This is a genomic window from Allobosea sp. P4_C6 (assembly GCF_056402015.1).
The window spans coordinates 1-56,410 of sequence record NZ_JBFUIF010000018.1 but is presented as its reverse complement, the minus strand read 5'-3'; the positions used below and the strand labels follow the sequence as shown (position 1 = coordinate 56,410).

At 65.5% G+C, this 56,410-nt stretch carries 54 protein-coding genes and 3 pseudogenes (1 of these 57 cut by a window edge); 39 read left to right on the top strand and 18 right to left on the bottom strand.

The window, feature by feature from the left end; genetic code table 11:
• The 6 genes from AC1DVA_RS14995 to AC1DVA_RS14970 all read left to right on the top strand — a co-directional run.
• On the top strand, positions 1–550 hold the 3' portion of the coding sequence (locus tag AC1DVA_RS14995; RefSeq protein ID WP_265052504.1) for a response regulator transcription factor. The gene continues 119 nt to the left of window position 1, outside the view; only the last 550 of its 669 coding nucleotides appear in the window; its start codon lies off the left edge, out of view; it ends in the stop codon at positions 548–550.
• Between the two features lie 9 nt (positions 551–559).
• On the top strand, positions 560–1,936 hold the full coding sequence (locus tag AC1DVA_RS14990; RefSeq protein ID WP_476806372.1) for a sensor histidine kinase: 1,377 nt from the start codon (positions 560–562) through the stop codon (positions 1,934–1,936).
• A gap of 67 nt (positions 1,937–2,003) precedes the next feature.
• Complete coding sequence (gene ccmI / locus AC1DVA_RS14985) at positions 2,004–3,107, top strand: c-type cytochrome biogenesis protein CcmI (RefSeq protein WP_476806371.1); 1,104 nt, start codon at positions 2,004–2,006, stop codon at positions 3,105–3,107.
• Positions 3,108–3,148: 41 nt separating this feature from the next.
• Complete coding sequence (gene ccmE, locus AC1DVA_RS14980; protein WP_476806409.1) at positions 3,149–3,619, top strand: cytochrome c maturation protein CcmE; 471 nt, start codon at positions 3,149–3,151, stop codon at positions 3,617–3,619.
• 5 nt (positions 3,620–3,624) lie between these two features.
• Positions 3,625–5,601: a heme lyase CcmF/NrfE family subunit gene (locus AC1DVA_RS14975; RefSeq protein ID WP_476806408.1), complete on the top strand. Its 1,977-nt coding sequence runs from the start codon at positions 3,625–3,627 to the stop codon at positions 5,599–5,601.
• A 3-nt stretch (positions 5,602–5,604) separates the two neighbouring features.
• Positions 5,605–6,075, top strand: coding sequence for a cytochrome c-type biogenesis protein (locus tag AC1DVA_RS14970; protein ID WP_476806370.1), 471 nt, complete (start codon positions 5,605–5,607; stop codon positions 6,073–6,075).
• A 290-nt stretch (positions 6,076–6,365) separates the two neighbouring features.
• Here AC1DVA_RS14970 and AC1DVA_RS14965 read toward each other — a convergent pair whose 3' ends face one another.
• Positions 6,366–6,605, bottom strand: coding sequence for a hypothetical protein (locus AC1DVA_RS14965; protein ID WP_476806369.1), 240 nt, complete (start codon positions 6,603–6,605; stop codon positions 6,366–6,368).
• Positions 6,606–6,788: 183 nt separating this feature from the next.
• Between AC1DVA_RS14965 and AC1DVA_RS14960 the strand changes: the two are divergent.
• The 4 genes and pseudogenes from AC1DVA_RS14960 to AC1DVA_RS14945 form a co-directional block, all read left to right on the top strand.
• Positions 6,789–7,887 (top strand): annotated as a pseudogene (locus AC1DVA_RS14960) (trypsin-like peptidase domain-containing protein); the annotation flags it as partial.
• Positions 7,888–8,084: 197 nt separating this feature from the next.
• Positions 8,085–8,768, top strand: coding sequence for a response regulator transcription factor (locus tag AC1DVA_RS14955; RefSeq protein ID WP_265052509.1), 684 nt, complete (start codon positions 8,085–8,087; stop codon positions 8,766–8,768).
• On the top strand, positions 8,752–10,254 hold the full coding sequence (locus tag AC1DVA_RS14950) for a HAMP domain-containing sensor histidine kinase (protein WP_476806368.1): 1,503 nt from the start codon (positions 8,752–8,754) through the stop codon (positions 10,252–10,254). The genes AC1DVA_RS14955 and AC1DVA_RS14950 overlap by 17 nt, the downstream gene beginning before the upstream one ends.
• A gap of 13 nt (positions 10,255–10,267) precedes the next feature.
• Positions 10,268–13,222 (top strand): bifunctional [glutamine synthetase] adenylyltransferase/[glutamine synthetase]-adenylyl-L-tyrosine phosphorylase, encoded by a 2,955-nt coding sequence (locus AC1DVA_RS14945; protein WP_476806367.1) that lies wholly within the window; start codon positions 10,268–10,270, stop codon positions 13,220–13,222.
• A gap of 180 nt (positions 13,223–13,402) precedes the next feature.
• Here AC1DVA_RS14945 and AC1DVA_RS14940 read toward each other — a convergent pair whose 3' ends face one another.
• The 3 genes from AC1DVA_RS14940 to AC1DVA_RS14930 form a co-directional block, all read right to left on the bottom strand.
• Positions 13,403–15,700, bottom strand: a complete 2,298-nt coding sequence (locus tag AC1DVA_RS14940; RefSeq protein ID WP_476806366.1) for a PAS domain-containing sensor histidine kinase — start codon at positions 15,698–15,700, stop codon at positions 13,403–13,405.
• A gap of 227 nt (positions 15,701–15,927) precedes the next feature.
• Positions 15,928–18,573 carry an aminopeptidase N gene (gene pepN, locus AC1DVA_RS14935; protein ID WP_476806365.1) on the bottom strand — a complete coding sequence of 882 codons (2,646 nt, stop codon included), beginning with the start codon at positions 18,571–18,573 and terminating at the stop codon, positions 15,928–15,930.
• Between the two features lie 182 nt (positions 18,574–18,755).
• A complete protein-coding gene (locus tag AC1DVA_RS14930; protein ID WP_476806364.1) occupies positions 18,756–20,201 on the bottom strand; it encodes a cation diffusion facilitator family transporter in 1,446 nt (481 codons plus the stop codon).
• 92 nt (positions 20,202–20,293) lie between these two features.
• Here AC1DVA_RS14930 and AC1DVA_RS14925 point away from each other — a divergent pair, with 92 nt between their 5' ends.
• From AC1DVA_RS14925 to AC1DVA_RS14890, 8 genes are all read left to right on the top strand, one after another.
• Positions 20,294–20,743, top strand: a complete 450-nt coding sequence (locus AC1DVA_RS14925; protein ID WP_265052515.1) for a VOC family protein — start codon at positions 20,294–20,296, stop codon at positions 20,741–20,743.
• A gap of 67 nt (positions 20,744–20,810) precedes the next feature.
• Positions 20,811–21,056 (top strand): type II toxin-antitoxin system VapB family antitoxin, encoded by a 246-nt coding sequence (locus AC1DVA_RS14920; RefSeq protein WP_265052516.1) that lies wholly within the window; start codon positions 20,811–20,813, stop codon positions 21,054–21,056.
• Positions 21,056–21,466, top strand: a complete 411-nt coding sequence (locus tag AC1DVA_RS14915) for a type II toxin-antitoxin system VapC family toxin (RefSeq protein ID WP_265052517.1) — start codon at positions 21,056–21,058, stop codon at positions 21,464–21,466. The genes AC1DVA_RS14920 and AC1DVA_RS14915 overlap by 1 nt, the downstream gene beginning before the upstream one ends.
• The gene (locus tag AC1DVA_RS14910) at positions 21,456–22,367 is read left to right on the top strand and encodes a PfkB family carbohydrate kinase (protein WP_476806363.1); all 912 of its coding nucleotides are present in this window, start codon (positions 21,456–21,458) and stop codon (positions 22,365–22,367) included. Before AC1DVA_RS14915 ends, AC1DVA_RS14910 begins: the two co-directional genes overlap by 11 nt.
• Before the next feature lie 119 nt (positions 22,368–22,486).
• On the top strand, positions 22,487–22,825 hold the full coding sequence (locus AC1DVA_RS14905) for a hypothetical protein (protein WP_476806362.1): 339 nt from the start codon (positions 22,487–22,489) through the stop codon (positions 22,823–22,825).
• Between the two features lie 155 nt (positions 22,826–22,980).
• Complete coding sequence (locus AC1DVA_RS14900; RefSeq protein ID WP_476806361.1) at positions 22,981–23,853, top strand: DUF1003 domain-containing protein; 873 nt, start codon at positions 22,981–22,983, stop codon at positions 23,851–23,853.
• 261 nt (positions 23,854–24,114) lie between these two features.
• A complete protein-coding gene (locus AC1DVA_RS14895; RefSeq protein ID WP_476806360.1) occupies positions 24,115–25,152 on the top strand; it encodes an ABC transporter substrate-binding protein in 1,038 nt (345 codons plus the stop codon).
• A 96-nt stretch (positions 25,153–25,248) separates the two neighbouring features.
• A complete protein-coding gene (locus tag AC1DVA_RS14890; RefSeq protein WP_476806359.1) occupies positions 25,249–25,992 on the top strand; it encodes an urease accessory protein UreE in 744 nt (247 codons plus the stop codon).
• A gap of 168 nt (positions 25,993–26,160) precedes the next feature.
• Here the strand turns inward: AC1DVA_RS14890 and uxuA are convergent, their stop codons facing one another.
• Positions 26,161–27,357: a mannonate dehydratase gene (gene uxuA, locus AC1DVA_RS14885; RefSeq protein ID WP_476806358.1), complete on the bottom strand. Its 1,197-nt coding sequence runs from the start codon at positions 27,355–27,357 to the stop codon at positions 26,161–26,163.
• Positions 27,358–27,404: 47 nt separating this feature from the next.
• On the bottom strand, positions 27,405–28,100 hold the full coding sequence (locus AC1DVA_RS14880; RefSeq protein ID WP_265052524.1) for a GntR family transcriptional regulator: 696 nt from the start codon (positions 28,098–28,100) through the stop codon (positions 27,405–27,407).
• Positions 28,101–28,254: 154 nt separating this feature from the next.
• On the opposite strand from AC1DVA_RS14880, the gene AC1DVA_RS14875 reads away from it, so the two are divergent.
• From AC1DVA_RS14875 to AC1DVA_RS14855, 5 genes are all read left to right on the top strand, one after another.
• A complete protein-coding gene (locus AC1DVA_RS14875; protein ID WP_476806357.1) occupies positions 28,255–29,445 on the top strand; it encodes an extracellular solute-binding protein in 1,191 nt (396 codons plus the stop codon).
• An 87-nt stretch (positions 29,446–29,532) separates the two neighbouring features.
• Positions 29,533–30,606, top strand: a complete 1,074-nt coding sequence (locus AC1DVA_RS14870) for an ABC transporter ATP-binding protein (RefSeq protein ID WP_476806356.1) — start codon at positions 29,533–29,535, stop codon at positions 30,604–30,606.
• Positions 30,603–31,493, top strand: a complete 891-nt coding sequence (locus AC1DVA_RS14865; protein ID WP_476806355.1) for an ABC transporter permease — start codon at positions 30,603–30,605, stop codon at positions 31,491–31,493. Before AC1DVA_RS14870 ends, AC1DVA_RS14865 begins: the two co-directional genes overlap by 4 nt.
• Before the next feature lie 4 nt (positions 31,494–31,497).
• Positions 31,498–32,328, top strand: a complete 831-nt coding sequence (locus AC1DVA_RS14860; RefSeq protein ID WP_265052527.1) for an ABC transporter permease — start codon at positions 31,498–31,500, stop codon at positions 32,326–32,328.
• A gap of 80 nt (positions 32,329–32,408) precedes the next feature.
• Entirely contained in the window at positions 32,409–33,311 is a 903-nt protein-coding gene (locus tag AC1DVA_RS14855) for a DUF72 domain-containing protein (protein WP_476806354.1), read from the top strand.
• A 3-nt stretch (positions 33,312–33,314) separates the two neighbouring features.
• Here AC1DVA_RS14855 and AC1DVA_RS14850 read toward each other — a convergent pair.
• The 4 genes and pseudogenes from AC1DVA_RS14850 to AC1DVA_RS14835 form a co-directional block, all read right to left on the bottom strand.
• Positions 33,315–33,536, bottom strand: a pseudogene (locus AC1DVA_RS14850) (PPC domain-containing DNA-binding protein); the annotation flags it as partial.
• A 23-nt stretch (positions 33,537–33,559) separates the two neighbouring features.
• Positions 33,560–33,780 (bottom strand): annotated as a pseudogene (locus AC1DVA_RS14845) (transposase); the annotation flags it as partial.
• 113 nt (positions 33,781–33,893) lie between these two features.
• Entirely contained in the window at positions 33,894–34,688 is a 795-nt protein-coding gene (locus AC1DVA_RS14840; RefSeq protein WP_265052529.1) for an IclR family transcriptional regulator domain-containing protein, read from the bottom strand.
• A gap of 80 nt (positions 34,689–34,768) precedes the next feature.
• On the bottom strand, positions 34,769–35,128 hold the full coding sequence (locus tag AC1DVA_RS14835) for an oxidoreductase C-terminal domain-containing protein (protein ID WP_476806353.1): 360 nt from the start codon (positions 35,126–35,128) through the stop codon (positions 34,769–34,771).
• 521 nt (positions 35,129–35,649) lie between these two features.
• On the opposite strand from AC1DVA_RS14835, the gene dusA reads away from it, so the two are divergent.
• Positions 35,650–36,642 (top strand): tRNA dihydrouridine(20/20a) synthase DusA, encoded by a 993-nt coding sequence (gene dusA, locus AC1DVA_RS14830; protein ID WP_476806352.1) that lies wholly within the window; start codon positions 35,650–35,652, stop codon positions 36,640–36,642.
• Between the two features lie 29 nt (positions 36,643–36,671).
• On the opposite strand, the gene AC1DVA_RS14825 is transcribed toward dusA, so the two are convergent.
• From AC1DVA_RS14825 to AC1DVA_RS14815, 3 genes are all read right to left on the bottom strand, one after another.
• Positions 36,672–36,893: a hypothetical protein gene (locus tag AC1DVA_RS14825; RefSeq protein WP_265052537.1), complete on the bottom strand. Its 222-nt coding sequence runs from the start codon at positions 36,891–36,893 to the stop codon at positions 36,672–36,674.
• Between the two features lie 191 nt (positions 36,894–37,084).
• A complete protein-coding gene (locus AC1DVA_RS14820; RefSeq protein WP_476806351.1) occupies positions 37,085–38,767 on the bottom strand; it encodes an isocitrate lyase in 1,683 nt (560 codons plus the stop codon).
• Positions 38,768–38,982: 215 nt separating this feature from the next.
• Positions 38,983–39,282, bottom strand: a complete 300-nt coding sequence (locus AC1DVA_RS14815; protein ID WP_476806350.1) for a hypothetical protein — start codon at positions 39,280–39,282, stop codon at positions 38,983–38,985.
• Between the two features lie 154 nt (positions 39,283–39,436).
• Between AC1DVA_RS14815 and AC1DVA_RS14810 the strand changes: the two genes are divergently transcribed.
• Complete coding sequence (locus AC1DVA_RS14810; protein WP_476806349.1) at positions 39,437–40,825, top strand: helix-turn-helix domain-containing protein; 1,389 nt, start codon at positions 39,437–39,439, stop codon at positions 40,823–40,825.
• 158 nt (positions 40,826–40,983) lie between these two features.
• Here AC1DVA_RS14810 and AC1DVA_RS14805 read toward each other — a convergent pair whose 3' ends face one another.
• The 3 genes from AC1DVA_RS14805 to AC1DVA_RS14795 are packed head-to-tail and all read right to left on the bottom strand — an operon-like array spanning position 40,984 to position 43,197.
• Positions 40,984–42,375 (bottom strand): ATP-binding protein, encoded by a 1,392-nt coding sequence (locus tag AC1DVA_RS14805; RefSeq protein ID WP_476806348.1) that lies wholly within the window; start codon positions 42,373–42,375, stop codon positions 40,984–40,986.
• A gap of 31 nt (positions 42,376–42,406) precedes the next feature.
• The gene (locus tag AC1DVA_RS14800; protein WP_476806347.1) at positions 42,407–42,520 is read right to left on the bottom strand and encodes a winged helix-turn-helix domain-containing protein; all 114 of its coding nucleotides are present in this window, start codon (positions 42,518–42,520) and stop codon (positions 42,407–42,409) included.
• Entirely contained in the window at positions 42,478–43,197 is a 720-nt protein-coding gene (locus AC1DVA_RS14795) for a response regulator transcription factor (protein ID WP_476806346.1), read from the bottom strand. Before AC1DVA_RS14795 ends, AC1DVA_RS14800 begins: the two co-directional genes overlap by 43 nt.
• A 149-nt stretch (positions 43,198–43,346) precedes the next feature.
• Between AC1DVA_RS14795 and AC1DVA_RS14790 the strand changes: the two genes are divergently transcribed.
• The 8 genes from AC1DVA_RS14790 (at position 43,347) to AC1DVA_RS14755 (ending at position 48,503) form a co-directional block, all read left to right on the top strand.
• On the top strand, positions 43,347–43,565 hold the full coding sequence (locus tag AC1DVA_RS14790; RefSeq protein WP_476806345.1) for a hypothetical protein: 219 nt from the start codon (positions 43,347–43,349) through the stop codon (positions 43,563–43,565).
• A 56-nt stretch (positions 43,566–43,621) separates the two neighbouring features.
• Complete coding sequence (locus tag AC1DVA_RS14785) at positions 43,622–45,088, top strand: TolC family protein (RefSeq protein ID WP_476806344.1); 1,467 nt, start codon at positions 43,622–43,624, stop codon at positions 45,086–45,088.
• Positions 45,089–45,142: 54 nt separating this feature from the next.
• A complete protein-coding gene (locus AC1DVA_RS14780; RefSeq protein WP_476806343.1) occupies positions 45,143–46,483 on the top strand; it encodes a multicopper oxidase family protein in 1,341 nt (446 codons plus the stop codon).
• Between the two features lie 36 nt (positions 46,484–46,519).
• Complete coding sequence (locus tag AC1DVA_RS14775) at positions 46,520–47,002, top strand: cupredoxin domain-containing protein (protein ID WP_476806342.1); 483 nt, start codon at positions 46,520–46,522, stop codon at positions 47,000–47,002.
• Between the two features lie 26 nt (positions 47,003–47,028).
• Positions 47,029–47,307 carry a copper-binding protein gene (locus tag AC1DVA_RS14770; protein WP_476806341.1) on the top strand — a complete coding sequence of 93 codons (279 nt, stop codon included), beginning with the start codon at positions 47,029–47,031 and terminating at the stop codon, positions 47,305–47,307.
• A complete protein-coding gene (locus AC1DVA_RS14765) occupies positions 47,304–47,597 on the top strand; it encodes a hypothetical protein (RefSeq protein ID WP_476806340.1) in 294 nt (97 codons plus the stop codon). Before AC1DVA_RS14770 ends, AC1DVA_RS14765 begins: the two co-directional genes overlap by 4 nt.
• Before the next feature lie 75 nt (positions 47,598–47,672).
• The gene (locus AC1DVA_RS14760) at positions 47,673–47,939 is read left to right on the top strand and encodes a heavy-metal-associated domain-containing protein (RefSeq protein ID WP_476806339.1); all 267 of its coding nucleotides are present in this window, start codon (positions 47,673–47,675) and stop codon (positions 47,937–47,939) included.
• A gap of 75 nt (positions 47,940–48,014) precedes the next feature.
• Complete coding sequence (locus AC1DVA_RS14755) at positions 48,015–48,503, top strand: DUF411 domain-containing protein (RefSeq protein WP_476806338.1); 489 nt, start codon at positions 48,015–48,017, stop codon at positions 48,501–48,503.
• A gap of 232 nt (positions 48,504–48,735) precedes the next feature.
• Here AC1DVA_RS14755 and AC1DVA_RS14750 read toward each other — a convergent pair whose 3' ends face one another.
• On the bottom strand, positions 48,736–49,869 hold the full coding sequence (locus AC1DVA_RS14750) for an MlaD family protein (protein ID WP_476806337.1): 1,134 nt from the start codon (positions 49,867–49,869) through the stop codon (positions 48,736–48,738).
• A 249-nt stretch (positions 49,870–50,118) separates the two neighbouring features.
• Between AC1DVA_RS14750 and AC1DVA_RS14745 the strand changes: the two genes are divergently transcribed.
• From AC1DVA_RS14745 to AC1DVA_RS14720, 6 genes are all read left to right on the top strand, one after another.
• The gene (locus AC1DVA_RS14745) at positions 50,119–50,373 is read left to right on the top strand and encodes a hypothetical protein (protein WP_476806336.1); all 255 of its coding nucleotides are present in this window, start codon (positions 50,119–50,121) and stop codon (positions 50,371–50,373) included.
• A gap of 159 nt (positions 50,374–50,532) precedes the next feature.
• Entirely contained in the window at positions 50,533–51,309 is a 777-nt protein-coding gene (gene xth, locus AC1DVA_RS14740; RefSeq protein WP_265052552.1) for an exodeoxyribonuclease III, read from the top strand.
• A gap of 69 nt (positions 51,310–51,378) precedes the next feature.
• The gene (locus AC1DVA_RS14735; protein ID WP_476806335.1) at positions 51,379–52,323 is read left to right on the top strand and encodes a cation diffusion facilitator family transporter; all 945 of its coding nucleotides are present in this window, start codon (positions 51,379–51,381) and stop codon (positions 52,321–52,323) included.
• 567 nt (positions 52,324–52,890) lie between these two features.
• Complete coding sequence (locus AC1DVA_RS14730) at positions 52,891–53,148, top strand: hypothetical protein (protein WP_265052553.1); 258 nt, start codon at positions 52,891–52,893, stop codon at positions 53,146–53,148.
• A gap of 1,016 nt (positions 53,149–54,164) precedes the next feature.
• A complete protein-coding gene (locus tag AC1DVA_RS14725; protein WP_476806334.1) occupies positions 54,165–54,503 on the top strand; it encodes a tRNA-binding protein in 339 nt (112 codons plus the stop codon).
• A gap of 48 nt (positions 54,504–54,551) precedes the next feature.
• A complete protein-coding gene (locus AC1DVA_RS14720) occupies positions 54,552–55,730 on the top strand; it encodes an NAD(P)/FAD-dependent oxidoreductase (RefSeq protein WP_476806333.1) in 1,179 nt (392 codons plus the stop codon).
• Positions 55,731–55,804: 74 nt separating this feature from the next.
• On the opposite strand, the gene AC1DVA_RS14715 is transcribed toward AC1DVA_RS14720, so the two are convergent.
• On the bottom strand, positions 55,805–56,410 hold a 606-nt coding region (locus AC1DVA_RS14715; protein ID WP_476806332.1), incomplete at its 5' end, for an FAD-binding oxidoreductase.

The window sequence follows — 56,410 nt, the reverse complement described above, 5'->3', positions numbered from 1 at the left end:
CGAGACCGAGCCCTATGACGCCGTCATCCTCGACCTCGGCCTGCCCAAGGTCGATGGCGTCGCGGTGCTGCAAGGCTGGCGACGAGCCGGCAAGACCATGCCCGTCCTGATTCTCACGGCGCGCGATCGCTGGAGCGACAAGGTCGGCGGTTTCGATGCCGGCGCCGACGACTATGTCGTCAAGCCCTTCCATGTCGAGGAACTGCTGGCGCGGGTGCGCGCGCTGCTGCGCCGCGCCGCGGGGCACGCGACCTCCGAGCTCGTCTGCGGCCCCGTCCGCCTCGATACGCGCGCTAGCCGCGTCGTCGTCGACGGCAATCCGGTGAAGCTGACCTCGCACGAGTATCGGCTACTGTCCTATCTGATGCATCACCAGGGACGGGTCGTCTCGCGAACCGAGCTGGTCGAGCATCTCTACGACCAGGATTTCGATCGCGATTCCAATACGATCGAGGTCTTCGTCGGCCGCCTGCGCAAGAAGCTGGGCGTGGATATCATCGAGACCGTCCGGGGCCTGGGCTATATCGCCGCCGCTCCGGAAAAGGTCTGATCGCGGGAGATGGTCCTCAAATCCCATCGCTATTCGCTGGGAGCGCGGCTGTTTCTCTCGGCAGCTTTCTGCTGCGTCCTGATCCTGGTCCTTGCGGGCGTTGGCCTCACCACCTTTTATCGCCGCTCGGCCGAACGCGGCTTCGACGAGCGGCTTTCGGTCTACATCAAGCAACTGGTTGCCGACCTCGCGGCGCCACCGGAAACCGAACGCCAGACCATCGGCGACCTCGGCGAGCCGCGCTTCGATCTGCCGCTCACCGGCTGGTACTGGCAGATCACCCGCCTCGATGGCGAGCGTCCGAACGTCCGCGCCTCGCGCTCGCTGGTGGGCGGCCAGCTCCCGAAGCTGCTCGACCAGTCGATCGCGCCGAACAGCCGCGGACTGCGCGAAAGCTATGTCTCCGGCCCGGACGACCGCCTGCTGCGAATTCTGGAGCGCGAGATCGATGTCGGCGAGGACGGGCGCTTCACCGTTGCCGTCGCCGCGCCAGCCGACGAGATCGAAGGCGATATCCAGGACTTCCGCTTCGCGCTGGCGATGACCTTCCTGCTGCTCGGCATCGCGCTGGTCGCCTCGACGCTCGTGCAGGTGCGCTTTGGCCTGCGGCCGCTGGTGCGGCTGCGCGCGGCCGTCGGTTCGGTGCGGACGGGCGAGAGCCCGCGCATCGCCGGTCAGTATCCGCCCGACCTTGCGCCGCTCGCGAGCGAGCTCAACGAGCTGATCGATGCCAATCACGAGATCCTCGACCGCGCCCGCACCCAGGTCGGCAACCTCGCCCATGCCCTGAAAACGCCGCTCAGCGTGATGATGAACGAGGCTGGGACGGATGACGGCCAGCTTCCGCAGACCGTGAGAACCCAGACCGCGATCATGCGCGATCAGGTGCAGTACTACCTCGATCGCGCTCGCGCGGCGGCCTTGTCCGGGGCGCTGGGCGGTGTGACGGAGGTCGTTCCGTCGCTCGACGCGCTGCTTCGAACCTTCATGAAGATCTCCCAGGACAGGGACATCACGGGTTCGCACATGGTCCCGCCGTCGCTGCGTTTCCGCGGCGAGAAGCAGGATTTCGAGGAAATGCTCGGAAACCTGCTCGACAACGCATTCAAGTGGGCGAATTCCACGGTCCAGGTTTCGGTCGCGGAAGGCAGGATCGGCGAGGGCGAGAAGATGGCGCTGCTGATCGATGACGACGGCCCGGGCCTGCCGGACGATGCGATGGCGGAGGTGCTCAAGCGCGGCCGCCGCCTCGACGAGGCGATGCCCGGTTCCGGCCTCGGCCTTTCGATCGTCGTCGACCTCGCCAAGCTCTATGGCGGCGAGCTGACGCTGCAGCGCTCGCCCCTCGGCGGCTTGCGGGTGCGTCTCGTCCTGCCTTCGATCTAGATCAAATCCAACCCACGTGACCCTTTGTCGCCATGAACATGGCCCGCCGATTGGCTAAGAACGCCGCATGATGATCTGGACGATCTTTGCGGCCATGACCGGAGCGGCGATCTTCGCCCTGCTCTGGCCGCTGAGTCATGGCCGGATACAGGGCTTCGCCGATGTCGCGGATGCCAAGAGCCTCTATCGGGCACAGCTCAAGGAGATCGAGCGCGATCTCGGGCGCAAGCTGATCGCGGAGCCGGAAGCGGAGGCTGCGCGCGCCGAAGCGGCACGACGGCTGCTGCGCGCGGCGAATGACGAGACGGGGCCATCGGGTGAGACCGAGCCGTCGCTGCGTCGCCGCCGCGCGAGCTCTGCCTTGATGCTGTCGGTCGTGCCGCTGCTGGCCCTGCTGGTCTATGGGCTCTACGGTTCGCCCGGCTTCCCCGACCAGCCCTTGGCGGCGCGGCTGGAGAACGCCGGGCCGCAGCAGGATTTTGCGGTCGTCCTGGCGCGCATGGAGGCACATCTTGCCGCCAACCCGACGGATGCGAAGGGCTGGTCGCTGATCGCGCCGATTTATCTGAGGCAGGGGCGATATGACGACGCGGCCAAGGCCTTCGCCGCGACCGTCCGTTATGGAAACCCAGATACGAATCTGCTCGCTGGCCTCGGCGAAGCCCGCATCCTCGAAGCAGGCGGCGTCGTGACCTCTGCTGCGCGCGAAGCGCTGGTGGAAGCGGTCCGCCTCGATCCGCAGAATGCACGGGCGCGCTTCTACCTGGCCGTCGCCAAGGAGCAGGACGGGGACGGCGAGGGCGCGCTTTCGGCTTTGCAGCAACTCCTGGCCGATGCGCCGCCAGAGGCGGAATGGAGCGCTGCGGTCCGTGCCCGTATCGAGCAGATGCAGGCGGATGCCGGCCGCAGGGCGATCGCCGCCTTGCCGGAAGGAGAGCGACAGCGGGCCATCAGGAACATGGTGGATGGCCTCGCGGAGCGTCTGGCCGCGGGCGGCGGGACGTTGCCGGAATGGAGCCGCCTGATCCGGGCCCGCGTCGTCCTCGGGGATCGACCGGCAGCGCTGCAGGCGGTGAAGACCGCGCGCGAGAGGTTGTCTCAGGATGCCGCTTCGCTTGCCGCCATCGACGCCTTGGCCGATGAATTGGCCTTGAAGGAGGCCACACCATGAGTGTCGCCCAACCAGCTCGCGCGCTTCCCGCCAAGCGCCGCCTGACCCGCAAGCAGCGTCGGCTCGCGCTGATCTCGGCGGCGGGCGCCGTGCTGTTCTTCGCGGCCGGCCTCGTGCTCTTCGCGATGCGCGACACGATCGTCTTCTTTTACGGCCCGACCGAGATCGCCGAGAAAGGCGTTGCTCCCGGTACGCGCATGCGGCTGGGTGGGCTGGTCGAGGCCGGTTCGGTGCAGCGTGGGCCGGGCCAGCGCGTTACTTTCGCTGTCACCGACAGCAAGACTGCGATCAAGGTCGCCTATGACGGGCTGCTGCCCGATCTGTTCCGCGAGGGGCAGGGCGTCGTCACCGAGGGCATCTTCGAAGGGGCAGGGCGTTTCAAGGCGGATTCGGTGCTGGCGAAGCACGATGAGACCTACATGCCGCGCGAGGTCGCCGACACGCTGAAGAAGCAGGGCCATTGGCAGCCCGGCGGCGCCGGCGCTCCTGCATCTGCTCCGGCCAAGCCATGAACGGCATGATCGTCGAGATCGGTCATTACGCTCTGGCTCTCGCGCTCGGCGTCTCCGTCATCCAGGCGCTGGTGCCGTTCTGGGGCGTCGTGCGCCAGGACAGGGCGCTGGCGTCGGTCGGGACCAGCGCGGCCCTGATCAGCTTCGCGCTGGTCGCGCTGTCTTTCGCGGCGCTGGTCGCGTCCTATGTCCGCTCGGATTTCTCGGTCGGCAACGTCGTCGCCAACTCCCATTCGGCGCAGCCGCTGATCTACAAGCTCACCTCGGTCTGGGGAAACCACGAAGGCTCGATGCTGCTGTGGGTGCTGATCCTGACCCTGTTCGGCGCGCTGGTGGCGCTGTCGCGCAACTCCCTGCCGCCGCGCCTGCGGGCCGGGACGCTCGCCGCGCAGGGGCTGGTGGCCGTGGCGTTCCTGGCCTTCACGCTCTTCACCTCGAACCCGTTCCAGCGGCTGGCCCCGGCGCCGGCCGAAGGGCAGGACCTCAACCCGATCCTTCAGGATTTCGGCCTCGCGATCCACCCGCCGCTGCTCTATGTCGGCTATGTCGGTTTCTCGATCACTTATGCCTTCGCCGTCGCAGCCCTGATCGACGGGCGCATCGACGCGATGTGGGCCCGTGCGGTTCGGCCCTGGACGCTGCTGGCCTGGACCTTCCTGACGCTCGGCATCGCGATGGGCTCCTACTGGGCCTATTATGAGCTCGGCTGGGGCGGCTGGTGGTTCTGGGACCCGGTCGAGAACGCCTCCTTCATGCCCTGGCTGGCAGGCACGGCCCTGATCCACTCGACGGTGGTGATGGAGAAGCGCGACGCGCTCAAGGTCTGGACGATCCTGCTGGCGATCCTGACCTTCTCGCTCTCGCTGCTCGGCACCTTCATCGTTCGCTCCGGCGTGCTGACCTCGGTGCACTCCTTCGCCAGCGATCCGGCGCGCGGCCTGTTCATCCTCTTCATCCTGATCTTCTTCGTCGGCGGTTCCCTGGCCCTTTTCGCCTGGCGCGCACCGCTGCTGCGGCAGGGCGGGCTGTTCGCGCCGATTTCCCGGGAGAGCGCGCTCGTCGTCAACAACGTCTTCCTGGCCACGGCCTGCGCCACCGTCTTCGTCGGCACGCTCTATCCGCTGGTGCTGGAGATGCTGACCGGCGACAAGATCTCGGTCGGCGCGCCCTTCTACAACGCCACCTTCATACCGGTGATGGTGCCGCTGCTGCTGATCCTGCCGATCGGCCAGTCGCTGGCCTGGAAGCGCGGCGATCTGCTCGGCGCCGCGCAGCGCAATGCCGCCGCCTTCGGATTGGCCGTGCTGACGGCGCTCGCTCTGATTGCCTTCACGCGGGGCGGGCCGGTCCTTGCCCCGCTTGGTATCGGCCTCGGCGTCTTCCTGGTCCTCGGCGCGGCGGTCGACCTCGGCGAGCGCATCGTCGCGCGGGCCAAGGGCTGGAAGGCGATGCTGTCGCGGGCCAAGGGCTTGCCACGCTCCGCCTGGGGCACCGCTCTGGCTCATGCCGGCGTCGGCGTCAGCATCATCGGCATTGCCGCCGCTGCCTGGAGCAGCGAGTCGATCGCGGTCCTCAAACCGGGCGAGCGACTGTCGAGCGGGCGTTACACCATTGTCCTGGAAGGTGTTTCTCCGCGGACGGGGCCGAATTTCCGCGCCGAGGTCGCGCGCTTCCAGCTCTTCTCCGGCAATCGCGAGCTGGCGCCGGTCGAGGCATCGAAGCGCATCTACACCGCCCGCAACATGCCGACGACCGAGGCGGGAATCCGGACCGACGGGCTGAGCCAGGCCTATATCAGCCTCGGCGAGGCGCAGGATGGCGGCGTCGCTGTGCGGCTTTACGACAAGCCGCTGATCCTGCTGATCTGGATCGGCGCGATCATCATGGCCTTCGGCGGGGGGCTTTCGCTGACCGACCGGCGCTTCCGGCTGGCCGCGCCGAAACGCGCCGCGCCGGTCGCTGCGCCCCAGCCGGCGGAGTAGGGCATGCGGCGGATCGCCCTCGTCATCGGCTTTGCGCTTCTGACGGCAGTCGGCGCTTTTGCCGTGCAGCCCGACGAGGTGCTGCCGAATCCGGCCCTCGAACAGCGGGCGCGCGCCATTTCCGGTGGCTTGCGCTGCCTGGTCTGCCAGAACCAGTCGATCGACGATTCCGACGCGCCGCTGGCGCGCGATCTGCGCCTCCTCGTGCGCGAAAGGCTCGTGGCCGGCGACGACGATAAGGCAGTGGTCGACTTCGTCGTCGCCCGCTACGGCGATTTCGTGCTGCTGCGCCCGCCCGTGAATGCTCGCACGATATTGCTCTGGGCTGCGCCTTTCATGATCCTGCTGCTGGCGTTCGGCTTCGTCTGGACGCGTGCGCGCAATCGCCCGGCTTCCGTTGGAGGGCCGCAAGCGCTGTCCCCCGAAGAGCAGGCGAGGCTCGCAGCCCTGATCGATCCCGCCGAGAAACCCTAACGGCTGATCCCGCAGGCCCGGAACAGCTCTTGGGAATAGGAGTGCATGCTGGCGCCGGCGATCACGTAGGTTACGTGACCGCGGGGAGCGGGGTGAGGCGAAGCGAAGGTTGCGTAAGTGCGGGCGAAGCAGGCGGCATCGCTACCGGAATAGCCGCGCTCGGCCGCGACCTTCAGCCCGAGGCCATAGACACCGCCGCGTGGTCGCGGAGCACCAGCGGCCCCAAAGCGTTCTGCGCCGCGCCGCATGGCCAAATCCTGCAACCGATCGACACCGCACCGCGAGCGCTGCTATGCATTGTAGGCGGGCGTCGAAGGCGCGCGCCATCCACGCTGTCCCCGGTCATTCTCGACCACGATGGCATGCTTCGCGAAGACGCGCGCATAGCAATCGGCATTGGCGTAGCCCCGCGTTTGCGCGATCCGCAACCCGACGCCGTAAGCCGAACCCTGCTGCGCGGAAGCCGCGCCGCTCAGGCAGGTCGCGACCAGCGCAACGCTCCAGAAAACCCGCCCCAAGATAGTCTGCATGCCAGCCCCCGCCGATCACCCTGTCGAGGGAACTTCGGCGGCCTGGCTTTCGTCAAGGCCGGCGGTGGTCTGTCCACGGCAACCTTACGAAACCGTCATCTTCAGGCCAAAGCCGCGTAAGGCGGCGGGCTTCATGGTCCTCGTCACGAGCAGGGCATCCCTGTCGCTCCACGAGGTTCAACCATGACGACACAGAACGAAACCCGTAAGTCCATCCTGAAGCGCGGCGCCCTTCTCGCCGGCACCGCCGTCCTCGGCATCGGTCTCGCCGCCGGCATCGCCGACAGCGCGCTGATGCAGAACCACAACGCCATCGCGCAGCCGATCCAGCTCTCCGGCACCCAGGGTTCTCTGCCCTCCTTTGCCGATCTCGTCGAGAAGGTGAAGCCGGCGGTCGTCTCCGTCCGCGTCAAGACGCAGGCCGCGGCCGCCAATGACGAGCAGAATCTGGACGACCTGCCGCCGCAGCTGCGCCGCTTCTTCCGCGAGCCTGGCGAGGGCAAGGCTCCGAGCCGGCCGCAGCCGCGTCAGGGCATGGCCCAGGGCTCCGGCTTCTTCGTCAGCCAGGACGGTTATGTCGTGACCAACAACCACGTCGTCGAGAACGCCGTCGAGGTCCAGCTTGTCACCGACTCCGGCAAGACGCTCGACGCCAAGGTCGTCGGCACCGATCCGCGCACCGATCTCGCGCTGCTCAAGGTCAAGGACGCCGGTGATTTCGCCTTCGTGAAGCTGGCGGAAGGCAAGGCCCGGATCGGCGACTGGGTGCTGGCGATCGGCAACCCCTTCGGTCTCGGCGGCACGGTCACGGCCGGCATCGTCTCGGCCCAGGGCCGCGACATCGGCTCCGGCCCCTATGACGACTTCATCCAGATCGATGCGCCGATCAACCGCGGCAATTCCGGTGGCCCGACCTTCAACCAGAACGGCGAAGTCGTCGGCGTCAACACCGCGATCTTCTCGCCCTCCGGCGGCAATGTCGGCATCGCCTTCGCGATCCCCGCCTCGACCGTCAAGCAGGTGGTGGATTCGCTGAAGAAGGACGGCACGGTGGCGCGCGGCTTCATCGGCGTGCAGATCCAGCCCGTCACCGGCGAGATGGCCGATGCCATCGGTCTGAAGGAAGCCAAGGGCGCCCTCGTCGCCGAGGCGCAGGGCGATGGTCCGGCCGCCAAGGCGGGCATCCGCCGCGGCGACACCATCACCGCGGTCAACGGCGAGGCCATCAAGGACGCGCGCGAACTCTCGCGCAAGATCGCGACCTTCGCGCCCGGCGCCAAGACCACGATCACGCTGTTCCGCGAGGGCAAGTCCCGTGAAGTGACCTTCGAGGTCGGCCGCCAGCCGGCGGCCTGAAGCAGGCAGGTTGGTCCCTAAGGTTTCCTGTCGCCCCAGCCCAGGGACCAGCCGTCGCGGCGGCAGGCCGGATGCGTATCCTCCGGCCTGCCGTTTTTTCGTTTGATGAGCTAGGCTCCGCCCATGCGACTCCTGATCGTCGAAGATGATGCCGAGGCTGCGGCCTACCTGACCAAGGCCTTTCGCGAGGTCGGCCACGTCGCCGACCATGCGCCGGACGGGCTGCAGGGCTATGCCATGGCCGAGGGCGGCGGCTACGACGTGCTCGTCATCGACCGCATGCTGCCGCGGCTCGACGGCCTCTCCCTGATCCGCTCCCTGCGCGAGCAGAAGGACGAGACGCCCGCGTTGATCCTGTCGGCGCTTGCGCAGGTCGATGACCGCGTGAAGGGGCTGCGCGCCGGCGGCGACGACTACCTGCCCAAGCCCTATGCCTTCTCCGAGCTGCTGGCTCGCGTCGAGGTGCTCGCCCGCCGCCGTGGCGCGCCGGCCTCCGAACCCACCACCTATCGCGTCGGCGAGCTGGTGCTCGACAGGCTCGCCCATCGCGTCACCCGCGAAGGGCAGGAGATCGTCCTGCAGCCGCGCGAGTTCCGCCTGCTCGAATACCTGATGAAGCATGCCGGCCAGGTCGTGACGCGCACCATGCTGCTGGAGAACGTCTGGGACTATCATTTCGACCCCCAGACCAATGTCATCGACGTGCATGTCAGCCGCCTGCGCGCCAAGGTCGACAAGGGTTTCGAGCAGCCGATGATCCACACCATCCGCGGCGCGGGATACATGGTCCGTGACAGCGCGCGCTGACCCTCCCGCGCGCAGGCGCCAGAAATTCCTGCCGACCCTGTTCCGCACGACGGCCTTCAAGCTGACGGCGGCCTTTCTGGTCATCTTCGTCTTCTTCGCCGCCGTCGTGCTCGGCTATGTCTCGTGGAACGCGCAGCGCCTGCTGACGGATCAGATCCGCTCGACCATCGATGCAGAGATCCAGGGCCTGGCCGAGCAGCAGCGGCAAGGCGGCATCCGCCGGCTCGTCAACATCGTCGAGCGTCGCTCGCGCGGACCCGGCGCCTCGCTCTATCTTGTCACAACACCGGTCGGCGAGCGCATCGCCGGCAATGTCGAAGCGATCCCGCCGGGAACGCTCGACCGCACCGGTGAAAGCGAGATCGAATACGCCCGTTCCAGCGAGAACGTCGACACGCCGAGCCGCGCGCTCGTCCGCGTCTTCATGCTGCCCGCGGGCTTTCGCCTCCTCGTCGGCCGCGATCTCGAGGAGCGCGACCGACTCGGCATCGTCATCCGCCGCGCCGCCGGCTGGTCGCTGGCGCTGGTCTTCATCCTCGGCTGCTTTGCGAGTTGGTTCGTGGCGCGGCGCGTGCTGAAGCGCGTCGACGGCATGAGCGAGACCGCGCATGGCATCATGGAAGGCGACCTGAAGGGGCGCCTTGCCATCACCGGTACGGGCGACGAGCTCGACCGCCTTGCGCTCAACCTGAACGCCATGCTCGACCGAATCGGCGAGTTGATGGCGGGCATGCAGCAGGTCACCGACAACATCGCCCACGACCTCAAGACGCCGTTGACGCGGCTGCGCAATCGCGCCGAGGAGGCGCTGCGGAGCGCCAAGTCGCCGGACGAGCTGCGGGCGGCCCTCGATGGTTCCATCGAAGAGGCGGACAACCTGATCCGCGTCTTCAACGCGCTGCTCATGATCGCGCGGCTCGAGGCCGGGCGGATCAGCGAGAACATGGCCGAGCTCGATCTTTCGGAGATCGTCTCAGGCATGGCCGAGCTCTACGAGCCATTGGCCGAGGAGGCGGGTCTTGCTCTCTCCAGCGAGGTTGCCCCGGGCCTGCGGGTCTTCGGCAACCGCGAGCTGATCGGGCAGGCGCTGGCCAATCTCATCGACAACGCGCTGAAATATGGCGGCCCCGAACAGGGTGGCGACGGCGTCGTGAAAGTCGCCGCGCAACGCAACGGGACGGAGATCGAGCTTTCCGTGGCCGATCACGGGCCGGGCGTTCCGGAAGCCGATCGTGGGCGCGTGCTCGATCGTTTCGTCCGGCTTGATGCCAGCCGCAGCAAGCCGGGCTTCGGCCTTGGCCTGTCGCTGGCCGCCGGGGTGGTGCGCCTGCATGGCGGACAACTCAGGCTGGAGGACAACGCGCCCGGCTTGCGCGTGGTCATCGCTCTGCCGGTGGCCGAGGCCAAGCCTGTGGACATAAAGGCCGTACCGGAGCCTGAAAGCTCGACAGTCGTCTCAAACCCTGCTGGCGTGCCGTCCCTCTGAGGGAAGGTGCGTGATGGCTGAACGGCTCTGTGACAGGCTGGATGCGGCGCCGGTCTTGCCGGCACGCGCCAAGGCCGAGGCGCTGCTCGCGCGCGAGCTGATCGAGCGGCTGCACGACGAAGCGGCCGCCGAGGCACTCAAGGTGCACTTCGCAGGACACCCGCATAGCGCGGTGCTGGTCGCGGGCGTCCTCGCGCATTCTCCGTTCCTCACCCAAGTCATGCGCTTCGATCCGGAGGCCTTGTTCGCCTGCCTGACGCAGTCGCCGGAGGCGCGCCGCGACGAACTGCTGGCCGGGATCGAGGCCTTCGCGGTCGCCGGTTGCGAAACGGGCGACCTGATGCGCGAGCTGCGCCGTTTTCGTCGCGGCATGGCGCTATTTATCGCGCTTGCCGATATCGGTGGCGTCTGGGATGTCGAGACGGTGACGGCCGCGCTCACGGCGACGGCCGACATGGCGACGCGCCTCGCGACCGATCACGTCTTGCGTCAGGCCGCCGATCTCGGCCGGATCAAGCTGGCTGATGCGGCCAATCCCGGAGTTGGTTCCGGTCTCGTCGTGCTGGCGCTGGGCAAGCATGGCGCCGGCGAGCTGAACTATTCCTCGGACATCGACATCGTCGTCTTCTTCGATCCCGAGGCGGCGGAAGCTGCCGGCGTCGGCGAGCCGTCGAGCTTCTTCGTCAAGCTGACGCAGCAGATCGCCCGCATCATCCAGGAGCGGACGCCGGACGGTTACGTCTTCCGCGTCGATCTGCGCCTGCGGCCCGATCCGGCCTCGACCCATGTCGCGGTCTCGCTGCCATCAGCCTATTCCTATTACGAGACCGTCGGGCAGAACTGGGAACGAGCCGCCATGATCAAGGCGCGCCCTATCGCTGGCGATACGGAGCTCGGCCTGCGCTTCCTCAAGGATCTCGCTCCCTTCATCTGGCGCAAATATTTCGACTTCGCGACCATCGCCGACATCCACGCGATGAAGCGCCAGATCCAGACCGTGAAGGGCCACGAGACCATCGCCGTCGCCGGCCATAACGTGAAGCTCGGCCGCGGCGGCATCCGCGAGATCGAGTTCTTCGTGCAGACCCAGCAGCTCGTCTTCGGCGGTCGCCGCCCGGCGCTGCGGGGGCCGCGCACGCTCGACATGCTGAAGGAGCTGACGAGCGAGGGTTGGATCACGCCGCAGGCGCGCGACGAACTCTCCGAATCCTATCGCTGGCTGCGCACGATCGAGCATCGCCTGCAGATGCGCGACGACGAGCAGACGCAGACCCTGCCCAAGCCCGCCGGGGATCTCGATGCCTTCGCCCGCTTCTGCGGCTATGCCAACGCCGCCGCCTTCGGCAAGGCGCTGACCGCCCATGCGAGGCGCGTCGAGGGGCACTACGCCCTGCTGTTCGAGGAGGGGCCGAGCCTGGCTTCCGAGGCGGGAACGTTGAGCTTCACGGGCTCCGAGCCCGATCCCGAGACGCTCGAGACTCTAGGCAAGCTCGGCTTCCGCGATGCGATGACGGCGGCGGAGACAGTGCGTGGTTGGCATTTCGGTCGCCGCGCCGCCGTCACCAGCGCCCGCGCCCGCGAAGTGCTGACGGAGCTGACCCCTGCGCTGCTGGTCGCGCTCGGCCGCACGGCCGATCCCGATGGCGCGCTTGCCCATCTCGACAATGCTTTCGTCCGCATGCCCGCGGCGGTCGAGCTGCTGACGCTGCTGCGCTCGCATGATTCCCTGTTGACGCTCTTCGCCGAGATACTCGGCAGCGCCCCGCGCCTCGCCAAGGTCGCGGCACTGCATCCCCATGTGCTCGACGGGGTCATCGACCCGGCCTTCGGGCAGGCCGTGCTCGACGCCGACGCCCTGGAGCGCCGCATCCGCAATTTCGTCGGGTCGCCGCCGCCGAGCGTCGAGGATGGGCTCGACCGGCTGCGCGATGCCGCCCGTCAGGAGAATTTCCTCGTCGGGGCACGGCTGCTCTCCGGTGTCTACCCGGCCGAAGGGGCAGGCCAGGCCTATTGCGCCGTCGCGGAGGCCTGCCTGCGCGTCGCCTTCGCCGATACGCGCGCCTCTTTCATGGCCGATCACGGCGTCATCGCCGGGGCCGAGACGGTGGTGCTCGGGCTTGGCCGGCTTGGCGCCGGCGAGCTGACGCCCTCATCCGACCTCGACCTGATCCTGCTCTACGATCGGCCGGAGGAAGCTGGCCCGAGCGACGGCGCCAAGAGCCTCGATCCCGTCACCTGGCATGTCCGCTTCACCCAGCGGCTGGTGGCGGCGCTGACGGTGCCGACGCGGCGCGGCACGCTCTATCAGGTCGACATGCGCCTGCGCCCGACCGGCAACAAGAGCCCGGCGGCGACGCAGTTCGCCGGTTTCGAGGCCTATCATGCGGGCGAGGCCGAGATCTGGGAGGAGATGGCGCTGACCCGCGCCCGCGTCGTCGCCGGCGATGCCGGGCTGGCGCGACGGGCCGAGGCTTCCATTCGCGCCATCCTGTCGCGAAAGCGCGAGCCGGCCAAGGTCGCGACGGCCGTGGCCGAGATGCGGGCGCTGATCGCCAAGGAAAAGGGCGAGAAGGACCCGTGGGACCTGAAGCTGGCCGCCGGCGGCCTGACCGATCTCGACTTCCTCGCCCAGTTCCTGCTGCTCGCCCACGCCAGCGCGCACCCCGCGCTGATCGTCAACGATACGGCCTCGGTCTTCGCCGCCGCCCGCGCCGCGGGCCTTCTCTCGGAGGGCGATGCCTCGGTGTTGCTGGAAGCGCATCGGCTGATCGGCGACGTGCAGCTCTGGCAGCGTTTCACCGTCGAGGAAGCCTTCGACCCCAAGGCGGTGCCACCGCGCGTGCTACGGAGGATCGCGACGGCCGTCGGGCGTCCCGATGCGAAGGTCCTGAAGGCGGAGCTGGACGAGGTCCGCTCTGGCGTGAGGGCGATCTTCACCCGCGTCCTCGGGCAGGCACGGGCTGGCTGAGCGCAGACAGCCGTCTTGGACATCCCGCCATCCCGGGGCTCCGCCTGGACGGAGAACCCGGAAGCCGCAACCGATGCCCTTCGCTGGATGCCTTATGGCGAAGCGCCTCGATTCCGGGTTCCGGGCCAGGCCTGAGGCCTGCCCCGGAATGACGTGGATGTGCCGGCAATCCGCCGGGTTCTACGCCGCCTGCGCGGTGACGCGGCCGGCGCCGCCGTCGAGCGGCAGATGGACCATGACGATGGTGCCGGCCCCCATGGCCGAGCGCAGCCTGAGCGAGCCGCCATGCAGTTCGGCGAGCGAGCGAGCGATGGCAAGGCCGAGGCCCGAGCCCTTGTAGCTGCGCACCAGATCGCCCTCGACCTGCTCGAACGGCCGGCCGACGCGGTCGATCTTCTCCTTGGGGATACCGATGCCGGTATCCTCGATGAAGATGTTGAGCGCGCCGGGGACGTGGCGCGTGCGCACCGCGATCCGCCCGCCTTCCGGCGTGAACTTGGCGGCGTTGTCGAGCAGGTTGCCGAGGATCTGGTAGAGCGCGTGCGGGTCGGCCTCGATATGGGTGTCGAACGGGCCTTCGAGGCTGAGGACGAGTTGCTTGCGCTCGATCTCCGGCTGCAGCTTGCGCAGTGCCTGGTCCAGCACCGGGCCGATGACGATCTCGCTCTTCTCGAGCCGCATCTTGCCGGATTCGATGCGCGACATGTCGAGGATGTCGTCGATGATGCCGAGCAGGTAGCCGCCGCTGGAGCGGATGTCGCGGACGTAGTCGGTGTACTTGTCACCGAGCGGGCCGAACATGCCGTTCTCCATGATCTCGGAGAAGCCGATGATCGCGTTGAGCGGCGTCCGCAGCTCATGGCTCATATTGGCGAGGAATTCGGACTTGGCGCGGTTGGCGCTCTCGGCGACAGCCTTCTGCTCCAGATAGCGCTCGGCAAGCTCGGCGAGCTGCTGGGCCTGGGCTTCCAGCTTCTGGCGCGAGGCCTTGAGGTCGGTGACGTGCATCAGGAGTTGGTGCTCGGACTGGGTGAGCCGCTCTTCCTGCTGCTTCAGCTTGGTGATGTCGGTGCCGACGGAGACCGAGCCGCCATCCTTGGTGCGGCGGCCGTTGATCTGGAGCCAGCGGCCGTCCGAGAGGCGCGCCTCGTAGGAGGTGGCGCCGGCGCCGCCGCGCTGGACCCGCATCGGCTCCTCGTCGATCTGCGGCTGGGCCGAGCGTGCCATGATCTCGTCATAGCTCGTGCCGGATTGCAGCGCCTCGGCGGGCAGCTGGTGGAGCTGCTGGTACTTGGCGTTGCAGAGCACGAGCCGGTTGTCGGCATCCCAGAGCACGAAGGCCTCCGAGATCGCCTCGACCGCATCGCGCAGGCGGGCATCGGCGGTGGCGGTGCGCTCGGCCATGCGGCGCTGCTCGGAGATGTCGACGACGATGCCGACGAGGTGTCGCGAGCGGGTGCGGCGGTCGATCACCAGCTCGGCACGGGCCTTGAGCCAGAGCCACTCGCCCGAGACGGCGCGGACCCGGAATTCCTGATCGAGATGGCTGGCCTCGCCGCGGCTCACGGCGTCGGCGAGGGCGTAGAGATCGACATCGTCATGATGGATGAAGCTGCTGACCTCGCCGAAGGACATGTACTCGCCGGCGCGGTCGTAGCCGAGCAAGGCATACATCGAATCCGACCAGTAGATGCGGCCCCGCGCGAGATCCCAGTCCCAGAGGCCGCAATGGCCGCGGTTGAGGGCGGTGTCGATGCGTTCGCGCACGCAGTCGCAATCCTCGTCGGCCGCGCTGGCGCGCTTCGACTGGAGCATGAAGGCGACGGTGATGACGCCGAGGACGAGCCCGGCGGCGCCGAACAGGATGGAGAGACCGGAGCGGCGAACCTGCCAGACCGAGAGCGCGCGGGAAACCGGCTGCATCACTGCGACCTGGCCGAGCGGGGCGGCGAGGTTGCGCACGCTGGCGAAGACATCGGCGCCGTTCGGAAGGGTGATGCGCATCACGCCGGCCCGGTCGCCGAAGACCGTGAGTGGCTGGGTCTGGCCGAGGAAGTCGGTGAGCGTGCGTTGCGTCTGGCCGATCACCGGCTCGCTGGCGACGACGCGACCGTCAGCGCCGCTGACATGGACGATGCGGCCATGGGCGGCGAGGTGACGGGCGGTGAGGGCTGCGAGCACGGTCGCCGGCTCCTTGCCGGCCAGCGTCGCATTGTCGAGCTCGCGGGCGACCAGCGCGGAGACCAGGTCCATGTCGCCGGCCGCGTCGACGAGGGCGTCGTCGCGCATGGCGGATGTCTGGATGATCGCGCCCGCCCCGAGGATGACGAGGAAAATCCCGACGAGCACGGGGATGGCGGTCCGAAATGTGGGCTCGAAGCTTTCGAACCGCTGATACAACGGATGCGTCAGCGATCTCGCCACGCCCAGAATCGTATCGGCGCGCACGGATGCGCAATCCGCGTTGGCACGCGACATGCCCGTCCCCCTTCGGAAATCGATTACCGTCAGTAAGATCGGGAGACGTGCCGCATCCCCGCGAATCACTGTCAGTTGAATCCGAGAGCCCTGTTTTGTCTAGCCCTGAGTTGAGTCAGTGGCTCAGAATTCTCCTTTAGGTTGTGGTGTTTATCCGATGAATCCTGTGCGGGTAATGAAACGTTAATGTTTTGGACAGGTCGGTATTAACCATTGGGGAGAACGGCTCAGGCGAGTGCTCTTTCCGCGATGTCGCCGACGTCCCGAGACAGGTTCGGCATCCGCGCGACGGTGCTCAAGGCCTCCCGCGCGAGCCGCTTGCGGCCGGGCTCCAGCATGCGCCAGCTCTTGAACGAGCCGAGCAGGCGCGAGGCGACCTGCGGGTTCGTCTTGTCGAGCGCGATGACGATGTCGGAGACGAAGCCGTAGCCCTCGCCATCGGCCCGATTGAACTGGGTGAGGTTGGCCGCGAAGCCGCCGATCAGCGCCCTGACCCGGTTCGGGTTGCCGAGCGAGAAGGCCGGGTGCTGCATCAGCCGCTTCACCCGTTCCAGCGTCTCCGGCTCCGGGATCAGGGCCTGCGCCATCAGCCATTTGTCAAGGACGAGCGGCTCGCGGGCATAGGCTTCCGCGAAGCGGGCGATGAGTGCCTCGCGACGCTCGCCGGGGATCAGCGTCATCGCCGCGAGCGCCGCCAGCCGGTCGGTCAGATTGTCGGCCGTGGCGAACTGCTCCTCGCAAAGGCCGGCGCCCTCGGCAGGGGCGGCAAGTGCCGCCAGCCCGAGCAATTCATTGCGCAGGGCGCGGCGCCCGGCGGAGGCGGCATCGGGCCGGTAGGCGCCACTTGTCGCCAGGGCCGCACGCAGGCCCGGGAGATTGCCGAGCAACGTCTTGCCGATGGCGCCCGACAGGCTGCGATGGGCGGCGAAGATCGCGTCCGGATCGACATCGCCGCCGATCTCGCGCGCGATGTCGGCCGGGGCGGGCAGGCGCAGCACCTGCGCGGCGAAAGCCGGATCGGTCAGCGCATCGGCCTTCACGAAGTCGTCGAGCGCCCGGCCGAGCTCGGCAGCCGTGGCGGTCAGGGCATTCCGATCCGCGCCGGGCTTGCCGGAGGCGACGAGCGCGCGGGTGGCGACCGTCTGCAGCGCCTGCCAACGGTTGAAGGAATCGCTGTCCGCCGAGAATAGCCGCAGCAACTCGGCATCGGACAGGTCGAGATCGAGCCGCGCCGGTGCCGAGAATCCGCGCATCAGCGAGGGGATCGGCGCTTCCGCCACATCCTCGAAGCTGATCGAGAGGGAGCTGGTGTCGAGCACGACGAGGCCGTCACCGGCATAGGCGTTCGAGTTCGTCTTCAACGACAGGTCGCCATGCGATCCGACGAGGCCGAGCTTGATCGGCAGGACGACGGGCCGCTTCTCGGGTTGGCCGGGCGTTGGCGGCGTGCTCTGCGCCAGCTCGAGGGTGTAGCGCCTGGCGGCGGCATCGTAGCGGCCGGAGGCGACGACGGTCGGCGTGCCGGCCTGCTCATACCAGCGGGCAAAATGGGAGAGATCCCTGCCGGAGCTCTCGGCGAAACAGGCGAGAAACTCCTCGATCGTCGCGGCGGTGCCGTCGCAGCGCTCGAAATAGAGGTCCATGCCCTGTCTGAAGGCCTCGTCGCCGATCAGGACCTTCAGCATGCGGATGACCTCCGCGCCCTTCTCGTAGACCGTCGGCGTGTAGAAGTTGTTGATTTCCTTGTAGGCGCGCGGCCGGACAGGATGGGCGAGGGGGCCTGCATCCTCCGAGAACTGGGTCGAGCGCAGCGTGCGGACATCGGCGATGCGCTTCACCGGGCGCGAGCGCTCATCCGCCGAGAATTCCTGGTCGCGGAAGACCGTGAGCCCTTCCTTCAGGCAGAGCTGGAACCAGTCGCGGCAGGTGATGCGGTTGCCGGTCCAGTTGTGGAAATACTCATGCGCGATGATCGCCTCGATCGAGGCATAGTCGCCATCGGTCGCGGTCTGCGGATCGGCCAGGACGTATTTGTCGTTGAAGATGTTGAGGCCCTTGTTCTCCATCGCCCCCATGTTGAAGTCGGACACGGCGACGACGTTGAACACGTCGAGATCGTAGTTGCGGCCGAAGACCTGCTCGTCCCAGCGCATGCAGCGCACCAGCGAGTCGAGCGCCCAGCCGGCCCGCTCGGCCTTGCCGGGCTCGACATAGACGGCGAGCTCGACCTTGTTGCCCTCGGCCGTGACATAGTCCTGCCGGACATGGTCGAGCGCGCCGCCGACCAGCGCGAAGAGATAGGCCGGTTTCGGATGCGGATCGTGCCAGACGGCGAAATGCCGGTCGCTGCCGGGCACTTCGCCGGTCGCGACCAGATTGCCGTTCGACAGCAGGACAGGCGCCTCCGCCTTCTCCGCTTCCAGCCTGACCGTGTAGACGCTCATCACGTCGGGCCGGTCGAGGAAATAGCTGATGCGGCGGAAGCCATCCGCCTCGCATTGCGTGCAATAGACCCGCGAGGAGCGATAGAGCCCCATCAGCTTGGTATTGGCGGAGGGGTCGATCTCCGTCTCGATAGTGAGCGTGAAGTCGCGTGGCGGCGGAGCCGGGATCGTCAGCGCCTGCGGCGTCGCCGTATAGGCGGATGCGTCGAGCGGCTTCCCGTCGAGGCTGAGCGATGTCAGCTTGAGCTCGTCACCGTCGAGCACCAGCGGCGCGCCAGGCCGGCCCGCCGGATTGGGGCGCAGGGTCAGCAGGGCGCGCACGCGCGTCTTCTGCGGGTGAAGGCTGAAGTCGAGATCGACCGTGTCGATCAGCCAGTCGGAAGGACGGTAATCCTCGAGGCGGATCAGCGGAGCATCTTCGGTACGCATGGAAACCCTGATGGCGAAGGTCAGGGGGCGTTTCTAGAGCATGCCGGTATGGGATGGAAACACGGCCGTCATGCTCGGGCCTGACCCGAGCATCTCCTGACGAAAAAGACTCCAGCGCCTCGTCCGGCCAGAGATACTCTGATCTGCGCTTCGCTCGGCCCGAGAATGACGGCGGGAACGCCTCACGCCCCGGCCAGAACCGCCGGCTCCGCATGGCTCACCAGCCTGCAGACCTGGGGGCGGGCGATACGCACCGCCCTTTCGATCGCATCGACGGCGGCATGCACCGAGGCGACGTCGAGTGCCGGGTCGACCCGGCAATGGTAGTTGACCACCAGCCCCTTGGCGGTCTGGCGCACGCGGACGCTGTGGATGTCGTGGACCGGTCCGGCGAGCTTCGCCGCCTCGCCCGCAAGGGCCTTGCCGATATCCTCGACCGTCTCCCAGGCGGCGTTGTGGCCGGCCGGCTGGCCGGTCTCCATCGGCTCGATATGGGTTTCGACCTCGGTCTCGCCGCCGAACTCGGCCCGGATCGCATTCTCGAGCCGCGTCGCGACCTCGTGTGCCTCGCCGAGCGGCAGGGTCGCGTCGACTTCCATGTCGAGGCTGACCGAGAGCTTGTCGCCGATGCTGTGCACGGTGACGTGGTGCGCCGGGATCTTCAGCTTGAGCGCGATCAGCAGCACGCGCTCGAGCGCCGTCTCGTCGTCGACCTGCACCGGATCGGCCGTGATCGTGATCTCGGAACCCGGCTCGGCCTTGAGCAATGCGTCGCCGAGCTCGGCCTTGATCGCGGTCACGCGCTCCAGCGGCAGCGTCCGCGAAACGCTGATGCCGATCTCGCCATGGACGCGCCCGCCGGCCGGGCGGACCCTGAGCCAGTTGATGCCGACAACGCCCGGTACGCCGCGGGCGGCCTCGCGCAGCTTCTCGGTGACGCCTTCCGGCGCCGCGTCCATCAGCGTGTCGAGCACGCGCCGGGCGAGGCGATAGGCCGAGAAGGCGGTATAGGCGGCGATGGCGAAGGCGGCGGCGGTATCGGCCCGCTCGAAGCCGTACCAGACGCCGATCAGGCCGGCGAGCACCAGCGCCGAGCCGATGAAATCGGCCGAGAAATGCGTCGCTTCGGCGGATAGCGCCTCGCTGCCGGTCTCCTTCGCCACCTTGGTCAGCGAGCGCCAGCGGATGGCGTCGACGGTCATCGAGAGCAGCGTCACGCCGATGACCAGCGGGGTCACCGAGACATGCTCGACGATGCCGTTCCACAGCCGGTTGCCGGCCTCCCACAGGATCGCGCCGGCCAGCGTGAACAGGATCGCGGTCTCGACCAGCGCGGCAAGAGACTCGACCTTGCCGTGGCCGTAATGATGCTCGTCGTCGGCCGGCTTGTCCGAGGCCTGCACGGCGAACCAGGTGAACAATGTCGAGCCGACATCGACCAGCCCCTGCAGGGCGTCGGTCAGCAGGGCGAGCGAGCCGGAGATGATGGCGCCGAGGATCTTCGCTGCCGTCAGCAGGATCGTCGCCATCACCGAGAGGATCGCCGCGCGCTGCTTGATGCGGGCGATCTGGGCGGGCGTGGCGCGCTGAGGCGGCGCCGTCACCGGCCCGTCTTGCGTTGTCGTCATGGCTCGTCCTGCTTGCCGTCTCTTGGAACGCCGATGCTCTTGCCTGATTTAGGAAACGGATCAACCCTGCAGCCGCTCAACGAGGAAACACGATGCGTTATCTCCACACCATGGTGCGCGTGACCGATCTGGATCAGGCGCTGGATTTCTACGTCAACAAGTTCGGGATGGTCGAAACCCGCCGGATCGAGAACGAGAAGGGCCGTTTCACCCTGGTCTTCCTCGCGGCTTCCGATGATCTCGACGCGGCCCGCGCCGGCGCTTCGCGCGGCCGCCCCACGCTGGAGCTGACCTATAACTGGGACCCCGAAACCTACACCGGCGGCCGCAATTTCGGCCATCTCGCCTATGAGGTCGACGACATCTACGCGACCTGCGACAAGCTGATGAAGGCGGGCGTCACGATCAACCGCCCGCCGCGGGACGGCAACATGGCCTTCATCCGCTCGCCCGACAACATCTCGATCGAGCTGTTGCAGAAGGGCGATGCAAAGGCCCCGGCCGAGCCGTGGCTGAGCATGCCGAATACCGGCGTCTGGTAAGGCCAAAACGGGCATTTGGTCCGCGATAGCCTCCATGATATCATCAGGTGATATCATGGAGGCTGCGATGGGTATTCTTGTCCGCGATCCGAACATTGACCGCATGGTCCGCGAGTTGGCGGAGCGCGACGGCATCAGCCTGCAGGCTGCGATCGGCATGGCCGTGGAGCGCGAGCTGAAGCGCCGCGAGGAGCGGCGCCGGCAGGTCGATGAGGCAACCCGCAAGGCCCAGGAAAGGCTGGCGGCTTACCCGACTGTGGGCGATGGCCTGACCCACAAGGAATTCTTCGACCGCGAGTACGGTGACGCCTGATGTTTCTGGATGCATCCGTCATAGTGGCGAACTTGCTGGAAGAGTCCGAAGCTCCCTTGATCAGGGCATCGCTCGTCGACGAGAGCGAGGTCGTGACGTCGCCTCTCGCAATATTCGAGGCATCGACGCGCCTGGCGGCGGTGAAGCGCTTTGGCATCGACGAAGGGTACAGGGTGGTGCGGGACTTTTTGGAGGATGCGAGGATTCGCGTTCTCTCGATCGATGATACGGTCGGCCAGATCGCCCATACTTGTGCAGCCGCCTACCACCATTCGACACGCCATCCTGCGCGCCTCAACATGGGCGATTGCTTCGCCTATGCCTCCGCCCGCGCAGCAGGCCTGAAGCTCGCCTATAAGGGCGACGACTTCGTTCATACCGATATCGAAGGCCAGCGCTTTGGCTCATGAACCCGCGCGCGCCGGCGTCTTCTGCCTCGGTATCGCGACGCTCGACTATGTCTACAGCGTCGAGACCATGCCGACGCGCGGCGAGAAGTATCGTTCGGGCGGGCTTGCGGTTGTCGGCGGCGGCTGCGCCGGCAATGCCTCGGTCGCGATTGCGCGGCTCGGCGGCGCCTGCTGGCTGGCGACGCGGCTTGCCGACGACCTGACAGGCGATCAGATCGTCGCGGACCTGGACGCCGATGGCGTCGATACCGGTTTCGCGCGCCGTGTCGCGGGGTTGCGCTCGCCCGTCTCGGCGATTCTCGTCGATGCCGAAGGCGAGCGCATGGTCATCTCCTATTCCGACCCGGCCATGCCGGAGGATGTCGAATGGCTGCCGCGAGATCTGCCGGAGGCGGCCGGGGCCGTGCTGGCCGATACGCGCTGGGGCGAGGGGGCGCTGGCTGCGCTGAAACTCGCCCGTGGTGCCGGTGTGCCCGGCGTGCTGGACGGTGACCGCAAGCCGCCGCATCCGGACCTCGTCGGAACGGCGAGCCACGTCGCCTTCAGCCAGCAGGCCCTGCGCGAGGTTTCGGGCGAGGATGATCCGCGCGCCGGGCTCGCCAAGGTCGCAGCCGGCGTGCCGACCTGGCTGGCCGTGACGCTCGGCAAGGAAGGCGTGCTGTTCATCGAGCGCGGCGAGGTCCGGCACAGCCCGGCCTTCCCGGTCGAGACAGTGGATACGCTCGGCGCCGGCGATGTCTGGCACGGCGCCTTCGCCCTGGCGCTGGCGGAAGGGCAGGGCGAAGAGGCCGCGATCCGGTTCGCCTCCGCGGCGGCGGCGATCAAATGCACCCGCTTCGGCGGTCGCAGCGGTGCGCCCCGCCGTGACGAGGTCGAGCGCTTCCTGGCCACCGGCGGATAGCTCCGGACGAACTGCTGCTCTCCTGGCGGCGCCGTGCCGGCGTCGCGTGCCCGTCACGCGGCTCGGGCATCTGACCGGAGCGCGGTCGCGCGCATCGGACAATCTCAGGAGAGAGCATCATGCTGGCAATCCAGGGTCTGAAATGCATCTATGACACCACCGGCCGGGGCTGGTCGATCGAGCTCGTCCTCAAGGCCGATGGCGAGGAGGCCGTGCGCCGCTTCGACGTCGACGGGCCCGACGATGCGGAAATGCTGATCGAAGCCTTCGAAGATTCCTCCGCCAGCGTCTTCGATCCTGAAACCGGCGAGATCGTTTTCGGTTACGAGTATGTGGACCTCGATGCGGACGATGAAGACGAAGACGAGGACACCGCCGAGAACGAATCCGACGAGGATGACGAGGACGAGGATTCTGCGGAAGATGCCGACGAGGACGAAGGCAAGGTGAAGGCCTGAACCTTATACCCGGCCGGCCGTCGGCGCTGGCAGCGGGGCGCCGGCCCGGAGGAGCGTTTCCTTCGGGCGATCCCGGTCGATGCCGGGATGAGTGGACATGACCGCGACGCGGCGAAGAGCGAGCCGCGTGCGATGGAGAAGGGCATAATGCGCGCATGACGAGGCAAGACAGCGAGGACTTGGAAGGGCCGGCGGTTTCCGTGATCGAAGCCCCCGGTTTACCCGGCGCCATCGGCAAGAAGCGCGGCGTCTGTGCCATCAGCGGCCAGGAGACGGCGCGGAGGAACCTCGTCGAGATCGGCACGCTGCGCCCCGCGCTCGCCGATCATATCCGCAACGATTTCCCGGATCTGCCGGACCACGCGCTGATCAGCCTGAAGGAACTGGCGCGGTACCGCACGCGCTATGTCGAGGAGATCCTGCGCGAGGAGCACGGCGAGTATTCCGATCTCGACCGCGAGGTGGCCGAGAGCATCGCCCGGCAGGAGACTATCGCCGAGAACGTCGAGGATGATTTCGAGGAGCATCGCACGCTGGGCGAACGCTTCTCGGACAATCTCGCGAGCTTCGGCGGCTCCTGGGCCTTCCTGATCAGCTTCGGCGTCGTGCTTGTCGTCTGGATGGCGATCAACGCCGCGATCGGGGATGGCAAGGCCTTCGACCCCTATCCCTTCATCCTGCTCAATCTGGTGCTCTCCTGCATCGCGGCGGTGCAGGCGCCGATCATCATGATGAGCCAGAAGCGGCAGGAATCGAAGGATCGGCTGCGCTCGCTCAACGACTATCAGGTCAACCTCAAGGCGGAGCTGGAAATCCGCCATCTGCACGAGAAGATGGACCATCTGGTTACCCGCCAATGGCAGCGCCTCGCCGAAATCCAGCAGGTCCAGCTGGAGATGCTGCAGGAAGCGCAGTTGCCCAAGCCCAGGCCGAAGCGGCGCAAGAAGCCGGCCGCCAAGAAGAAGCGGGCGGTGCCGGCCGAGGCACTGCCGGCTCCGTCGCCCGGCAAGCCGAAAACGGAGAGCTAGGGCGCGTTGACTTTCCGTTGAACCACGCCGTCATCCCGGGCTTGATCCGGGATGCATCGAAGGGCGTGGGCACTCTACGATGGATCCCGGATCGCCGCTTCGCTGCGTCCGGGATGACGTGCCTTCATGAAACGCCGCGTATTCGGCACGCGCCGCGCCCTTGCAGCCTTACGGGAAGACGGTTGCCCGACACCTTCCCTTGACTCCCCTCTCTCCCGCTAGTCATTTCGTCGGCAAACGAATCCGACCGGGAGGAAGATGATGTCTGCTTTGCGTTTCGCGCCTGCTGGCGCGCTGTTTGCCGGCCTGGCCTTCGCTGCCGCCGCGCAACCCGCCTTCGCCCAGGGACAGGTGACCGTCTATTGCTCGATCCTGGAAGAGCAATGCCGCGAGGGGGCGGCGATGTTCGAGAAGGCGACCGGCATCAAGGTCTCGATGGTCCGCAAGAGCACCGGAGAGGTCTATGCCCAGGTAAAGGCCGAGGCGAGCAATCCGCGTGGCGACGTCTGGTGGGGCGGGCCGGGAGAGCCGCATCTGCAGGCCGCCGATGAGGGGCTGCTCGACGAATACAAGTCGCCGAAGCTGCCGGAGTTGCATGATTGGGCGCAGCGCCATGTCGAGCAGGCGAAGTTCCGCACCAACGGCATCTATCTCGGCGCTCTCGGCATCGGCTACAACACCGAGGTGCTGAAGAAGAAGGGCGTGGCCGCGCCGAAATGCTGGGCCGATCTGCTCGACCCGAAGTTGCGCGACGAGGTTCAGATCGCCGATCCCAGCTCGTCCGGCACGGCCTATGTCTTCCTGGCGACGACGGTGCAGCGTCTCGGCGAGGAGAAGGGCTTCGAGTTCCTCAAGAACCTGCATAAGAACATCAGCCAGTACACCAAATCCGGCATCGCGCCGGTCAAGGCTACCGCGCTCGGCGAGACGGGGATCGGCATCGCCTTCATCCACGACATGCTGACGCAGAAGCTGCAGGGCGCGCCGATCGAGACCGTCGCTCCCTGCGAGGGCACGGGCTACGAAACCGGCTCGGTCTCGCTGATCAAGGGCGGCAAGAACCCTGAAGCCGCGCGCAAATTCGTCGATTTCACGCTCTCGCCCGACGCGCAGAACATCAATGCGAAGCTGAAGATCAATTCGATCCCGTCGAACAAGAACGCGCTGCTCTCGCCGGATGCACCGAAATTCGCCGAGATGAAGCTGATCGACTACGACACCCCGCGCTGGGGTTCGCCGGCCGAGCGTTCGCGGCTGCTGAAGACGTTCGATACCGAGGTCAAGGCGCTGCCGCGCTGAGATCGGTCGCGATCCCGAGAGCTTGGTAGCACGGCCGCCGGTTTGTGCTACTAAGCTCCGATCGGGCTCGGGACGCCCTGCGCTCCGGCCCCAGCCATGGGATCACCGCACATGCTTCGCGCCACTTCCGTCGTTCGCAGGGCCGCCGTCCGCGCCGAGCGCGTCGTCGATACGCTCAGCCTCGGATATCAGGATCGCAACCGCGGCGGCGTTGCCGTGAAGACGGCGGGCGGGCTCGAATTCGCGATCGATCTGGACAAGCCGACTGCGCTGAACGACGGCGATGCGCTGAAGCTCGAGGATGGCCGCCTCGTGCAGGTCAAGGCCGCGCCTGAGAGCCTGCTGGAGATCCGCGCCGAGAACCCGCTGCGGCTGGTGCGCCTCGCCTGGCATCTCGGCGGCAATCACGTCCCGGCGGAAATGACGGCGGACGCGCTCTATATCCCGAATGATCCCGCTTTGGCCGAGCTCGTGCGTGGGCAGGGCTGCTCCATGGCGGCGGTCGAGCGCCCGTTCCAGCCGGAGCAGGAGGTCCATCACCACGCTCATGGCGATGACTGCGGCTGCGGGCACGACCATCATCACCACGGTCATGACCATCACGGCCACGATCACGGCCACGCGCACCACCATCACGACGACGGCCATAAGCACGCCCATGGGCATGAGCCGCATGGGCAAGAGTCGCATGGCCACGAGCAGCACCAGCATGCCCATGCCGAGCACGTTCACGGCGACAGCTGCGGCTGCGGTCATGACCATCACGGCCACGGCGATCAAGACCAAGGTCACAGCCACGGCGCCGCACACGGCCACAAGGGCCATTCGCACGATCACTGAGACAGAAGCAGCGCGTCATGCTCGGGCTTGACCCGAGCATCTCAGGACGAGAACGCGCCCTTTCCTGCCAGAGATTCTCGGGTCTTCGCTCCGCTTCGCCCGAGAATGACGGCTCTGAACTCTGTTGATCTCTTGCAAAGGCGGGCCCTCGGGCCCGCCTTTCTCGTCTCAGGCGACGTAGCCCTTCACCTGGGACAGCGCCGTCATCACGCCGCGCAACTCCGCGAGGCCGCGCAGGCGCCCGACAGCCGGGTAACCGGGAAAGCTGCCCTTGCCGACATCGTCGAGCAGCTCGTGGCCGTGGTCAGGCCGCATCGGGATGCGCCAGTGCGGAATGCCCGCGGCCTGGCGGCGCTGCTCTTCGGCCATCAGCGCATCGACCAGCGCCACCATGTCGGTGTCGCCGCCGAGATGCTCGGCCTCCATGAAGGAGCCGTCCGGATCCTTGGCGACGTTGCGCAGATGCGCGAACCAGATCTTGTCGGCAAAGCGGCGCGCGATCGCCGGCACGTCGTTCTTCGGATTGGCGCCGAGCGAGCCCGAGCACAGCGTCAGCCCGTTCGAGGGGGAATCGACCGAGCCGAGGATGAAGGCGATGTCCTCCTCGTCCGAGCAGATGCGCGGCAGGCCGAAGAGCGGGCGCGGCGGGTCGTCCGGGTGGATGCACATGCGGATGCCGACTTCCTCGGCCGTCGGGATGATGGCTTCGAGAAAGCGCTTGAGATTGGCCCGCAGCTTCTCGTGGGTCATCCCGGCATAGCGATCGAGGATGCGGGCGAGGCCGGGCAGGTCGTAGCGGTCATAGGCGCCGGGCAGCCCCGCCATCACGCTGGTGAGCAGCCGGTCGCGATCCGCATGCGACGAACGCTCGAACCAGGTCTTCGCCTTGTCCATCACCTCGGCGGAATGGCCTTCGTCGGCGCCGGGACGCTTCAGCATGAAATGGTCGAGCGCGACGTATTCGTGCAGGTTGAAGCGCAGCGCCGTGCCGCCGCCCGGCAGCTTGTAGGCGAGCTCGGTGCGGGTCCAGTCCAGCACCGGCATGAAATTGTAGCAGATCACCTGCAGGCCGCAGGCGGCGAGGTTACGCATCGACTGGCGGTAGTTCTCGAAGATGGTTTCGAGATCGCCTTTGCCGATCTTGACGCTCTCGTGGATCGGCAGGCTCTCGACCACCCGCCATTCCAGGCCGAGGCTCTTGTCGCCACGGACGATCGCCTGGCGCTTCTCGATCTCCTCGACGCTCCAGACCACGCCATAGGGTATCTGGTGCAGCGAGTTGACGATGCCGCTCGCGCCTGCCTGCCTGGCCTGCGCCAGAGTCACGACGTCGTCCGGCCCGAACCAGCGCCAGCATTGTTCCATGGTCGCGTTTCCTCAGCAGTCTTTTTCTGGGATGATTGATCGGCCCGTCAGTCGAGCCGAACGGGCGGGGCCGAGCCGGCAAAGGCATCGACATGGCTACGTGCGATGTTCTCGATCGCGGCGAAGACGGTCCGCAGATGGGCGCGCATCGCCTTCTCGGCCTGCGCCTCGTTGCCGTTCATGACGCTTTCGGCAATGCCGCGGTGCTCGCGCATGATCATGCCCGGCCAGGTCGCGCTTTCGAGCGACAGGCAGCGCACCCGGTCGAGCTGCGCCTTGACGCTCTCGATCAGGCTCCAGACGGCAGGATGGCCGGCGAGCCGCGAGATTTCGGCATGGAATTCATCGTCATGGCGGAAGAAGGAGGTCTGGTCGCCGGCGGCCAGGTCGCGCTCCTGCTGGAGGATATGCCGTTCCAGCGTCGCCCTGCCGGCATCGTCGATGTGCCTTGCGGCAAGGATGACGGTGCGGCATTCCAGCGTTTCGCGCACGAACTGGCTGTCATGGACAGAGGCGATGTCGATCGGCGCGACGAAGGTGCCGACCTGCGGCACGACCGACAGGAAGCCTTCCTCGACCAGCCGCTTGAAGGCTTCGCGTACCGGCGTGCGGCTCACTCCGAAGCGAACGGCCATCCGCGCTTCGGACATGGCTTCGCCGGGCCGCAGCGCCGCTCCGAGGATGTCGCCTCGCAGCGCGCGGTAAATCTGTTCGGTGCTCTGCCGTGCTGCCGGGGTGCCCATTGCCAAGCTCTGGTCGACTAGTATACTAGGATACCGAGTAATCCGGCCCGGCGTCAACTTTATACGCCGGGTGGATTAAGGAGCCAGTCCCGGAGGCGGCGACCCGGGACAATAGCCACAACAAAGGCGAAAACCACGTCTGGAGGGACAAACCATGGGTCAGGACAGCATTAACCGGCGTCATTTTATTGGCGGCGTCGCCGGTCTCGGCGTTGCGGCGCATGCGCCGGGCGCCTTCGCGCAACAACTCAAACTGCCGGCATCGCCGCTCACGATCAGCATCATCGACGTCGGTGGCGCCCTTGCGCTGGTGCAGACGCCGCTGGAGAACTACGCCAAGGCGAATCCCAAGGCCGTCTCGCGGATGGTCTTCACCAAGGCGCCGGCTCCCGAATTGCCGGCCAAGCTGAAGGCCCAGCAGAACGCCGGCCGTTCCGATATCGATTTCGTCATCGGCGGCCTCGACGTGCTCTCGGCCGGTATCGACCAGAAGCTCTGGGTCGAACTGTTTCCGCGCCATGCAGCCGAGCTGCCGAAGCCCGATGACGTGCTCCTGAAGCCCGCGCTCGCGATGCACAATCTCGGGCAGGGGCAGGCCATGGCGATGGTCTATTACCCCTCCGGTCCGCTGCTCGAATACATGCCGGACAAGGTGAAGAAGGTGCCGACCACGGCCGAGGAACTGCTGGCCTGGTCGAAGGAGAACAAGAACCGCTTCCTCTATGCCCGCCCGGCCAATTCCGGCCCTGGCCGCACCTGGATCATGGGCCTGCCCTACATCCTCGGCGACAAGGATCCGAAGGACCCGGAGAAGGGCTGGGACAAGACCTGGGCCTATCTCAAGGAACTCGGCGAAAACGTCGAATACTACCCCGGCGGCACGGGCGCGACGATGAAGGAGCTCGGCGACGGCACGCGCGACATCATCATCAGCACGACGGGCTGGGACATCAACCCGCGCGTTCTCGGCATCGTGCCGAAGGAAGCCAAGATCCAGGCGCTCAAGGGCTTCCACTGGGTCACCGACGCCCAGTACATGATGATCCCCAAGGGCGTTTCCGAAGAGAAGCTCGGAGTGCTGCTCGATCTCATCCGCCACATGCTGACGCCCGCGCAGCAGGCCTTCACCTATGACGAAGGCTATTTCTATCCGGGTCCGGCGGTGAAGGACGTGCCGCTCTCGATGGCTCCGGCCTCCAGCCAGAAGGCCATCGCGGAGTTCGGCCGCCCGGAATACGAGAAGCTGATCGCCGACAACCCGATGGAGACCCCGCTCGACCCCGACAAGATGGTCGTCGCGTTCCGCATCTGGGACGAGCAGGTCGGCGGCGCCAAGAAGAAGTAAGACTGCCGAGCGGCGGCGGATTTCGGTATCGAACCGAGGTCCGCCGCCCGGCATCCATCGACATCGCTCTCAGCATTTCCGGAAGCCATGACCATCAACGCAGCGAACTTTCGCGAGCTCCGGCTCGATCGTCTGAGCCGTGACTTCGGCACCCACAATGCTCTCAAGGACGTCTCGCTGACGATCGGCAAGGGCGAGTTCATCGCTTTGCTCGGACCCTCGGGCTGCGGCAAGTCGACCACGCTGAACCTGATCGCCGGGCTCCTGCCCGCGACCGGAGGCGGCATCTGGCTCGACGACAAGCGCATCGACCCGCTGCGGCCGGAAGAGCGCGGCTTCGGCATGGTCTTCCAGAACTATGCCCTGTTCCCGCATATGAGCGTGAACAAGAACATCGGCTTCGGCCTCAAGATGCGCGGCGTGCCCAGGGCCGAGATCGACAAGCGCGTGGCCGAGGCCGCGGCGCTGGTGCGCCTGCAGGGCCAGACCGAGAAGCTGCCCGGCCAGCTTTCGGGCGGCCAGCAGCAGCGCGTCGCCATCGCCCGCGCCATCGTCGTCGAGCCCCCGCTGGTGCTGATGGACGAGCCGCTCTCCAACCTCGACGCCAAGTTGCGCCTGGAGATGCGCGCCGAAATCCGCCGCATCCACAACACGCTCGGCGCCACCACGATCTACGTCACCCACGACCAGGAAGAGGCGCTCTCGCTCGCCGACCGCATCGTCGTGCTGCGTGACGGCCAGGTCCGTCAGGTCGGCACGCCGGAGGATCTGTTCTCGCGGCCCGACCATCTCGACGTCGCCGAGTTCATGGGCTTCCGCAACAAGGTGAAGGCCAAGGTCGTCGCAGTCGGCGAGGGCAGGGCGACGCTGGCCGTCGGTGATGCGCAGCTCTCCGGCCGCGCGCGCAATGCGGTCTCCGTCGGCGCCGATGGCCATCTGGCGATCCGGCCCGAGGATCTGCACCCCGTCGCCGCCGGCAGCGCCGGCCTCAAGGCGCAGGTGATCTCGACCGAGTTCCGCGGCCGCGAGTTCGTCRGCTTCGCCCGCATGGCAGACGGTACGGACATCTCCTTCCTTGCGCATGACAAGCTCTCGCCGGGCGAGACGGTCACGCTCGCCGCCGATCCCGACCGCGTTCTCGTCTATGGAGGAGAGGCGTGAGCACGGACATCTCCTCCATTCCGCTGAAGCAGCGGCTGGCGGCGCGCGGTTTCGACGGGCTGACGCTGCTCGTCGTGCCGGCGATCCTGTTCCTGCTGGCGCTGTTCATCTATCCGTTCCTCTACGGGCTCGTGCTCTCCTTCGAGCCGAAGCAGGGCGGCATGTTCGCCAACTATCAGCGCTTCTTCTCCGACCGCTTCCTTTACGGGACGATCGCGACGACGCTCTGGCTCGCGCTGCCGGTGACGATCGCCACGCTGCTGCTGGCGATCCCGATCGCCTTCCGCGTCCGGCTGATGCAGAACCAGCGCCTGCTGACCACGATCCTCGTGATCCCGATCACGCTCGGCACCGTTCTGGTCGCGCAGGGGCTGCTGAACTATCTCGGCCCGCAGGGCTGGTTCAACCGCACGCTGTTGACGCTCGGCATCATCTCGACGCCGGTGAAGCTCCTGCACAACTACTGGGGCGTGATGCTCTCGCTGGTCATCACCGGCTTTCCCTTCACCTTCCTGCTGACGCTGTCCTATCTGTCCGGCATCGATCCGGCGCTGGAGCAGGCGGGCGCGACGCTGGGCGCCGGCCCCTGGGAGCGCTTCAAGCACATCCTGCTGCCGTTGCTGCTGCCCGGGCTCGCCATCACGTTCTGCCTGAGCTTCGTCCAGGCCTTCTCGGTCTTTCCCTCGGCGGTGCTGCTCGGCGCGCCTTCGGGGCCGACACGCGTCATATCGATCGCGGCCTATCAGGCGGCCTTCGAGGAATACGACTACTCCATGGCTTCAGCCGTCGCGATGATCATGGGCGTGGTGCAGCTTGCCATCGTCGTCTTGGTGCTGGCCGCGCGCGGCCTGCTCTATCGCGGCCCTGCCGGCGGCGGAAAGGGCTGAACCGATGGTCAAGGACACCCGTCTCTCGACGAAGCTCTGGGCGGCCGCCAACTGGACGCTGATCGGCTTCTTCATCGTCAACCTCTTCGCGATGATCGCGACGGTGGTGACGTCATCCTTCTCGACGCGCTGGCTCGGCACCTGGCTGCCTGCCGGCTGGACGACGCGCTGGTATTCGGCCGCCTGGGCCGAGTTCCAGCTCTCGGACGTGCTCTCCGTCACCTTCCAGATCGTCTTCCTGGTGGTGGCGATCTCGGGGCTGATCGGCGTGCCGGCAGCCTATGCGCTGGCGCGGCGGGACTTCCCGGGCAAGCGGCTGGTGATGCTGCTCTTCCTGCTGCCGCTGCTGGTGCCGCCGATCACCTTCGGCATTCCGCTGGCGACAGTGCTCTACCAGACCGGCTTCGCCGGCCAGATGTCGGGCGTCGTGCTCGCCAACCTCGTGCCGACGGTACCCTTCGTCATCCTGGTGATGATCCCCTTCATCGAGCAGATCGACACCAAGATCGAGTCGGCGGCGCGCGTCTTCGGCGCCAACACCTTCAAGCTGTTCGTGCATGTGCTGCTGCCGCTGCTGATGCCCGGCATCCTCGCCGCGCTGCTGCTGGTGCTGGTGCGCACGCTCGCCATGTTCGAGCTGACCTTCCTGACGGCTGGCCCGACCAGCCAGACGCTGGTCGTCGCGCTCTACTACGCGGTCTTCGCCGCCGGTGTGCGTGCGGTGCAGTCGATCGACGCCATGGCGGTGATCTACATGGTCACGACGCTGATCTGGCTGATCATCGCGCTGCGCTTCGTCAACCCGACGCAGATCGTCGCCCGCGCGAAGAAGTAAGACGGCGGCGCGGCCGGAACAGGCCGCGCCACTGCCGCATTGTTTCCGGACACCGGTTCGACCGGTGTTCGGGAGGGTGAATGCAGCGCGGCACCGTCAGGATCGGCATCTCCGGCTGGGCCTACCCGCCCTGGCGCGGCGAGTTCTATCCGAAAGGCCTGCCGCAGAAGCGCGAACTCGCCTACGCGGCATCGCTCTTCCCCAGCATCGAGATCAACGGCACCTTCTACGGCCTGCAGACGCCGGCCAGCTTCGCGCGTTGGGCAGACGAAACGCCTGATGGCTTCGTCTTCGCGGTGAAGGCGCCGCGCTACATCACCCATGTCCTGCGCCTCGATGACATCGAGACGCCGATGGCCAACTTCATGGCATCGGGCCTGCTGCGCCTCGGCGCCAAGCTCGGCCCGATCCTCTGGCAGTTTCCGCCGAGCCTGCGCTTCGGCGCAGAGCAGATGGAGCGTTTCCTGTCGGCGCTGCCGCAGGATGGCGAGGCCGCCTCTGCCTGTGCCCGCCGCCATAACGACCACATCAAGGCCCGCGGCTGGCTGACGGCAGACGGCATCGGGAGGCTGCGTCATGCCGTGGAGGTTCGCCACGAGAGCTTCCGCGATCCGGCGTTCATCGAGCTTCTGCGCAAGCACCGCGTCGCACTGGTCTGTGCCGATGCGGTCGATTGGCCTCGGCTGACCGATCTGACGGCGGATTTCGCCTATGTCAGGCTGCACGGCTCCGAGGAGCTCTATGCGAGCGGCTATGACGACAAGGCTCTGGATCACTGGTCCGCGCTGATCTCTGCCTGGGCGGACGGGCGCGATGCGGGAGCAGGCGAACGCATCGTCGAACAAGCGCCCGGCATTGAACGGCCCCGCGACGTCTACGTCTATTTCGACAACACGATGAAGCCTCGTGCACCGCGCGACGCATTGGCGCTGATGAAGCGCCTCGGTCTTGGTTCGAGCGAGAACGGCAACCGGGAGGGATGAAAGTCAGGCGAGGTCGATCAGCGCGATTCCGAGTTCCGGCCGCTTGCGGCGGCAGAGTTCGGTGGGCGCTTCCATGATCGTGACTTCGAGCGTCGGCCGCACGATTCCGCTGAGAAAGTGGCCGCCCTTGGTCGAGCCGTCACGCAAACCGAGCACCACATGCAGGTGAAGGCTCGCCTTGTCGTTCTCGTCCCGGGCGATATCGCCGATCAGGCTCAGCACTTCGCGCGTCGCCCCACCTGCGAAGTCTTGAGCTTGACCGGCATGTCCGTCGTCAGGCCGGGCTTGCGGCTGCTATCGACCTCCGCCTTCTTCACCCACTCGTTCAGCGTCTGCGCCGTGCAGTCGATCTTCCCGAGATCGACATGATCGTGGCCCAGCGTGACGGATGCTCGGCCTCGTGATCCAGCACCACCCGCACTGCCCGGGAACGGACTTCAGGCGAAAACTTGTTCGTCTTGCTCGTCATAGCCCCGTCCTCTCAAGAGTTGGGGCCTCCGACAACCCGGGGGCGGTTCAGGCCACCTCAGGCGACGCTCCTATCGGCCAGTCGATCTGCGAGATCCATCTGATTAGCGACTGTCACAGTAGCAGTGACCGAACGGACGCCACTTCCGTATTCAGCAAGGGTAGAAAGCGGTCGATCATTTCGCCGGTCGAGATGCGGTCGACATGGGCTCCAATGTTGACAGCCGCAATGATGGCGCTGTCATAGCGCCGCACGGGAACGGAAATCGACCGAAAACCCAGCTCCGCCTCCCTGTCGACGAGCGAGTATCCTTTGCTGCGATCAGAGATGATGGTCGCCAGCAGGATTTCCTTGTCCGTGATCGTGAACGGAGTCATCGCCTCAGGCTTAACTGCCTCCAGGAAATCGGCCAAAGCCTCGTTCTCGAGGCGACTTAGCAAAACACGTCCTACGGCTGTGCAGAATGCGGGCAGCCGATAGCCGATGTCGATGCCAGCCGAGAAGACTCTGGCGGGGCTGGCCCGGGCGATGAAGACGGCCTCGCTATTGTGCAGGATGGCCAGCGAACAGACTTCCTGAGCCTGCGCCGCGACCCGGTCCATCATCGGCTGGAGTACTGCGACGACCTGATTGGACGACAGATAGGCAGTCGCCAAGGAGAGCACGCGCGGTGTGAGCGAGAACAGCTTACCGTCTCCCTCGACGAAGCCCATCTTCGCCAAAGTATGCAGAATGCGCCGAGCTGTGGCGCGTGGCAGATCGGCCGCCTTGGCCATGTCACTCAAGGTGGCGGGGCGGGGCGCGGCAGCAAAAAGTTGGAGCAGGCGCAGGCCGCGTTCCAGACTTTCGATGATGTCGGGGCCGTCACGTCGGGATTCGTCTTCGGGACTTCTTCGCAATTTCGGCATCGTCCGTCCGTGGTCGATCTCGCTGGTCGCCGGACGTCGCACCGGAAACCTGATGGGGTAAGGTAAAATGCCTTACCCCATCAGGGGGCGCTAACCAAATGCCTCAGATCAAACGCCGAATCCTCTACCTGGAGCCGTGTGGGAGAAACCGCATCGGCCATCAGCCGGCGAGAGATCATCTGCTCGCCCGGCCGGTTAACGCTTTCGACACTGAGCAAGCGGCCGTGCTGAAAGGAGAAAATTGAGAACCGGCCGTCCTCGATCGATCCGCGCACCACCTGCTCGTCGTCGCGGGAGACGAGTCCGACTATCTGCAGCTTGGCCTCGTATTGGTCTGACCAGAAGCGCGGAACGCTGGTATAGGGCAGCGGCGAGCCGGCGATGGTCGATCCGACCGAGCGGCCCTGATCCGTGGCATTCTGAACCGATTCCAGCCGCAACCGCAGGCCCGCGAAGCATTCCGATATCGATGCCGACCGTGACCGGGCCTGCACCCTGCGCCGCGCGGTCGCGACCGAAGCGAATGAGCCGCTCGCGATCGAGGGACGCCATATTGCACTTTCCGAGTTGCCGCTTCAGCATCTCGAGGGTTGCGACCTTGGAGCGCAGAGGAGCCTTGCCGACGTCGCACATGTCGTCGATATGAAGGTCGATGAGGTCCCCGAATGTTTTCAGGCGCGCATGCGCGACTCGTTCGGAGCCTCGCCACGATCAACCTGACGCTCGGCCTCGGTGGCCCAGCGTCGCGCATCATCCCGGCGCAGAAAGGTCTCGCTCACGTAGCGTCCCTTGCGTCGGACCTGGACGCGCCAGGCCCGGAGGAGAGCTTCGTGAAGGTGGCCGTTTTTCGTGTGCGTTCCGTGTGCACCCAGCCGTCGAAACGTGGCGAAAAACGTCGCATCATGGCGTGCTGTCGTGTGCACTTGGTACGGCTTAGCGATTTGATGTTACAGAAAAAACCATGAGATATCGAAAACATAGATTCTCCGTCGCGCCGATGATGGACTGGACCGACCGCTATTGCCGGGTCATCCATCGCCTGATGTCGCGCCATGCGCTGCTCTACACCGAGATGGTGACGGCGCAGGCGGTGATCCGCGGCGATCGCCAGCGCCTGATCGGCTTCGACGCCGTGGAGCATCCGGTCGCGCTCCAGCTCGGTGGCAACGATCCCAAGCTGCTGGCCGAGGCGGCCAGGATCGGCGCCGATTTCGGCTATGACGAGATCAATCTGAATTGCGGCTGCCCGTCTGACCGCGTCCAGGGCGGGGCGTTCGGCGCCTGCCTGATGCGCGAGCCCGCGCTGGTCGGCGATTGCGTCGCGGCGATGAAGGCGGCCGTCGCCATCCCCGTCACGGTGAAATGCCGCATCGGCGTCGACGACCAGGACCCGGAAGCTGCACTAGACGCGCTGACCGCCTCGGTGCGCGCGGCGGGCGTCGATGCGCTGATCGTCCATGCCCGAAAGGCCTGGTTGCAAGGCCTTTCGCCGAAGGAAAACCGCGAGATTCCGCCGCTCGACTATGAGCGTGCCTATCGCCTGAAGGCTGCCAATCCCGACCTGCCGATCAGCCTCAACGGCGGCATCAAGGCTCCGGCCGAGTGGCTGCCGCATCTGGAAAAGCTCGACGGTGTCATGATCGGCCGCGAGGCCTATCAGAACCCGGAAGTCCTCCTGCAGGTCGATCCGCTGCTCTTCGGCGCGGAGGCGCCGGTGCGGGATGCGTTCGCCATGCTCGAGGCTCTGGAACCGTATATCGCTGCCCATCTCGAACAGGGCGGGCGGCTGCATGCCTTCACTCGCCATCTCGTCGGCCTGTTTCCGGGCCGCCCCGGCGCGCGCCCCTTCCGCCGCCACCTCGCCGAGCGCTGCGTCGGAGCCGACGCGACGCTGGACGACCTCCGTACCGCCGTGACGCATCTCTCTCGCCACGAAACCGCGAACGCGGCCTGACAGAACCTCTCGGTCCGCGAGGCCGAATGTCAGCCGGCGTCGTCTCCGTGCGCCGTCTCGTTGATGACCATCGACGGCATCTTGGAGAAATCGACCGCCCGAGGGCCGGTTGGTCCTATGGCGAGCTGAAGGGTTTTGATCACGTGAAGGAGGCGTCTCACCGTCTCCTGCGCCGCCGGAGAGTTCTCGTTCAGGTCGAGTGGCTTGAGGCAATACTCGATAATCTGCCTGGGGCGTTCATGCTGGGTCATTTGATCTCTCCTCGCTCGGTGCATCGGCGCGACAGCGAGTGGGAAGGAGCCAGCCCGCCCCATCGATGTCGGAACTGATGGGTGCGGGGCGGCTCAGCCGCCGTTGTTGTTAAGGCTTCGCCGCGGGTTCGCGCCGCATTTTCTGGTTTGCTGAACGGGCCGGCGCCAAGGGTGCCGGCCCGTCATCAGCCTTAGGCCGCTGCGAACTGGTTCATGGTGTTGGCATGGCCGCCCGCTTTCAGGGCGCGGTCGCCTCCGACCATTTCCTTGAAGGTGTCGCCCAGATCCGAGCCGACCTCGTGCTGGTGTTTGACAGCCGAGACGCCACGCCGGATTTCTTCTCGCTGGACGGTGTTCACATAGGCCTTCATGCGGTCCGATCCGAAGTAACCCGTCGCCAGCTCGTCGACGCTCTTCGCCGTGAGATGGAATGTCGGCAGCGTGATCAGGTTGTGGAACACGCCGGCCTTCGCCGCGATGTCGACCTGGAAACGCGCAAGGCGCGCATCCGCTTCACGCCCCAGCTCGCTGTCATCCAGAGCGGCGGCCATGAGCGCGTTGCCATCGGGATAGGCGTCGGCGCCGATGCGCCCGTCGGCAAGCCATTCCGCGCGAATCTGCTTGCGGATGCTCAGCGTCCAGTTGAACGAAGGCGAGTTGTTGTAGGCGAGCTTGGCTGACGGGGCCGCCTTGCGGATTTCGGCCACGATCGAAGCGATTTCGTTCACGTTCGGCGTGTCCGTTTCGATCCAGAGCAGATCTGCGCCGCCTTCGTTGATCGAGGCGATGCAATCTTCAATGACGCGGGCCCGCCCCGTCTCTTCGCGGAACCTGAAAAGGCCGTTGGCGAGCCGGCTCGGCCGCACGAGCTTGCCGTCCAGCCAGATCGCGACTTCGCCTTCGCCGAGGGGAGAGGCGTTCGTCACCGGCTCCGTCTTGAGCCACTTCGTGTATTCGGCGGCCAGATCGCCCGGCTTCTGGCTGACCGGGATCTTTTGGGTGAGGCCTGCGCCCAGGCTATCCGTCCGGGCGACCACGAGGCCGTCGGAGACGCCGAGCTCTTCGAAGGCAAGCCGGCACGCACGCAGCTTCTCGATGAAATCCTCACGCGGAACGGTGACCTTGCCATCCTGGTGACCGCATTGTTTCGCGTCGGAGACCTGGTTCTCGATCTGCAGGCAGCACGCGCCAGCCCGGATGAGTTCCTTCGCGAGCAGATAGGTCGCATGCTCATTGCCGAAGCCGGCATCTATATCGGCGATGATCGGCACGACATGGGTTTCGAAGCCGTCGATCGCGGCGATCGCTGCCGCCTCCGCCTTGGCGTCGCCGGCGGCGCGGGCATCCTTGAGCGCCTTGAAGAGATCGTTGAGCGCGACCTCGTCCGCCTGCCGCAGGGAGACGTAGATTTCCTCGACGAGATCGACCACAGCCGTCTTCTCGTGCATCGACTGATCCGGGAGATGCCCGAACCGGTTGCGCAGCCCAGCGACCATCCAGCCCGACAGATAGACGTAGGCGCCCTTTGACGAGCCGCCGCGCTGGCGCTTCACGGACTTGATCATCTGCTGCGCGTGAAATCCGGACCAGCAGCCGAGAGACTGCGTGAACTTGGAAGAGTCGGCGTCGTACTCCGCCATATCGCGGCGCATGACGGTCGCCATCGCCCGTGCGATATCCAGATGCGTGTCGAAGGTGTTCTGCAGACGCAGCTGAGCGATGTCGTCGATAGCCACGCCCCCGGGCGCAAAGCCTGACGGGAAACGCTCCAACAGGTCAGTTCTCAGTTCCGCATAGGTGGTCTTCCTGTCGTTGGACAGAATAGAGCCCTTAATCGCTCTTCCATTCGTAGGCTGTTTAACGATCGAGTTCATGGCAGTCTCTTCCTTGTCCGTAGAACTTTTCGATTAAGCTGAGTTGTCAGAGGTATCTCGGTCGCTTTCCGCTGATTTGTGCGGCTCATTCCCGAGTATCCGAATGCGATCGATGCGGGCCGAACCAGAATCTTCGGAACGGGATCAATCGGCTGCGAACCCCACCCGGCGCCGGCCGGTCATGACAGTGGCCCGAGGGCCGCGGGCCTCGGCCATCAGGCCTCATACCCATGGGCCGTCTCGTTGATCACGATCGCCCGCATCTTGAAAAAATCGGCGTGTGGAATGCCGATCAACCCGGCGTCAAGCTGAAGCGACTTGATGGCATCGACCAGGCGCCGCACCGCCTCTTGTGCCGCCGGCGACTGCTCATTCAAGCCAAGTGGCTTGAGGCAATGCTCGATGATCTCCCGCGGCTTCTGATGTCTGGTCATCGGATGGCTCCTGCAACGCTTGGCTCGAGTATCTGGGTGGGAAAGGAGGGCTTCCGCAGCGCGATGCGATGGCGTTGCCATCTGGCGCTCGATTTACTCATTCCCACTCTCAGGCCATGTTGACAGCGCGACGATGCGAAGCAAGAATTACTTGTAAATCAACGTGTTAATATGAAAATGGATGTCAAGTTTTTCGCTATATGAGTCAATGGTGTAAAGGTTCGAAGTGCAGCAAGTGAATGTCCAGATCGGCGGTCGGATCAAGCGGCTCCGGCGACAGCGAAAGGTGAGCCAGGCGGCCTTGGCGGAGGCGCTTGGGATCTCGCCGAGCTATCTCAATCTGATCGAGCACAATCGGCGTCGTGTAACGGTCCCGCTCCTTTTCAAGGCTGCGAGCTATTTCGGCGTGCAGCCGGGAGATCTCGCCGAAAGCGAGGAACCGAGGCTTGCAGGCGACCTGATGGAGCTGTTCGGTGACGATCTTTTCGTCGATTGCGACCTGACGAACCAGGACATCAGCGACCTCGCGACCTCAAACCCCGCGGTCGGCCGGGCGATCATGCGCCTCTACGATCGATATCGGGCATTCGGTGCCGGCGGTAGCCCCGCAAAGGCCCAGATCGAGGCAGGCGATTCCGTGACGACCGATGCGGTCTCGGATTTCCTGCAGGCAAATGCCAACCATTTTCCGATCCTCGAGGTCGCCGCCGAGCGCATTCGCAGGGACATCGACAGTGCGTCGGATTCGTTCGAACACGGGCTGCGGACTTACTTGCACAATGTATTCGGATTGCAATGGCGCTCGGCAGCTCTCCCGCTCGGGATGGCCCGGAAGGTCGACAACGCACACGGAGAGATATTGACGGCCGATCTGCTGCCCGCGGAGACGGCAGTCTTCACCGTGGCCCAACATCTCGGAAGGCTCGGCGCGGGCAGCGCGATCGAGCAATTGATAGCAGAGGCCTCTCTTCCGGAGGAAGCGGAGGCGGTGGCGCGAAACGCGCTGACGGCTTACTTCGCCGCCGCGCTGATCATGCCTTACGAGCCCTTCCTGCTCGCCTGCAAGGAGACGCGCTACGACATCGAGCGTATCGGCCGCCGCTTCCGCGCCAGCTTCGAACAGGTCTGTCATCGAATGACCACGCTGCAGCGGGCCGGGCGCACAGGCGTGCCGCTTCACCTCGTCCGCACGGATATCGCCGGCAACATTTCCAAGCGCTTCTCCCTGTCGGGCATTCACATCCCGCGCCATTCGGGGGCTTGTCCGCGATGGAACGTTTATGGCGCCTTCCTTCACCCTGATCGGATAAACGTCCAGATCAGCCAGATGCCCGACGGACAGCGTTTTTTCTGCATCGCAAAAGCGGTGACCAAGGGCGGCTACCGCCATAACGAGCCGAAAAGGCATCTCTCGATCGGCCTGGGCTGCCACGTCGCCTACGCGAACGAGCTCGTATACTCGGACGGCGTCGACGTCTCCAACATGGACCTGGCTGTTTCCATCGGTGTCGGTTGCCGCATCTGCCCTCGCATCGGCTGCGCACAGCGCGCACATCCAGCCGCTGGCCATCGGATGACATTCGACGAGAGCGAACGGTCGGAGAACTTCTTCGCCAGCAGCTAGGTGTGCTTGCGGATCGGTCGGCGGGAGGTTCGGCGCTTCCGGGAGGATCAGCTTGCGAAGTTGGCCCATTCCGGATGGTCGGGGCGTCCGGTTTCGGGTCGTCCCCTGCCGTTACCGCGATCGGGGCGTGGTCGATGCTTCGTTCCAGAGCAACGGCATCACCCCTGAACGGCTTGCCCGTTCCCGATGGCTGGATCGACGGGGCAGGCGCCGCTCCGAGACGGGCGATCGAGACTTGGCAAGGATACCGTAACGCAAAGACCTCCTTCGGCCCGGTTTTCCAATGCGATGGACCCTTCATGAGATCGAGCGACGGCCTGGGCGATGGTGAGGCCAAGCCCCGAGCCGCCGGTCTCGCGGCCACGTGATTCCTCCAGCCGCACGAAGGGATGGAAGACGCGCTCCATATCGGCCGGCGGGATCCCTGGCCCTCTGTCCTCGACCAGAACGATGAAACGGCCATCGGCTTCGATGATGCTGATCTTGGCCGAAACGCCATATTTGACCGCATTGCCGATGACGTTCGAGAAGGCGCGCTTCAGCGGGAGGACGCGCCCAAGGATCGGGGCGGCGTTCAAGCCCGTCAGCATGACGCTGTGTCCCTGGTCGAGATGCTCGTCGACGATGGTTTCGATGACCGAGGCAAGATCGATCGGTCGGGCCGCCTCGCTGGAGACGCCGGCGCGCAGATATTCCAGTGTCGAGTCGATCATCGCCTCCATCTCGCCGAGGTCGGCGTCGATGAGGCGGCGCGTCGCATCGTCGTCGAGCAGTTCGGAGCGCAGCCTCAGGCGGGTGATCGGGGTGCGCAGATCGTGCGACACCGCGGCCATCGCCTGCATGCGCTCGGCGACGAGGCGCTGAATGCGTTCGCGCATGGTGTTGAAGGCGCGTGCGGCACGGCGCACCTCGGCAGGCCCATCTTCCGGCAGCGACTGCGGCGCCTGATCGAGGCTGAAACGCTCCGCCGCAAGGGCGAGGTCGCGCAGCGGCCGCGTCGCCCAGCGCAGCAGGAGCAGCGCCACGACGACGATCGCGACGGCGAAGCAGATCATGATCGCCGTCACGCTCCAGTCGGGATGCTGCGAAGCACCGAGCGCGGAAGAGGAGAAGTTGACCCAGCTTCCATCCTCGAGCCGGACAGAAACCAGCATCATGTGCCGATCGGCATCGGCGGCGCCGGCGGCGGACCCTCCGTCATCCGCCAGTCCGACCCGGAAGGAGGCTGCCGCAAGATCGGGCGCGAGCTGCCTCAACCGTGCTTCCATCGTGCGCGTGCGCTCCGTAGCCGTTGCCCTGCCGAGGACGAGGCTGACTTTGCTCCAATGCACCTCGAGGCTCGCGCTGGACAGGTCATGCGCGACACGGTCGCGCTCCGCACCGTCGGGCAGACTCGCGATCGCACGCTTGATCGAGACGATGCGCTCGGCGAGCCCGCTGTCGCGCCCGGCCGAGGCGAGGCTTTCCACTCCGACGCGAAAAGCCCAGTAGCCGAGCAGATGAAAGGCGAGCAGCGCCGCGAACAGGATCAGGATCGCGCGGCTCGCCACCGTGTCGGGCCAGGACGCTTGAGCAGTGTGGTCAAGCGGGCGCCCCTCCGCGATGCCCGACCGTGGAAGCGAACATATAGCCCGCGCCGCGAACGGTCTTGATCAATTGGTTGCCATTGGCGTCGGCCTCGAGCTTGCGGCGCAAGCGGCTGATCTGGACGTGGTCCGATCGAAGGGATCATCGCTCGTCCGCGCCTTGGCGAACTGCATCAGCGCCTCGCGCGACAGCACGCGGTTGGCATGCTCGACGAAAGCGACGAGCAGGTCGAATTCCCCGGTCGAGAGATCGACGAGCGTTCCCGCCGGCGATTGCAGCTCGCGGCGGCGCAGATCCATCGTCCAGCCGTCGAAGGTCACGACCCCGCTCGGCTGCGTCAGAACGGAGCCCCGCGCCGCCCGCGCACGGCGCAGCACCGCCCGGATGCGAGCCAGCAATTCGCGCGGGCTGAACGGCTTGGTGACGTAGTCGTCCGCGCCGCCTTCGAGACCGGTGACGCGGTCGCTCTCTTCGTTTCGGGCCGTCAGCATCACGATCGGAATCTGCGAGACCGCGCGCATGTCGCGGCACAGTTCGACACCGGAGCGTACGGGCAGCATCAGATCGAGGACGATCAGGTCGATGGCGCTGTGCGCCAACGCCTCCATCATCGCGCGGCCGTCCGGCGCGCCGGTGACCTGATAGCCATAGCGCTGCAGGAAGCGCGCGACGAGCAGCCTGATCTGCGGGTCGTCGTCCACCACCAGGATATGGCCGTGATCGTCGGCGATCGGCGCGAAAGCTGCCTGGTCGATCGCGTGCTGGGCGTTGCCTGAACTATCCATGCCTTCCGAGCAGGGGCTCTCCTCATCGATTTGAGCCCACCATAACGCGCCCATGGCCCGGTTGCCGGCACAGATCTGCAACAATTTGTAACGGACGTCCGCAGAACCGCGTTGCTACTCCTGCTCCATCGAAACAGGGGAGCCGAGTCGTGACGTTGGTGAAGGTGCCGTTCCTCGCGGCGATCGGAATGGCGCTCGGCGCGTGCACGATGTCAGAAGTTCCAGATCACCTGGCCAGGCCGGCCGATCCAAGCGTCCGTGTTCCTGCCATCGCGTATCGCAGCGTGACTGCCAGTGCCGCAACGCTGCGCCCGGCCGATCCCAAGGACTGGCGCGAGCTCAACCGTCAGGTCGGGCCGAAGTCATGACACTGCCGAACCACTTATTCGCTTCGCCATTGCACGCCGTCCCCGAAAGGCCGGGCTTGGCTGCTTGCGCCGCCCACAATGCCCGCCGCCTGCTGCGCTGGAGCCTGCTTGCCGGCGTTGCCGCGATACTCGGCGGCTGCGCGGGCTTTTCGGCCGATGGCGGGATGGGGCCGATCCAGACCGCGACATACGCCGATATCGGCAAGGATGTGGTCAAGATCGGCGACGACCAGATGGCGCTCACGGCGAAGGCGCGTGTCGAGCAGATCCTGCGCCGCCCGCTGACGGCGGACATTGCCGTGCAGGTCGCGCTGCTCAACAATCGCGGCCTGCAGGCTGCGTTCAACGAGCTCGGCATCGCCGAAGCCCAGATGGTCGCAGCCAGCTTGCCGCCCAATCCGCGACTGGGCATCTCCAAGCAATCGGGCCGTTTCGAGATCGAGATCGAACGGCAGATCGCGGCCAGCCTGCTGGCGCTCGCGACCCTGCCGGCCCGGGCTGAAATCGCGCGCGACCGGTTCCAGGCGGCGCAGCTCCGGACGGCCGAAGCGGTTCTCAGGCTCGCTGCCGATACGCGCCGCCAGTATTATCGTGCGGTCGCGGCCAATGCCCAGGTCGGCTTCTACCAGGAGGCCAAGGCATCGACCGACGCGGCGTCCGAGCTGTTCAAGCGGCTCGGCGAATCCGGCGGCGTCAACAAGATCGACCAGGCACGCGAATTCGCCTTCGAGGCGGAGCTCACCGTGCAACTCGTCCAGGCGCGCCAGCAGCAGCGCCAGGAGCGAGAGCGGCTCGTCCGCCAGCTCGGTCTCTGGGGTGACGATCTGAAGTTCAGATTGCCTGACACGCTGCCGCCGCTGCCGCGGCTGCAATCGGTCAAGGCGGTCGAGGCCGAGGCCCTGCGCAAACGTGTCGACCTGCGGGTCGCGCGCGCCGAGCTAGACACGCTGGCAAAATCGCTGGGGCTCACTCAGGCAACACGCTTCGTCAACGATGTCGATCTGCTGGGGCGCCGCACCTACGACCGTGGCCGGAGCATCTCCGAGGACGGTCATGTCGAGCGCGAGACGAGCCGCAGCCGGACGCTGGAACTCGAGATCGACATCCCGATCTACGATTTCGGCCAGTCGAAGGTCGCTCTGGCGGAGCAGACCTACATGCAGGCCGCCAACAAGCTGGCGGAGAAGGCGGTCAATATCCGCTCGGAAGCGCGCGAGGCCTACACCTCATACCGCGCCAACTACGACATCACGCGTCAGTACCAGGACAACGTCCTGCCGTTGCGCAAGATCATCCAGGACCAGTCGCTGCTGCATTACAGCGGCATGTTGAGCGACGTGACGGATCTGATCACCGATGCCCGCAACCGAATCCTCTCGAATGTCGCCGCGATCAATGCCCGCCGCGACTTCTGGATCGCCCATACCGACTTCAAGCATGCCCTGATCGGCGGGGGTAGCGGAGGTGGTGGCTCGGCCACTGTCGCGGCGGCTGGCGGCGGCGACGCCGGCGGCGGGCACTGAAGGAGCTTCCCGACATGACATCCCTATCCCAGCTTCATCGGTTCATCCGGGCTCGTGCTGGCCGGCGCGGCCGCCGTATCCGGGCGCACCGCCTTCGCCGCCGTGCCGGAGGCGCCGACCATGGCGGAGGCGGCGACGCAGGCGCCGCTGGTGCCGACCACAGGGCCGGACTATCAGCCGGTCGCGACCCTGAACGGCTGGTCGCTGCCCTGGCGGATGAACGGCGACTGGAAGGTGAAAGCCTATCTCTGGGGCTATAACGGCCAGTCGCCTGGGCCGACCATCGAGGCGGTCGAGGGCGACAAGGTCCGCATCTACGTCACCAACAAGCTGCCGGAGAACACGGCCGTCCACTGGCACGGACAGCGCCTGCCCAATGGCATGGATGGCGTCGGCGGGCTGACCCAGCCGCATATCCCGCCCGGCAAGACCTTCGTCTACGAGTTTCTGCTCAGGCGCTCGGGCACCTTCATGTACCACCCGCACTCGGACGAGATGGTGCAGATGGCGATGGGCATGATGGGCTTCTTCGTCGTCCATCCCAAGGACCCGGCCTTCCGCCGAGTCGATCGCGACTTCGTCTTCCTGCTCAACGCCTTCGATATCGAGCCCGGTTCCTATGTGCCGCGCGTCGCGGAGATGACCGAATTCAACATGTGGTGCTGGAACAGCCGCGTGTTCCCGGGCCTCGATCCGTTCGTCGTCGGCAAGAACGACAAGGTCCGCATCCGCTTCGGCAACCTGACCATGACGAACCATCCGATCCACATGCATGGCTACGAGTTCAAGGTCTCCTGCACCGATGGCGGCTGGGTCGACCCGGCCGCGGCCTGGGACGAGGTCTCGATCGACGTCGCAGTCGGCCAGATGCGCGCCTTCGACTTCGTCGCCGACGAGCCGGGCGACTGGGCGATTCACTGCCACAAATCGCACCACACGATGAATGCCATGGGGCATTCGGTGAAGAATTATATCGGCGTGAACAAGAAGGATTTGGCGAAGCGCATCGCCAAGATCGCGCCCGGCTACATGCCGATGGGCTCGAACGGCATGGGCGAAATGGGCGCGATGGAGATGCCCCTACCCGAAAACACGCTGCCGATGATGAGTGGCTTCGCGCAATTCGGCCCGGTCGAGATGGGCGGCATGTTCTCGGTGGTGAAGGTCCGCGAGGGGCTGGCGAAGAGCGACTACAAGGACCCCGGCTGGTTCAGGCACCCGGAGGGAACCGTCGCCTATGAGCTCAAGGGTGCGAAGCTCGGCGAAGCGCAGCGCGCGAGCCCGCTCGACAGCGGCGTCCAGTCGGCCGAATGGCGGGCCAAGGATCCCCGCAAGCCGAGCCTCGGACCCAACGGCAAGCCGCGTGCCGCCAAGAACCCGCATTCCAACCACTGAAGCAGCAACGAAGCACACTCACTCCTGGAGCGCTCCATGAAGACAGCAACGTTCAAACTGGCTGGGATCGCCGTCTTGATGTCGGCCGGCGCAGCCTTGGCCGGCCCCGGCGCGGGCGGCCACGGCCATGGCGACGAGACGGCCTATGGCAAGCCGGGCGACCCCAAGAAGCCCGCCCGCACCGTGCAGGTCGTGATGAGCGAGAGGGACGGCAAGATGGCCTTCATTCCCGACCGGGTCGAGGTCCGGCGTGGCGAGCAGGTCCGCTTCCAACTCCGCAACAATGGCGAACTCGATCACGAGCTGGTCCTGGCGACGCTGGAGGAGAACCTCAAGCACGCCGCCGAGATGCAGAAGAATCCCGACATGGAGCATGACGACCCGAACGCCAAGCGGCTCGCGCCGAAAAAGACCGGCGAGATCGTCTGGGCCTTCACAAAGGCCGGCGAGTTCGACTTCTCCTGCCTGATCCCAGGCCACCGCGAAGCCGGCATGACCGGCAAGATCATTGTCAAGTGAATGAGCTCAGACCAAGGAGCGTTCCCATGCTGAAGACCACCGCCATCCTGACCTTCCTGGTTGCCGCGCTGCCGGCCGCCGCACAGTCGGTCAGCGGCACCGTCACCAAGATCGACGAGGCCCAGGGTAAGCTCACCATCAATCACGGCCCGATCAAGAACCTCGACATGGACGCCATGACCATGGTGTTCCGCGCCGGTGATCCGGACATGCTGAAAGGGCTCAAGGCCGGAACCAGGATCAAGTTCGATGCCGACCGCGTCAACGGCCAGATCACCGTCACCAAGCTCCAGAAAGCGAAGTGACGGGGCACGAGCCAGGCGGGCGGTCTCGATACGCCCGCCATTCTCGCATCGCTCCGATCATCCTGGGTGCGGTTGCGATCGGCTCTGCGGCTCTGGCCTCCGATGGCGATCTGCAAAGGGTCCTGCTCGAAAACGGCTGCATCGAGCCGCGGATCGAAATCGCCATGCAGCAGCGCGATCTCGTGGCCTATCGGGCCAACTGCCTCGGCACCTCGCACAAGACCATCGTCATCGTCTGCAGGGGAGGTCGGTGCAGTCCGAGCCGCCCGATCAACGACCGCGATCGCTAGCAGAAGCCGCTTGACCTTCCTACGATGGGAAGGAGCAGGCTCCTGCCATCGCCATATCGAAAGGATGATGCAGAGATGTCCTGCTGCCAACAGCATGCCAAACCCGCAGCCGAGATGATCGCGCCGTCCGGCGACGCCGTGACCTTCCAGGTCGAGGACATGACCTGCGGCCACTGCGCCGGCACGATCAAGGGCGCTATCGAGACCAGGCTGCCGGGAACGAGCGTGACCCCCGACCCCGGCTCCAAGCGCGTGAGCGTGCTGGGCTCGAGCGACTACGCCGCGATCAAGGCCGCCGTCTCCGCGGCGGGCTATACGCCCGGCCCTGGACGGGTCGGTTGACCTCAAGCGAGCCGGCCCAAGCGGCCGGCTCGTCAACAAGGCAGAAATGGCGGCAGAACAGGGAAGATCATGGTGATGCAGGAATTTTCGCTCTCCCGTCGCGCGTTGACCCTTGGCCTGGCACAGGCGGCCGCCGGCTTCTTGCTGTGGCGTCCCGCCATCGGTGCCGAGGCCTTGCCGAAGATGATCGTCACACGCGATCCCAATTGCGGCTGCTGCGGCAATTGGGTTGCGCATGTAAAGGCCGCCGGCTTCCCGGTCGAGGTGATCGAGATCGCGGACGTCGCACCGCTCAAGACGGAGCTCGGCGTGCCCGACGCTCTCGCCTCATGCCATACCGCGGAGATCGGCGGCTATGTCGTGGAGGGCCACGTGCCGGCCGAGGCGATCAAGCGCCTGCTGGTCGAGCGCCCCAGGGCGACTGGCCTCGCCGTCGCGGGCATGCCGGTCGGCTCGCCCGGTATGGAAGTGCGCGGACAGGCGCCCGATACCTACGAGGTCGTCATCTTCTCGGCCGGCACACAGAGCGTTTTCCGGCGCTACCGGGGGCTCGCGCCGATCTGAACCGAGCGATCAGTCCTCCGTCCCCACTTGCACGACGGATCTCCAGCGTCTCGACGAAATGCCAAGCGAGCAGAAGCGCTCGATTCTTCAAATGAAAGATGCCAGGCCGGCACCGGGCATTGATCCCCAGTTGAGCTGAATCGGTTTTCGGTCATGCGGACACGGGAACTCTGGAAGTCTGCCTTCGGGCGGAGCGCCAGCTTCCTTTAAGTTATGGCGGAGATCCCCTGCATCAGCGCGGGCCGTTGTATTGAGGAATCTGGGGCTTACTGCCAAAAATGAGGCCCTGCGGATTCCGATCCACTTCGCGCAAGGTGCGGCTAAAGCCCTTAAGTCTGCGCCCGCCGTCTGTCGTCAAATTTTCGATACTCTGCAGCGCGCCGCCGGCGAAGCGGGCAATTTCGGCGGTAATCTCTGCGCTGCGCTTATCGAGGCTATCCGCGAGCGCACGGATGGATTTCGCGGSATCGGCGACGWCGTCGAAGGCGCTCCGCCCGTTCTGGCCAGCGGCGGTGTTGAGAAAGGACTGCGCGCCTTTCAATACGCCGTCCACTTGGTCGGCTGCCCTGTTGAGCTTCTCGCTCACGGATGCGACGTTCTTGAGCGTCTTGCTCACATCGGTAGCGGCACCCTCCAGGGTTGCGGTAAATTTCTCGGACCTTTCGATAACCGAGACGATATTATCTCGGTCAACCGATCGCATAGTCTCTGTTACGCCTTCGCTGAAAGCCCCGAGCTTATCTGGAAGCGGAGCGATGAACTCCGCGACAGCGCCGATGTTTTTCATCAACTTGTCGACGCTCTCCGAATTGTCGCCCAGTGCAGCCGAGAACTGTTCCACGTTTTTGATCGTGTCGCCGACCGGTCCGGCATTTGCCTCGATAGCGCTCTCGATGCCGCCAATCGCCCCGTCGACGCTCTTCGCAATCGAGTTCACCTTCTCAAAGATGTCGTCGGAAGGTTCGGCTATGATGATGGGCAGGGCTTGGCCTGCCTGTACGGTCAATGCAGCGGAGTGCGGATCGCCGCCGCGGAGCTGAACGGCGACGACCCCGGCCAGCCCCTGCCCTTCGAGACGGGCGCTTGTATCGACCCGCAACGGCGCCGATCGATTGACTTTGATCACGGCAGAGATCTGGCGCGGATTATCCGGCTGAATTTCGATCTGTGTCACCTCGCCAACTCGCAGCCCATTGAAGAGCACGCTCGATCCCCGCCCCAAACCGGAAACCTTGCCGTTGAAGATCAGACGAACGTTGACGGTCTCGTTGCCACCGCTGCTGAACCAATAGGCGCCTCCCAACAGCGCAGCCACGAACGCGAGCGTGAACAATCCGATCAGCGCATGACTCGCTCGCGATTGCATAGTCCAAGTGTTTCCCGTTGCTCCAGCGGCAGGCGGGCGGGGCCCGCACGCGGCAAGTCTCGCGAGTCGCTAGCATAAGAGCATCGCCAGTCGACTAGAAGGGCACCAGACCAGTGTCCCTTGATAGAATCCAAAGCGGTCCGCGATGGCGCGGAGATAGATGAGCCGGCCGGAGAGGGAACAGCCGATCGGCGCTTTGGTTTGCATTGAAGCGCACTGCTTCACAGCGCAATCTGACGGAGACCGAGAATGACGACGGATACAGCGTTCGACGTTCTTCGCGAGCACGGCAATACGGAGTGTACGGCCCAGTTCTGGGTGTCGGAGACACCTGCCCGGCACTTCGCGTCACTGCGGGAGTGTCTGCGGTCCCTTGCGGATGAAAACCGCGATGAGCCTTTGCCGGATGTGCATATCCACGCTGCAACCGGCGATATTGCGATCAACGGCCCCCAGCTTGAGAGCCTGATACGAATTGCCAATCCCGAGGGGAGGGCAGCTTGAGGTGCAAGCCGACCGGAACGGCGCCTGAAAGAGCGGGGAACGGATGTCCGACAAGTCGGTCAACCCGGATAGATCGCACCCAGCACGGCGGTAGGCACGATCAACCGAAAGGCCCGCGCCTTATGCAGTCGAACGGCCAGAGTCGGAACCGGCGCGCCGATGAAAATCGCCACCTTTAACGTCAACGGGATCAATGGCCGGCTCTCCGTGCTGCTGCGCTGGCTGGCCGACGCAGAACCCGATGTTGTCTGCCTTCAGGAACTCAAGGCCCCGCAAGGCAAGTTTCCCGAAGCTGCGATCCGCGATGCCGGATATGGCGCAATCTGGCATGGCCAGAAGAGCTGGAACGGCGTCGCGATCCTTGCCCGTGGGGCAGATCCTATCGAAACGCGCCGGGGCCTGCCTGGCGACGAGGAGGATACGCAGAGCCGATATATTGAAGCTGCTGTGAAGGGGGTCTTGATCGGCTGCCTGTATCTGCCGAACGGCAATCCGGCGCCGGGGCCGAAGTTCGACTACAAGTTGCTCTGGTTCGAACGTCTGACGGTCTACGCGGCCGAGTTGCTGGCGCATAAGATCCCCGTCGCATTGGTCGGCGACTTTAACGTGATGCCGACAGAGCTCGACGTCTACAAGCCGGAGCGCTGGCTCGACGATGCGCTATTCCGGCCAGAGGTACGGCAGGCATTCCACGATCTCGTCGCACAGGGTTGGACCGACGCCCTGCGCAAGATGCACCCCGGCGAGCGCATCTATACGTTCTGGGACTATTTCCGAAACGCGTGGGGCCGGAACGCCGGCCTGCGGCTCGACCATCTGCTGCTTAGCCCCGAACTGGCTGAGCGCCTCGAGGCGGCGGATGTCGATCGTCATGTGCGGGGCTGGGAGAAGGCGAGCGACCACGCGCCGGTTTGGATGAACCTCGTCGAGGACTGAGGCCATCAGAACCGCTTCATAGGAACCGCGCCTGCCTTCGGTTCGTTGCCAGCAGGACTGGGGGATCAGATGGCGGCGCATTCAGGCTCGAAGACGGTCATCTATGCGGCGCTCGTCGGCAACCTCCTGATCGCCATGACGAAGTTCATTGCTGCAGCGTGGACTGGCAGCTCGGCCATGCTGTCGGAGGGCGTCCATTCGCTCGTCGATACCGGCAATGGCCTGCTGCTCCTGCACGGTCTCAAACGCGCGGCCAGGCCGCCGGATCTGACACATCCTTTCGGTCATGGGCGTGAGCTCTATTTCTGGAGCTTCATCGTCGCCTTGCTGGTCTTCGCGGTCGGCGCGGGCGTCTCCTTCTATGAAGGTGTCGCTCATATCGTCGCGCCTCAGCACGCGACGAATTTGACGGTGAACTATGTCGTTCTGGGACTGTCCGCACTGTTCGAGGGCTATTCCTGGCGCGTCGCCCTGAAGGAGTTCCGCACGGCCAAGGGATCGCTGAGCTATTTCGCGGCGGTCAGGCAGAGCAAGGACCCCAGCGTCTTCACTGTGCTGTTCGAGGATACCGCGGCACTGCTCGGATTGTTCATCGCGTTTCTTGGAATTTCAGCTGCAGCCTATTTCGACCGGCCGGAACTCGACGGCGTCGCCTCGATCCTGATCGGGTTCGTCCTCGCCATGACCGCAATCTTCCTGGCCCGCGAAAGCAAGGCGCTGCTGATGGGCGAAGCGGCACTGCCGCATGTCCAGAAGGAGATCATGGCCGCGGTCACCGGCGATCCGGACGTCGAGCGCGTGAACGGCATGACCACCGTTCACCTCGGCCCGGATCAGATCGTCGTGGCGCTCAGCCTGGAATTCAAGGACGACAGATCGACTGCCGATATCGAGGATTGTGTCGAGCGTATCGAGGCGAGGCTCAAGCAACGGCGCTCGGACATCGCATCCGTGTTCATCAAGCCGCAGACCTCCGCGACGTGGCGCGAGCGGCGCGCGCAACTTGCCGATTGAGATCTCACCCCCGTCCACGGGGCGCGTGCGATTCACGCTGCCACCTGGCAAGACTAACCCGTTGCCAGGATTGAACGACGATGCGAACCAGCGCTTATGCGAGCCATGCCCGCGAAGCCTGCAGTTGAGGTCCCCGTCGTCAGCGGCAATAAACTCCTCTCCCTCTCATCGTGCACATGGAAACGCGGCGCTCTTCGAGAGGTAGAGGGCGATAGGTGCGCATGCTGTCGCGCGTGACGACTACCGTACTCGCTTCGTTAGGCGCGCCATAACTTGCGCATCCGGCAAGCAAAGCACAGAACGCGGTTACAAAAAGCGTCTTCATGCGCAGAACCCCTCAGCTCTAACGAGCTCCGTTGGAAAACCTGATCATCCGCTCCATGAACTCCGCCGCGGGCAACTTGCTCCGATATCGTTGCCGACCATTTGCACCCCGCGCCCGGTGAAGACGGTTAGGCCGGCTATGGCGGTTCGGGGCAGGGGGCGCCGCAGATGTCCTCATGGCCAATAGAGCGACAGGCGCGTACGAACTACAAGCTTTCATCCTCACTGCCCGAGATCCGCTCGATGACTCGGATCCAAGAGCGCGGCCGCGCGCGACTGAAACTGCGTCTGCCTGGCTGGCGGGTTCGTTTTGAAGTCGCCGCTAGCCAGTCATTCCTGGACGTTTGCGAGGCCTATGAACTGGCATGGATGGCGCTCGAGTATTGGGCGAAATCCGATCGGCCGATGAGCATCGCCGTGGTCGCGGATTATCGGGAACTGGTCGCCCATCTGGAACTTGACGCCCAACGCTGCGCAACTGGTGACATTGGTGCGCCATAGCGCCCGCCGGGCAGCTGGTAGCTCTACTCGCAACCCAAGTCAGGCATTCCGATCATAAGCATAAGGCCCGGCCCTCCATTCGGAATGCCGGGCCTGTGACCGTCATCGCGCCCGGCGAACGGCCGTTGCAATGTCCTGGTCTACCGGCCGATCGGGCGCTGCCGGTACATCCGCGGCTCGCCTCCTGATCGGCGGTAGAAGAAGGGAGCCGACACGTGTCGGTGGATGCCGGCTGCCTTCGATGATCATCTTGGCAGAGAACCATCGCTGCCGTCGCCTGGTAACAAGCAGCGGTAGCGCTGCCACAACGGGGTAAGCCGCAGGCGAGTTCCGCCGGCGCAAACGCTCACGCAACAGGGGATCGTCGATATCGCTCGATCGCCCGCAGCGTCAGATCGTCCTCAGCTACACCCCGCGCGCAGGCAACCACGGTGCTCAATGATCTGCGCGGATATCTCGGCGACAGAATTCTACGACGTTTGAGGGAGCAGCCGGGACTTGCAGTTGTGTCAAATTGACTAAAGCGAATTCAATGACCCTGCGCAGACGTTCGTCTTCAATTGTGCGCCCGGCTAAGCAGAAAAAGGCACTCAGAAGATGGACGCCGCACTCATCGTAGTTCGATTTGGAACGATCTTGATCTTGTTTGACCGGCATGGTGGCCCCGCACAGTACACAAATGTCCAAAAACGGTTCGGCACAGGCACAGTAGGCAACAAGAGCGCAAGGTCGGGGCCAGCGCGTCGTTCGAATGGAGGGCGCGTTAGTGCTGAGCTCCTCGACATATTCAAGGGTGGCTATTTTTGCGGTTCCTCGCCGAGGCGCTTCCGGATCGCAGGACTCTGTTTGATCGACGAGAAGACGGCCGACGCCCGCAACATCGCTTCGCTGACCCGCGGCACGATCTGCTGAAAGGGGCGCCGACAATGATCGCAAAACGCGAATAGGCCTTCGCTTCTTGCCGATCCCGCCGCGCAAGCCATGCACTCTGTAAGGCGAATACGCGAGGCTGGAAAATGACCAAGGATCAGATCGTCTACGAAGATTTTTCGAAGATCGACATTCGGATCGGCCGCATCGTGCAGGTTCTACCGTTCGAACGCGCCCGAAGCCCTTCCTACAAGGTCGAGGTCGATTTCGCGGATATCGGCAGAAAGTGGTCGAGCGCCCAGATCACCAGTTATGCCGCCGAGGAGCTCATGGGCTGTCTGGTGTCCTGCGTCGTCAATATGCCGCCCCGGAACATCGCAGGCTTCCAGTCGGAAATCCTGATCCTTGGCGCGCGGGACGCTGCCGGCGACGTGAAACTGCTGTCGCSGACCCATGAGGTCGGGCTTGGCGAGCAGGTCTTCTGATCCGCTTGTCCGGGCGAGGGTGGGTCTGAGAGCATTCGGAGCGAAACTATGGAAACTGCGGATTTCATCGTCATTGGCGGAGGCATCGCCGGTGCTTCGGTCGGCTACGAGCTGAGCCTCCACGGTAAAGTTGTCGTGCTGGAGATGGAGGCTTCCGCCGGCTACCACTCGACGGGCCGGTCGGCGGCCGTGATGTCCGAGAACTACGGCCCGGCCCTATGGAGCAGGCTCGTGACGGCGTCGCGGGCCTTTCTGGAGACGCCTCCTGATGGCTTCGCCGACGTACCGCTCGTCACGCCCCGTGGCGCGCTCTTCCTCGCGCGGGACGGAGAGCAGGCGCAGCTTCAGGCCCAGGCGGAGGAAATGCTCCGCCGTGGCGCGACGATCGAAATGACCACGGCCCAGGAGGCCCTCAGGTTCTGCCCTGTCGTCCGAGACAGCGAATTCGCATCGGCGCTTTACGAGCCGGACTGCAAGGACATCGATACGAACGCTCTCCTCACGGGCTACCTGAGAGCGCTCCGAAAGAACGGCGGGACATTCATCCCCGACGCCCGGGTTCAGTCCCTCCAGCACTCGCAAGGGACATGGCGGGCCTCCAGCCCTCGGGGCAATTTCGAGGCTCCGGTGGTGGTCAATGCCGCCGGCGGGTGGGTTCAGGAGATCGCCGAACTCGCTGGTCTCTCGTTCCGGAATGTCGTGCCATTCCGCAGAACCGCCGTCGTGTTCGACCCGCCGGCTGGAAGCGTGATCCAAGGCTGGCCGATGACCTTCGACGTCGCCGAGACGTTCTATTTCAAGCCTGAAGCGGGCCGGATCATGGTGTCGCCCGTCGATATGGCTCCTTCTGCTCCCTGCGACGCACAGGCCGACGAATTGGAAGTCGCTGTTGCGATCGACCGAATCCACCGCTGCACGACGATGGAGGTCAGGACGGTCAGCCACAAATGGGGCGGGCTGCGCACATTCGCACCGGATCATGAACCCGTCATCGGACGAGACCCGGAGCAGCCCAGTTTCATTTGGCTGGCCGGGCAAGGCGGCAATGGCGTGATGGCAGGCGCGGCTGCCGCGCGCCTCGCCGCGAGCTTCGCGCTGGACGCCGCCATCCCGGCCGACCTCGTCGGCCTCGGGATTACCGCCGAGAACGTCTCGCCGGGGCGTGTCTGCGTGGTCGATCCCGACGCCGCAGCCCCGGTCGTCGGCAAGCTGGAAGATTTCGCCTGACGAGAACTCGCCTCGTTTCACCGAGTCACGGCGTGCGCGAGCACGGCCTTCCGGTGATCAAGTGCGGTGGGGCCTCAGTCGAAGTCCGGTATCACTTTTCCTGGATTCATCAGACCCTTCGGATCCAAAGCCTGCTTGACGAGGCGCATAATGTCGACCTTCGACGCGGCTCCGAACCGGGCGAGCAGATCGAGCTTCACTCGTCCGATTCCATATTCGGCGCTGAAGGTCCCGCCCATGTCGTAGGCGAGCCCGTAGATCTTTGGCGAGACCTCCTTTTCGAACTGGGCCTTGAAACCCGGCGCAGAAGCTCCCTCGGGCGCGACGACGTTGAAATGGACGTTACCGTCACCAACATGGCCGTAAACGGATAGGATCGCCCTGGGGCGGTCCTCGTTCACGATTTTTGAAGCCGCTTGAACGAATGCCGCGAGACGGGACGTACGGACGGCGACATCATGTTTGACCGAGCCTCCGTGATGGACTTCGGCTTCCGGGATGTTCTCCCGCAATTGCCAGAAGTCTGCGGCCTGCTGTCCGCTCGTGGCGATGGTTCCGTCAGTGACGAGGCCGCTTTCCATCAATGCCGCGAGCAGTTGGGTGCTCGCCTCCTCGAGGTTGAGCACCGACGACGAGGTCGAAGCCTCCATGAGGACGTAGTGATCGGCCCGGTCGGCGAG

What these genes read in the sequence shown, in the direction of transcription:
- AC1DVA_RS14990 (WP_476806372.1), top strand. Translation starts at nt 560, where the DNA reads ATGGTCCTCAAATCCCATCGCTATTCGCTGGGAGCGCGGCTGTTTCTC.
- ccmI (WP_476806371.1), top strand. Translation starts at nt 2,004, where the DNA reads ATGATGATCTGGACGATCTTTGCGGCCATGACCGGAGCGGCGATCTTC.
- AC1DVA_RS14975 (WP_476806408.1), top strand. Translation starts at nt 3,625, where the DNA reads ATGATCGTCGAGATCGGTCATTACGCTCTGGCTCTCGCGCTCGGCGTC.
- AC1DVA_RS14970 (WP_476806370.1), top strand. Translation starts at nt 5,605, where the DNA reads ATGCGGCGGATCGCCCTCGTCATCGGCTTTGCGCTTCTGACGGCAGTC.
- AC1DVA_RS14965 (WP_476806369.1), bottom strand. Translation starts at nt 6,605, where the DNA reads ATGCAGACTATCTTGGGGCGGGTTTTCTGGAGCGTTGCGCTGGTCGCG.
- AC1DVA_RS14955 (WP_265052509.1), top strand. Translation starts at nt 8,085, where the DNA reads ATGCGACTCCTGATCGTCGAAGATGATGCCGAGGCTGCGGCCTACCTG.
- AC1DVA_RS14945 (WP_476806367.1), top strand. Translation starts at nt 10,268, where the DNA reads ATGGCTGAACGGCTCTGTGACAGGCTGGATGCGGCGCCGGTCTTGCCG.
- AC1DVA_RS14940 (WP_476806366.1), bottom strand. Translation starts at nt 15,700, where the DNA reads ATGTCGCGTGCCAACGCGGATTGCGCATCCGTGCGCGCCGATACGATT.
- pepN (WP_476806365.1), bottom strand. Translation starts at nt 18,573, where the DNA reads ATGCGTACCGAAGATGCTCCGCTGATCCGCCTCGAGGATTACCGTCCT.
- AC1DVA_RS14930 (WP_476806364.1), bottom strand. Translation starts at nt 20,201, where the DNA reads ATGACGACAACGCAAGACGGGCCGGTGACGGCGCCGCCTCAGCGCGCC.
- AC1DVA_RS14925 (WP_265052515.1), top strand. Translation starts at nt 20,294, where the DNA reads ATGCGTTATCTCCACACCATGGTGCGCGTGACCGATCTGGATCAGGCG.
- AC1DVA_RS14920 (WP_265052516.1), top strand. Translation starts at nt 20,811, where the DNA reads ATGGGTATTCTTGTCCGCGATCCGAACATTGACCGCATGGTCCGCGAG.
- AC1DVA_RS14915 (WP_265052517.1), top strand. Translation starts at nt 21,056, where the DNA reads ATGTTTCTGGATGCATCCGTCATAGTGGCGAACTTGCTGGAAGAGTCC.
- AC1DVA_RS14905 (WP_476806362.1), top strand. Translation starts at nt 22,487, where the DNA reads ATGCTGGCAATCCAGGGTCTGAAATGCATCTATGACACCACCGGCCGG.
- AC1DVA_RS14900 (WP_476806361.1), top strand. Translation starts at nt 22,981, where the DNA reads ATGACGAGGCAAGACAGCGAGGACTTGGAAGGGCCGGCGGTTTCCGTG.
- AC1DVA_RS14895 (WP_476806360.1), top strand. Translation starts at nt 24,115, where the DNA reads ATGTCTGCTTTGCGTTTCGCGCCTGCTGGCGCGCTGTTTGCCGGCCTG.
- AC1DVA_RS14890 (WP_476806359.1), top strand. Translation starts at nt 25,249, where the DNA reads ATGGGATCACCGCACATGCTTCGCGCCACTTCCGTCGTTCGCAGGGCC.
- uxuA (WP_476806358.1), bottom strand. Translation starts at nt 27,357, where the DNA reads ATGGAACAATGCTGGCGCTGGTTCGGGCCGGACGACGTCGTGACTCTG.
- AC1DVA_RS14880 (WP_265052524.1), bottom strand. Translation starts at nt 28,100, where the DNA reads ATGGGCACCCCGGCAGCACGGCAGAGCACCGAACAGATTTACCGCGCG.
- AC1DVA_RS14875 (WP_476806357.1), top strand. Translation starts at nt 28,255, where the DNA reads ATGGGTCAGGACAGCATTAACCGGCGTCATTTTATTGGCGGCGTCGCC.
- AC1DVA_RS14860 (WP_265052527.1), top strand. Translation starts at nt 31,498, where the DNA reads ATGGTCAAGGACACCCGTCTCTCGACGAAGCTCTGGGCGGCCGCCAAC.
- AC1DVA_RS14855 (WP_476806354.1), top strand. Translation starts at nt 32,409, where the DNA reads ATGCAGCGCGGCACCGTCAGGATCGGCATCTCCGGCTGGGCCTACCCG.
- AC1DVA_RS14840 (WP_265052529.1), bottom strand. Translation starts at nt 34,688, where the DNA reads ATGCCGAAATTGCGAAGAAGTCCCGAAGACGAATCCCGACGTGACGGC.
- dusA (WP_476806352.1), top strand. Translation starts at nt 35,650, where the DNA reads ATGAGATATCGAAAACATAGATTCTCCGTCGCGCCGATGATGGACTGG.
- AC1DVA_RS14825 (WP_265052537.1), bottom strand. Translation starts at nt 36,893, where the DNA reads ATGACCCAGCATGAACGCCCCAGGCAGATTATCGAGTATTGCCTCAAG.
- AC1DVA_RS14820 (WP_476806351.1), bottom strand. Translation starts at nt 38,767, where the DNA reads ATGAACTCGATCGTTAAACAGCCTACGAATGGAAGAGCGATTAAGGGC.
- AC1DVA_RS14815 (WP_476806350.1), bottom strand. Translation starts at nt 39,282, where the DNA reads ATGGCAACGCCATCGCATCGCGCTGCGGAAGCCCTCCTTTCCCACCCA.
- AC1DVA_RS14795 (WP_476806346.1), bottom strand. Translation starts at nt 43,197, where the DNA reads ATGGATAGTTCAGGCAACGCCCAGCACGCGATCGACCAGGCAGCTTTC.
- AC1DVA_RS14775 (WP_476806342.1), top strand. Translation starts at nt 46,520, where the DNA reads ATGAAGACAGCAACGTTCAAACTGGCTGGGATCGCCGTCTTGATGTCG.
- AC1DVA_RS14770 (WP_476806341.1), top strand. Translation starts at nt 47,029, where the DNA reads ATGCTGAAGACCACCGCCATCCTGACCTTCCTGGTTGCCGCGCTGCCG.
- AC1DVA_RS14760 (WP_476806339.1), top strand. Translation starts at nt 47,673, where the DNA reads ATGTCCTGCTGCCAACAGCATGCCAAACCCGCAGCCGAGATGATCGCG.
- AC1DVA_RS14755 (WP_476806338.1), top strand. Translation starts at nt 48,015, where the DNA reads ATGCAGGAATTTTCGCTCTCCCGTCGCGCGTTGACCCTTGGCCTGGCA.
- AC1DVA_RS14745 (WP_476806336.1), top strand. Translation starts at nt 50,119, where the DNA reads ATGACGACGGATACAGCGTTCGACGTTCTTCGCGAGCACGGCAATACG.
- xth (WP_265052552.1), top strand. Translation starts at nt 50,533, where the DNA reads ATGAAAATCGCCACCTTTAACGTCAACGGGATCAATGGCCGGCTCTCC.
- AC1DVA_RS14735 (WP_476806335.1), top strand. Translation starts at nt 51,379, where the DNA reads ATGGCGGCGCATTCAGGCTCGAAGACGGTCATCTATGCGGCGCTCGTC.
- AC1DVA_RS14730 (WP_265052553.1), top strand. Translation starts at nt 52,891, where the DNA reads ATGACTCGGATCCAAGAGCGCGGCCGCGCGCGACTGAAACTGCGTCTG.
- AC1DVA_RS14720 (WP_476806333.1), top strand. Translation starts at nt 54,552, where the DNA reads ATGGAAACTGCGGATTTCATCGTCATTGGCGGAGGCATCGCCGGTGCT.